This window comes from Kutzneria sp. NPDC051319 (genome assembly GCF_040682195.1).
GTDB lineage: Bacteria > Actinomycetota > Actinomycetes > Mycobacteriales > Pseudonocardiaceae > Kutzneria.
Genome location: NZ_JBFBAM010000019.1, coordinates 57,672 through 113,249 on the forward strand (window position 1 = coordinate 57,672; position 55,578 = coordinate 113,249).

Here is a 55,578-nt window from a genome sequence, read left to right on the forward strand (position 1 = left end):
CGTGGAGGACGAGACCGGCATGCTGAACGTGGTGTGCAGCGAGGGATTGTGGCGGCGCTACCGCCGGGTCGCCCGCACCAGCTCGGCGGTGCTGGTGCGGGGCGTCCTGGAGAAGGCCGAGGGGGTGATCAGCCTCAAGGCGGATCAGTTGCGGCACCTGGACATCCGCGTGCCCTCGACCTCGCGTGACTTCCGTTGACCGAGGGTTCGATGGTCAAGCGGGCAACGGACGGTGGCGATCGGCTGGCCGCGGATCTACTACGCTCGACTCGCCGCCGCGACCGGCATCCGAGGATGCCGGCCGGCCGGGAGGAGGGCTGCGGGGATGACCGAACCCGAGCATGGGCGTGTTGATCAGCAGGCTTGGCATGGGACCGCCCCACCGTCCAAGTCGCGCCGGACGGCCTGGATCGTGACCGGCGTCGTCGCGCTGGTGGTCGTGCTGGGTGCCGGGGTGGCAATCGGTGTCGTCCTCAGACAGTCCGCCGGCCAGCCGAAACCGGCCACACCGGCCGCGGCCCCGGTCTACTCGATGAACGCGGTCACCAACGCCTGCGATCTCGTCGATCCCGCTCCGCTGACGACATGGTCGCCCACCCCAACCGGCCCACCCCAGCACCGGGAGGTCCGCCCGAGTGTCACCGGCGCCGGCAGCTTGAGCTGCCGGCTCGGCTATACCAGCGACAATGTCGTGAACACGGCCGAAATCATCGTCGACGCCGAGTTCACCAACGGCAGCGCCCCGGCTGCCTACGACAACTGGCAACGCGGTGACGCGGCCGAGACCGGCGTCGGCAAGGCATCCGGTCCGGTCACCGGAGTCGGGGCCAAGGCCTACTGGCACACCGAGGTTTTCGGCGACCTGGTCACCGACACGCGGTACCTGCTGGCCGTGCTGGACGGCAACGTTTCGGTGCGCGTGCGGCTCAACGTCAGCCGGGACAAGGACGATTCCCCGGTGCAGCGCGAAGAACTGGAGTCGATCGCGAAGGCCGAGGCCCGCAAGGCGTTGACCGGGCTGAAGCAGAAGTAGGGGGATGTGGCACCGATGACTGATTTCCCGGGCGGCGCTGACCGGCCCGATCCCGCCGCCGGGCCGCCGAACCCGACTCCGGTGGATCGGCCCGGCCCGGGCCAGGTTGCGCCTGACCCGGCTCCGCCGGCATCCGCTCCCGTTCCAGCCGCGCCCACATCGGGGTACGCCCCGGGCTGCGGTCCCCGGCCGGGCTATCCGCCGCCCGCCGCCCCGCCCGGCGGGGCCAAGGCCGGACCGATAGTGGTCGTCGCGATCGGGCTGGTCACGGTGCTCGCCGTCGGAGTGGCGATCGGATTCCTCGTCAGCGGCTCGTCCAATCAGGCCGTGCCGACGTCGGTTCCGGCTGCACCGAGCCAGGTTCCGACCACGACCAGCACCCTGCCCGCCGCGCCGGCGGGCAAGTACTCGATGGCGGCGATCACCAACGCCTGCGATCTGCTCGACCCCACACCGTTGACCAAGTGGTCGACCAAGCTGGTAGCGCCGGTGCACCAGGAACTCCGGCCCGACGGCGGTTACGGCGGCGGTCTGACGTGCCGTCTGAACTACACCAGCACATCGCCCACCGACGGCGTCACCACCGACCAGGCCGGCATCGGCGTCAGCGTCGATTTCACCTCCGCCGGGCAGCCACCCGACTACGACCGGTGGAACAACAACGTGCAGCCGGGGTGGAGCACCGGCACGATCCCTGGACTCGGCGCCCGCAACCACTGGGTCGGGATCGCCGGGACGGACCCATCCCCGGGCGGGAGCTACGTCGTCAGGGTGCAGGACGACAACGTGTCGGTGGAGGTCCAGGTCGCGGTCCTCCGTGCGCGTGGCGAGGATCCGCCCAAGCTGGACGATCTCGCCACGATCGCGCAGTCCCAGACGCGGACCGTGCTTGATCGGCTCAAGAAGCCGTAGGCGTGACCCTGCGGCGGGCCTCGTCGGTGACCGGGGTGAAGAGGTTGACCAGGTTGCCGTCGGGGTCGCGGAACAGCAGCGACCGGTTGCCCCACGGCATCGTGGTCGGCTTCTGCACGATCTCAGCAACGACGCCGGCCAGCCGTTCGTACTCCTGGTCGACGTCCTCGACCAGGAACTCGATGATCGCGGTGCGGTTCGACTCGGGCACGGCCGCACCGGCGCTGAACAGCGCCATCGTCTCGGCGCTGCCGATGGCCAGCGTGCACGACGGGCCCACGAGCTCGGCGAACTGCGGGGCCGGCCGTCGGGCTTCCTGGCCGGTCACCTGCTCGTAGAACTCGGTCAGGCGGGCGACGTCGTTGGTGATGACGCGTACGGACACAAGCTGCATGACGGGTCCTCTCCTAGGTGGTCGTCCGTCACGCTAGAGGCAATACTGGACAGTATCCGCCCGGTATTGAGAGGACTTCTCCGTGGCCCGGCCCATCGCCCGCGTACTGGCCCTGCTGGAGATCCTGCAGGGCGGCGGCACCAGGACCGTCGCCGAGCTGGCCGCCCGGCTCGAGGTGGACGAGCGCACGGTCCGTCGCTACGTCGACCACCTCCACGACCTGGACATCCCCGTCCGTGCGATCAGAGGCCGGCACGGCGGGTACCGCCTGGCCCCGGGTTATCGGATGCCGCCGCTGATGCTCACCGACGACGAGGCGCTCGCCGTCCTGCTCGGCCTCGTCACGGGCCGGCGGGCGGGGATGATCAGCACCGCCGCCGAGAGCGCGATCGCCAAGGTCCGCCGGGTGCTGCCCGACGCCCTTGGCCGAAGGCTCGATGCGCTGCTGGAGATCGCCGACTTCACGACGCCGCCACGGTCGGCGCTGACGACCGAGGCCGCGACCCTGCTGACCGTCGCCGAGGCGGCGCGGAACCGTCGTCCGGTCGAGCTCGGCTACACCGCCGGTCACGGCGGCGACAGCCGGCGCGTCGTCCATCCGTACGGGATCGTGGCGCACTCCGGTCGTTGGTATCTGACCGGCTTCGACTCGGCCAGCGGCGAGGTGCGCACGTTCCGCGTCGATCGGATCAGGGGCGTCGCGACGAGCACCGGAACCTTCGACGTGCCAACCGGATTCGCTCCCGCCGAGCAGGTACTGACCGCGATTGCCGAGGCGCCGCACCGACACGAAGTGTCGGTGCGGATTCAAGCGACGCCGGAACAGATCCGGGCCGTCCTTCCTCCCTCGATCGCCGCCCTGGAGCAGACGGATTCCTGGGTGCGGGCGAGGATCCGGGCTCAGGAGCTCGACTGGATACCGCCATTGCTGGCCGCACTCGACCGACCGTTTGTCATCGAGCAGCCGGACGCGCTCCGAGATTTGGTGCGAGCACTGGCAAGTCGGCTTGCCGGCCATGCCGGGGAGTGATCACCCGCGGGGGCGTCCGGTGGCGGCGTCGACCGTCTCGGCCTGACCGCCCGTGGTGACGACAACCGTGTCACCCTTGTCTGCCACCACCACCTCGTTGCCGATCCGCAAATCGGGCGCCGATGTTGTCCACCGGTGCTCGCCGTCCGGACCGGCCGCGAACAGTTGGAACACACCCACGCACAGTTCGACGACGTACAGCGTGCGCACGCCGCCGACGGCGCTGATGCCACAGTCCTTGTCCAGCTGAATCGTGCTCTCACGGCCGTCCGCGTCGAAGTATCGGACGTGTTCCGCGTCGAGTTGCAGCACGAGCCCCGATCCGAACGGGAAGAATTCGTACGACGGGTGTTCCCCGGGCAGCCCCTGCCAGCTGCTGCCCGCGGACAGCGTCCGCTGCCAGCGCAGTTGGCCGCTGACAGCATCGAAGGCCAGCGCGTCCTGTTCGTCCACGCGTTGGACACGCATGAACACCGTGCTGCCGTCGCCGCTGAGCTTGACCGCCGGAAACCTCCAGCCGCGGGACCGGTAATGCCAGCGTTCAGCCCCGGTCGCGCTGTCCCGGGCCGTCACGCCGCTGAGCACCCCGTCTTGTGCCGAGACGGCCACCGCCCCGGTCCCGCTGGACCTGGTGGCATCGACATCGCGGGCCGAGGCGTACGACGCGCCGCCGAAACCCGTTGTCACGGCGAGCAAAACGGCAACCAGGGCACCGGCGGCCGTGGACCACCAGCCGTGCCCGAGGTCGGCACGGAACGCGATCGCCTGCGCGACGGCGAGCACCGCCAGGGCAACCGCCGCGACCAGCGGTCCGGGGCCGGACTCCAGACCAGGGTGATCGCGCACCATCACATGGATGCCCACCGGCACACCCAACAACGCGGTCACGGCTGCGGTTCGGTGCGCGGAGAAGCAAGCGCTAGCGATGGCCACGATGCCGAGCAGCATCATCAGCACGATCTCCAGCCCGGTGCCCGGACCCGGGATGTCGAAGAGGAAGAGGTACCACATGTGGAAGGCGTGGCCGAGCAACGGAAACGCCGTTGTGTCGGCCATCCACGGCAGGAACCACGACGTAACGAAGGTGACGGCCGCCCCGGCCGTCGCCCCGTGCACAATCCCGCGCATGGCCGGATCACAACACGCCGCCCAGTGGTCGCGGGGCGGGAGATGCGCAACCGTGATCACGCGGCCGGCCCGCTGAGACGGGCCGGCCGCGCTACGTCACGGGTAGCTGACCACGTTGCTCGGCGTGGTCCCGGTCGGCGTGACCGCGCCGGTGTCGTTGATGACGTGCGTGATGGTTCCCTGGTAGTTCAGGGAAACGGTGAGCAGGCTGTGGAACCGCACGCCGGAGTTGTTGGGGACTTCGAAGGCGTGGTAGGCGTTCACGGCCGGGTTGACGTTGAAGTAGTTGTAGCTGCCGAGGCCCCAGGCCTCGTGCGAGGTGACGTTGGCGCCGACCTTGTAGGCGGCGTAGCCGTTGACGCCGCTCGGCGCCATCCACGAGGCCTGGTTCGGCACGTCATAGGGCATCTCGTTCTGGAAGAAGATGGTCCGGCCACCCTGGCCGTTCCACGTCACCTCGTACTTCTGGTAGTGCTCGACGAAAAGCCCGGTGGCCAACACGTTGTTGCCGTTGACGATCACGCCGTTGTCGGCCGTGTTGGTGCCCCAGCCGACGGTGCCGGCGTTGCCGTGGTCGGCCCGCCAGGCCCAGATGTGGTCGATGATGGTGTTGCTGCTGTTGACGATCAGCGACGCGGTGGCCTTGCCGGCGATCTCACCGCCGATCCGGAAGAACACGTCCTGGATGGTGGTCGGGTTGCTGGCGTGGCTGGCCGACGACCCGGACTGGCCCACGGTCAGCAGCGCGGCCGAGTTGGTCGTGCCGGCGTCGAACAGCAGGCCCTTGAGCCGCACGCCGTCCACATCGGACACCTGCATGGCGTTGACCCCGTTGTCCGGCACCAGGGTCGGGTAGCCGATGCCCAGCACCACGGTGTTGGCCTTGGTGACGTTCAGCGTCTGGTTGAGGTGGTAGACGCCGGGCGTGAAGAACAGGTTGCAGCCGGAGCTCAGCGCCGCGTTGATGGTCGAGGCGGTGTCGCCGGCCTTGACCACGTAGAACTGGCTCATCGGAGCGGAGGTGCCAGGGGTGCTGCCGCTGGCCCAGCTCGGGCCGGAGGCGTTGGTGCGCAAGGAAGGCAGGAACACCCGGTACTTGCCGCTGCCGTCGACGTACAGGTACGGCACGTCGCGCGACGCCGGCGTGGTGCCCAGGGTCGTCTCCGGCGGAGTGGGGAAGGTGGTGGCCGGCGCGCCGTTCACGCCGGAGAACACCATGTTCCACACGCCGCCGGACCAGCTGCCGAAGGCCGAGTCCCGGGTGTACCACTGCTGCTGGGAGATCGACGCGGATTGGCCGGAGACCTTGGTGTCGGCGACGTAGCCGCCGCTGGCCCAGCCGTAGCTGGCCGGGTAGAGCTGGAGGTCGCCGCGGATGTCCATGCGCCGGAACGGCGCCGCCTGCGCGACGGCCCAGCGGTCGCCGCCGGTGGCGTTGACGGCCATGTTCTCGGCCGAGCGCCAGAAGTTCTGGGTGGCGTTGCCGGCGTCGGAGGCGTTGAAGGCGTCGACCGTGACGTGCCCGTTGATGGTGACGTCGTCGGGGTTCTGGCCGAGGCCGGCGACCGAGGTGTAGAAGCCGACGTTGTCGTTCACGCCGTAGGTGCCGGGCTTGAACAGCTCGGCCACCCGCCGCTCGGCGAACTGGGCGGACTGGGTGTCCTTCTGCGCGTTGAAGTCGGCGTCGAGCTGGGCCTGGATCGTGCCCGCGGACATGCTCGGGTCGAAGACGTGCACGTTGGGCCCGAAGTTGGGCGTGTCCGACTGGGTCGGGCAGGACGTGGGCGTGGTGGTGCCGATGCTGTACACCGCGCTGGCCACCGGCGAGTTGGCCATGCCGGAAGCGACGGCGATGGCGTTCACGGTTCGGCTGGCCGACACCGAGATCGGGCCGGTGTACTGCGGCGAGCTGGTGGTCGGCGTCGAACCGTCCACTGTGTACCGAATGGTCGCGCCCGCGGTGGTGGTGGAGATCGTCACCGTCTGGGTCGAGGTGTAGCTGCCGCCGGGCGGGGTGAACGTCGGCGCGGCGGCGGTGGGCGTGGTGGTGCCGCCGCCCTGGGTGTAGCTGAAGTGCGGGGTGTCGTACTGCGGCCCGCTCTTCTCGTACGTGAACCAGTAGTCGAGCACGTTGCCGCTGGACAGACCGTTGACGGTCCACTGCCAGGTGCCGGCGTTGTTGGTCATGCGGACGTTCTGCTGTCCGACGCCGGGCACGCCGGTGTAGTGCACGTCCACGTACATCGAGGCCGTGGTGGGGGTGAAGTCGATGCGGGCCTGACTGGCGCTGGTCGCGGTGACGGCCTGCGTGTAGTCGTCGGCCGCGGCGGCAGGTAGGGCAGACGCCGTGGTCAGGGCTACTGCACCGATTAAGGCAACTAGCAGTCTCTTCATGGGGTTGAGCACCTCCGAGCAGGGGCAGGGCCTACCGGACACGACACTGTGAGAGCGCTCTCAAGCGTGGTGACGATAAACCGCCCCGCCCGGGGTGCGGAAGAGTCAAGCCGGAAATTCAGGCCCCTGGGTCAAAAAACGGCTGGCACCGCACGGGGCTGGACGGGTCAAGGGCGTTGAGCACGAATGACGCCACGTTGGGGTCGACGGCCTGGCCGAGGTGGCCGGTGAAGTCCAGCGAGCAGTGGTCCTGGAGCACGATGTCGGTGGCGTTGGGCGCGGTGAAAATGCCGCTGGTGTACGGGGTGACCACGGTGTCGTACTTGGAGACGATGTTGGTGTAGGTCGGCCCGGGGACCGCGACGCCGCCGGCGTCGAGCCTGGTCAGGAAGTCCGAGCCGGGCAGGTACTCGGCGCAGGAGGCGCAGCCGACACCGGTAAGGGCCGGGCCGAGGTGCAGCAGGGTGGCCAGCGTGGCCAGGCCGTCCAGGGACGTGCCGGCGTAGTTGGCGCCGAAGCCGACGAAGTGGGTGACCTTGGCCGCGCCGCCCAGGAACTTCAGGTAGTAGGCCGGAACCGTGCTGCCTTCGGAGTGGCCGACGATGTCGACCTTGGCCGCGCCGGTGGCCACCCGCACCTTGTCGACGAAGGCGCCGAGCTCGGCCGCGCTGTCCTCCATCGGCTTGAGGCCGCCGACCGTCGGGCCGAGGATCCCGGTGCCGTAGGTCAGGTAGAAGACGCAGTAGCCGTGGCCGGCCAGCGTGGGCGCGAGCGTGGCGAAGTTGAGCGGCCCGTTCGCGCCGAGGCCGTGGACCAGCACAACCGGCTCCGGGTGCTGCGCGCTGGGCGTGCACGAGTAGTCGTTCACGCCGGATGTCGGTGCGGCACTGGCCGTCGCGGCGCCGGTCAGCAGGCCAACCGCGGCGAACAGGGGGATCAGGAGCTTGCGCATGGAACCTCCGTGGCAGGGCATCAGTGACCTGGCTCACGTCGAGTACAACACGCCATCTTGTTTCGAACAAGACAGATTTTCCGCAATCGGTTCCGTAGCATCGGCCCATGACGCGCAGCGGCCGCACCGTGCGGGGACTCGATGCCGAGCAGCGCCGGGCCCAACGGCGGGCCGACCTGCTGGCGGCGGCGTTGACCCTGTTCGGGCGCAAGGGGTTCGCCGCCGTGCCGATCGAGGAGATCTGCCAGACGGCCTACGTCGGCACCAAGAGCTTCTACGAGCTGTTCGACAGCAAGGAGGCCTGCTACCTCGCGCTGTTCGAGCAGCTGGCCGATGACCTGCTGGTTCGGATGCGCACGGCGCTGGCCGAGGCCGGCGGCGGCATCGAGGACCTGATCGAGACGTTCGCGCGGACCCTGGTCGCCGACCCGATGGTGCCGCGCGTCGTGTTCGGGCAGTCGGCCGGCGTCTCGCCCACGGTCGAGCGCCGTCGGCGGGAGAACCGGCGCTGGGCCGCCGGTTTTGTCGAGGCGGTGTGGCGGCAGCACGGCGTGATCGCGCCGGACCGGGAGATCCGGACCATCGCGATCGCCACCGTCGGCGCGCTGTTCGAGCTGATCACCGACTGGCTGTTCGACGGCGGCGAGGACGTGGACGAGCTGATCGGGCAGATGGTGGCCTACCACCGGATCGTGCGAGCCGGCCTTGAGTCCACTGTGGACGGTGTAATCTCGCGGCGGTGACCACCGTTTCGCTGCTGCTGCACGGGGATCCCGACGAGGTCGACGAGCAGGCCCGCCAGCTCAGGACCGAGCTGCTCGACCTGGACGTGGACAGTGCCGAGTTCGCCCCCGGCGAGCCGGCGCCGGAGCTGTCCAAGGGCGCCGACGCGGACACCGTCAGCACGATCATCGTGGCGCTGAGCACCTCGCCCGTGCTGCTGCAGCTGGTCCGGGTGCTGCGGGACTGGGTGCGTCGGGACGAGCGCCGCAAGATCGAGCTGCGCGACGGCGAGCGCTCCATGCTGCTCACCAACACCAGCGCCGACGACAACCAGGCGGCCATCGAGGCGTTCTTCCGGCACGACCCCCAGGACTGACTACGATCCTGGACGTGCCAGAAGACGCTGCCCTACCGGGGTTCGAGATCGGCAAGGACGGGGTCGGCAGCATCGTCGTCGGCGTCGACGGCTCGCCGCCGGCCGTGCACGCGGCCGCCTGGGCGGCCGGGCTGGCCCGCCGAGAACGGGCCCGGCTCGTGCTGGTCTACGTGGAACCGCTGGCCAGCGCCGCCTACTGGACGTCCATCGGCATGATCAACGCGGCCGAGGCGGCCAACGACTTCGTGGCCGAGGTGCGGCAGGAGGCGGCCAAGTTCCTCGACCAGTTCGGCATCGAGTGGGACCTGCTGCACCATCGCGGCGACCCGGCCACCGCCCTGGAGCAGATCGCCGAGGAGCTGCGGGCCGACTGCATCGTCGTCGGCCGCTCCCGGCACGGCGGCCACCTGCTCGGCTCCGTGCCGAAAACCCTGGTCACCCGGGCCCAGCGGCCGGTGGTCGTCGTCCCGTGAGCACCGAGACCAACGAGGACTACGCCGACGCCGTGCTCACCGGGCAGACCTGGGAGCGCCGCTCGTTCGAACGCTGCGACTTCACCGACGCCGACCTGCGCGACCTGGTCACCAAGGCCTGCACGTTCACCAACTGCGACTTCACCCGGGCCGACCTGGGTGACAGCAAGCACACCGGCACCGCCTTCCGCGGCTGCACCTTCAACCGGACGGTGTTCGCCTCGTCCCGGTTCGAGGGCTGCACCCTGCTCGGCTCCACCTTCACCGACTGCCGGCTGCGGGGCTGCACGATCCGGGACACCGACCTGTCGCTGGCCGGGCTCGGCCGGGTCGACCTGCGCAAGATGGACCTGTCCGGGCTACGGCTGCGTGAGGCCAACCTCGTCGAGGCCGACCTGCGGGAAGCCGATCTGCGTGGCGTGGACCTGTCCGGCGCCCGGCTGCTGCGGACCCGGCTGGAGGACACCGACCTGCGCGGGGCGCGGCTGGACCCGGACGGCCTGCGCCAGGCCCAGCTGACCGGCGCGAAGATCGACCTGGACCAGGCGGTGCGCTTCGCCGCCGCCCACGGCTTGACCGTCGAGAACTGAGCGACCCCGGCTTTTGCCGCTACGTGAGTGGCTCATTTCGCTTCAGAAGCGAAATGAGCCACTCACGTAGCGAAAATCACTGTCCGGTCGGTGGCGGTGTGCCCTGCCGGACCTCGACCAGGGTGCCGTCGGCCAGCAGCTCGTCGATGGACTTCGGCAGCAGGTACGCGGTGCCGCCGCCCGGCTGCCCGAACCACGGCACAGCCACGCCGGCCAGGGCCTGCACGGGCTGCTGCAGCCGGTACACGTGATACGGCCGGCCGATCCACTCCGGCACCAGCGAGCGCAGCGGGAACGGCGTGCCACCGGCGTAGGTGAGGTTGCCGTCCGGCTGCCCGAAGCGGTCCACCTCGACGCCCTGCGGCAGCTCGATGACCCGCTTGCCCCGGAACAGGGTCAGCGGCGGCTCACCCCGCAGCGGCTGGATCGGCCAGTCGTCGCCCCGCTGGGCCTGGCCGTTCTGCGGCGCCTGGCCGTTCTGCTGGGGCAGCCCGTTCTGGGGCTGGCCATTCTGCGGCTGACCCATCGGCGGCTGGTTCTGCCCGGGCATCGGCGGTCGATCGCCGCCCATCGCCGGCAGGCCCAGTGGCGGCGGCATCGGCGACGGCGGCTGGGCCGGCATCGGCCGCGGCGGCGTCATCGGCGGCAGACCCGGGTCCGGGCGCTGCTCCAGCCGCGTGGCCTGCTCGTTCCGGGACGGCTCCGCACGCGGCGGCAGGTCCAGGGGCGGCAGGTCAGGCTGGGGCTCCGACAGGCCCCGCGGCGGCAGATCCATGGCTTCCGCCCGTGAAGGCAGATCCATGGGCTCCGGCCGCGGCGGCAGGTCCATCGGTTCCCTGTGCTCTGCCCGTGAAGGCAGGTCCATGGGCTCCGGGCGGGGCGGCAGGTCCATCGGGTCCGGCCGCGGGGGCAGGTCCATGGCTTCCGCGTGCACCGGCCGGTCCATGGGCTCCGGACGTGACGGGAGGTCCAGCGGCGGCCGGTCCATGGGCGGCAGGTCGGACTGGCCTCGCGGCAGGAGGTCCAGGTCCGGCTGGCCCGGGTCCGGCGGCATCGGCACCGGCAGCGGCGCGATGTCCACCGGCTCGGGCTCCGGCTCGAAATGCGCGCCGTGGTCGCCGCCGTCGAAGGGCTCGGCGTGCTGGTCGACGTGCTGCTCATCGGCCGGCGTCGGCCGGTTCAGCAGCAGCTTGCCCAGCAGGAACGCGGCCGCGTCGTTGTCGTCGTCGAACAGCATCGGCGTGCTGAAGCCGTGCTCGTACCAGCCGACCTGCCAGCCGTCCTCGACCCGCTCCAGGTACCAGGTGTTCGGCGAGGGCTCGCCGATCCGGTACACCGACGAGGGCACGTTCAGCTCGTCCAGCAGGTCACGCAGCAGCTCGATGCTGGCCCCGCCGACCGGCTCGGGCTCGGGTTCGGGCTCCGCGTGCTGCTCGACCACCGGTTCCGGCTCGGGCTCCGGCGCGATGTGCTGCTCGACGACCAGCGGCTCGGGCTCGGGTTCCGGCTCGGGGGCCGGCGGCTCGGGCACGGACATCATCTGGGTCGCCGGCGGCTGCGCGGCCGGCACCGGGCGGCCGTTGGGCACCATGGTGCTGAGCAGGGCCACGGCCTGGCCGCGGGTCGCCTCGTCCACGTCCGGGGCCAGGAAGTTGACCGAGCGGATGTGCTGCACCAGGTCGGGCTCGGGCGGCACGCCGTAGCGGGCCAGGTAGAAGATCACCGCCGCCGGCCAGATCCAGGTGCCGTCGGTGTGGAAGGCGAACGGGATGGACTCCGGGTTCTCGTGGGCCAGCCGGTCGCTGTCCATGCCCTGGGCGGTCATGACGACCGGGGCCGCCTCCAGGTAGTCCAGCACCTTGCCGACCTCGGCCGGGTCCAGCGGCGGGCGGTTCACCGTCGGGCGGCCGTCCGGGCCGGGGCCGTCGAAGATCCGCGCCGTGCGCAGCCGCCCCGGCTGCGGGCCGGGGCCGTTCTGCGGTGGCGGCGGCATCGGCGACCGGGGCGGTCCGGCGGGCTGTAGCCGCCCGGCCAGCCATTCCGGCACGTTGTCGTCGGTGCGCGGGAAGAAGCGCATCTCGTCGGTGTAGGCCATCAGCGGCGGCGGGTTCTGCCACTGCGGCTCGTCGCGGTCGAAGTCAAGGTTGTAGCTGGACGGCCGGTCGAGCTGGTAGCGGGCGTTGAACCAGGTCCCGCGGCCCTCGCGGTACATGCCGGCCCGCAGGCGCGCGAACAGCGACGCGATGTCCGCGGGCGCGGTCCAGGCCCTGCTCTGACCGTCCTGGTCGGTGACCTCTGCGGACAGCTCGAAGTAGCGGCCGGCAGCCCGGTAGTAGGCCCTGACCTGCTCCCAGTCCTGCGGAGCGGCCTTCATCAGGGCCAACCCGATCTGCTTGACCAGCGCGTCCTGTTCGACTGGGTTCAGCGGGGTCGGCTGTGACACACGCTCATCCTCTCGCGTTCCGTTGCGATCTGACACCCGCCTCACACCGGGTGTGGCCCAGACCTCCCTGCTCCTCGTCACGACCAGCATCGATGATTGTCCCTGACGAAGGCCAACGGGGGGCGAATGGCGCAATCGGGCGACGGTGAGTTATGAGCTCGGTGGCCGTGACGTCCGTTACCTGGCCGATGGGGTGGTTCTCGGTCGGGTTGCCAGCAGAGGAGGTCGCGAGATCGCGCCGGTGCCTAATCCGGCCAGGGAAGGCACCGGTCACGAGCGATCTCGCCCCGCGCGGAACGCGCGGCACAAGCACGGCATGATGGGAACCGTGACCGCCACGATCCTCGACGGCAAGGCCACCCGCGACGCGATCTTCGACGACCTGCGGGTCAGGGTCGCCGCGCTCACCGCCAAGGGGGTGACGCCGGGCCTGGCCACCGTGCTGGTCGGCGACGACCCCGGCTCGCACGCCTACGTGCGCGGCAAGCACGCGGACTGCGCCAAGGTGGGCATCACCTCGATCCGCCGCGACCTGCCGGCCGACATCTCGCAGGCCGACCTGGAAGCCGTGCTGGACGAGCTGAACGCCGACCCGGCCTGCACCGGCTACATCGTGCAGCTCCCGGTGCCCAAGCACCTGGACACGGGCGCGCTGCTGGAGCGGATCGACCCGGTCAAGGACGCCGACGGCCTGCACCCGGTCAGCCTGGGCCGGCTGGTGCTGGGCGAGGCCGGCCCGCTGCCGTGCACGCCGAGCGGCATCGTGGCGCTGCTGCGCCGCTACGAGGTGCCGATCGCCGGTGCCCAGGTGTGCGTCGTCGGCCGTGGTGTGACGGTCGGCCGGCCGCTGGGCCTGCTGCTGACCCGCCGCAGCGAGAACGCCACCGTGACCCTGTGCCACACCGGCACCAAGGACCTGGCGGCCGAGGTGCGCCGGGCCGACATCGTGGTGGCCGCGGCCGGTGTCGCCGGCCTGATCACCGCCGACATGGTGAAGCCGGGCGCGGCCGTGCTGGACGTCGGTATCACTCGGACGGACGAAGGGTTGCGCGGCGACGTGCACCCCGATGTGCGCGAGGTCGCCGGTTATCTCGCGCCGATGCCGGGCGGCGTCGGCCCGATGACCCGGGCCATGCTGCTCGCCAACGTGGTGGAGGCCGCCGAGCGCTCGCTCGCGGCTCAGTCGTGATCACCGTGACCGGTCGCCGCCGGTGGACCGAGGAGATCGGCCGCTACACCGCGTTCGGTCTGGTCATGGCGGTCGTGGCGGCCGGGGTGGCGTTGATCTTCCTGTACCACTGGCGGATCGGCTCCGGCCTGATCGGCGGCTCGCTGCTGGTCGGCGCCGGGCTGCGGGCCCTGCTGCCGGAGAACCAGCTGGCCCTGATCGCCGTGCGCCGCAAGCTCACCGACATCGTCCTGTACGGCGGCCTCGGCCTCTTGATCATCTTCATCGCCGCCACCATCACCGGCGGCCCCCTCGACTAGCGAACCCCTGCGAGTCCCGCCCACAGTCACACCGAAATCCGGAAACAGATTCATACAGTTCGGTGTGACGCTGAGCGGGACTCGCGGGGGTGGTGGTGGCCACGCTGCGACGCTGCTCACCGTGAGCAGCCGGGTGTCGCGGGTGCTTGGTACTGTGCGGCAACCGGGCGACGCGCCCGGTGCGCGGTCCCGGTGCTGAGGCCGCCGGACAGGATTCCTGCCATGGTGGTCGCACCCCGTGGACGTGATGCAGACTGCGGATCGGGAGGATCTTCCCTGTGGCACGCTCCGTCAACGTGACCGTCACCGGTGCGGCTGGCCAGATCGGCTACGCCCTGCTGTTCCGGATCGCCTCGGGTCAACTGCTCGGCCAGGACACCAAGGTTCGGCTGCGCCTGCTGGAGATCCCCCAGGCGGTCAAGGCGGCCGAGGGCACCGCCATGGAGCTGGAGGACTGCGCGTTCCCGCTGCTGGAGGGCATCGACATCACCGACGACGCCAAGACGGCGTTCGACGGCGTGAATGTGGCCCTGCTGGTCGGCGCCCGCCCCCGCACCAAGGGCATGGAGCGCGGCGACCTGCTGGAGGCCAACGGCGGCATCTTCAAGCCGCAGGGTGAGGCCATCAACGCCGGCGCGGCCGACGACGTGCGCGTGCTGGTGGTCGGCAACCCGGCCAACACCAACGCCCTCATCGCCCAGCAGCACGCGCCGGACGTGCCGGCCGAGCGCTTCACCGCGATGACCCGCCTCGACGAGAACCGCGCGTACTCGCAGCTGGCCAACAAGCTCCAGGTGCCGGTGACCGAGATCAAGCGGCTGGTGATCTGGGGCAACCACTCCGCCACCCAGTACCCCGACCTGAGCCACGCCGTCGTCGGCGACCGCAACGCCCTCGAGCTGGTGGACGACCAGGAGTGGGTGGCCAACACCTTCATCCCGACCGTCGCCAAGCGCGGCGCGGCGATCATCGAGGCCCGCGGCGCCTCCTCGGCCGCCTCGGCCGCCAACGCCGCCATCGACCACGTCCACGACTGGGTGAACGGCACCGCCGAGGGCCAGTGGGCGTCCATGGCCGTGCCGTCGGACGGCTCCTACGGCGTGCCCGAGGGCCTGATCTCCTCGTTCCCGGTCACCTGCAAGGACGGCAAGTACGAGATCGTCCAGGGCCTGTCGGTCAACGAGTTCTCCCGCGGCAAGATCGCGGCCACCGTGGCCGAGCTCGAGGAGGAGCGCGACGCGGTCCGCAACCTGGGCCTGATCTGATCGCCATCTGAAAAGAAAGGCCCCCGCACAGCGGGGGCCTTTCTCATGCGTTGATCACCAGGCGACGGGCAGCGTCGCCGTGCCGTACACCACGGATGCCGTGCGCAGCTTCACTTCCTCCGGCTCGACCGCCAGCCGCAGGTTCGGGAACCGGTCGAACAGCTCGCGGAAGGCGATCTGCATCTCGATCCGGGACAGCTGCTGGCCGAGGCACTGGTGGATGCCGTGCCCGAACGCGATGTGCGTGCTGTGCGAGCGGGTGATGTCCAGGATCTCGGGGTTGTCGAAGCGCGCCGGGTCGCGGTTGGCCGCGGCCAGCGAGCAGATCACCGTCTCGCCCTTGCGGAACTGCTGCCCGCCGATCTCGACGTCCTCGATCACGCCGCGCGTGGTGCCGTACTGCACCACTGACAGGTAGCGCAGCAGCTCCTCGACGGCGTTGTTGATCAGGCTCGGGTCCTCGCGCAGCTTGGCCAGCTGGTCCGGCCGCTGCAACAGCAGGAAAGTGCCGAGGCCGAGCATGTTGGCGGTGGTCTCGTGGCCGGCGATGAGCAGCAGCAGGCCCATCTCCGCGACCTCGTCGTTGGACAGCGTGGGGTCCGACTCGAACAGGCCGCTGATCATGTCGTCGCCGGGCGTGGTCCGCTTGCGCGCCACCAGGTCGCCGACGTACTCGCGGACCGCCTCGCCGGCCGCGCGGGCCTCCTCGAACGGCCGCGAGGTGTCGAGCATCCGGCCGGTGCGGTGCTGGAACTCGTCACGCTCCTCGTACGGCACGCCGAGCAGCTCGCAGATCACCAGCGACGGGATCGGCAGCGCGAACTTGTCGACCAGGTCGGCCGAGTCGCCGGCCGCCTCCATGGCGTCCAGGTGGTCGATCACCATCTGCTGGATCCGCGGCTCCAGCGACCGCATGCGCCGCACGGTGAACTGCCCGGTCAGCAGCTTGCGGTAGCGGCCGTGGTCCGGCGGGTCCTGGCCGATGAACATGCCCGGCTGCGCGTCCTGCCGCATCTCCGGCGGGATCACCCGCAGCGGGTTGGTGATGGTGGAGAACTTCGAGCTGAATTGCGGCCCGGACATCACCGCGCGGACCAGCTCGTAGCTGGTCACCAGCCAGCCGAGGGAGCCGTCCGGCATCGCCAACCGGCTCACCGGCTGGTCCTCGCGCAGCTTGCGGTAGTCCTCCGGCGGGTCGAACGGCGTCGGCCTCGTCGTAGGCAACGGTGTCGCCTCGATGGTCACTGTGATCTCCCCTCAGACAGCGTCGTTTCCAGCCAACCGGGTGCGCCTGACCGCCGTCTCCCACGAAGCTGACGAAAGCCTGACAGTGAAGACGCAGCCTTGGCCCGGACGGGTGACCAGCTCGACCGAGCCGCCGTGCGCGGCCACGATCGAGCGCACGATGCTCAGCCCGAGCCCCGTGCCGCCGGTGCCCGGGCTCCGCGCCTGGTCGGCGCGGAAGAACCGCTCGAACACCCGGTCCGCCGTGGCCTCGTCCAGCCCCGGTCCGTTGTCGGCCACAACCAATTCCACCCTGCCAGACGATCCGGCCACGCGGACATCGATTTCCGTGCCCGAAGGGGTGTGCACCAGGGCATTGCCGATCAGGTTCTGCAACACCTCGCGCAGCCGGTTCTCGTCGCCGGTCACCTCGGTGTCGCCGTCGACCGCGAGCTCGATCCGCCGCTGCGGCGCCGTGACCCGGGCATCGGCCACGGCGTCGGCCGCGAGCACGGCCACGTCGACCTGGTCGGTCGCCGGCTCGTACTGCTGGTCGAGCTGGGCCAGCAACAGCAGATCGCCGACGAGGTCCTGCATCCGGGCCGATTCCTGCTGGATACGGGACATCGACAGCGCGGTCAGCTCCTCGCCGGCCAGCCCGTGCTGGTGCATCTCGGCCCAGCCGCGAATGGTGGTCAGCGGCGTGCGCAGCTCGTGCGAGGCGTCCGCGACGAACCGCCGCAGCCGTTCCTCCGACTGCTGGCGGGCGTCGAACGCCTCGTTCAGCGCCGCCGCGACCTGCCCGACCTCGGAGCGCTCGTTCGGCACCTCGATGCGTTGGTGCAGCTCGCCGGCGGCGATCCGGCGCGCGGTGCGGGCCATGTCCCGCAACGGAAGCAGGCCCACCCGCAGCACGCCGAAGCTCAGCAGCCCGATCCCGGCCAACGCCGCCGCCGTGGCCGTCAGCTCGAAGACGATGAGCCGGTTGAGCGCCTCGGCCGTCGGATCGAGGCTCTCGGCCAGCAGCGCGCTGGCGATCGGCTGCGACTTGCCGCTGGCATCGAGGTAGCGGACGTGCGTGCCGACGTTGAACATCTGCGCCCGGTAGTCCGGGCCGCCGGCCGAGGTCAGCGTCGTCGGATTGGCGGCGAAGTCCTTGCCCAGCAAGGCCGGCAGCGTCGGCGGCGCGGCCGGGTTGCCCAACGAGTCCAGCGCCGGCGTGCGGTCCACGATCCGACCGTCCGGGTCGACCAGCGCGACGACGTAGCCCGGCTGGAGCAGCGCCTCCACGCTGTCCTTGGTCAGCACCACCGAGGTGTTGTCGATCTGCTGCGTCACCCGGGCCCGGGTGTTGCCCAGCCACGCGTCCGCGCGATCGCGGAAGTACACCTGAAGGGCGACGATCGAGGCGGCGTCCACGATCACCATGCCCAGCGCCGCCAGCACGATCACCGCGCAGACCAGCCGCCCGCGCAACGAGTTCGCGCGGCGCACCTCAGCCCTCCCGCAGGCTGTAGCCGAAGCCGCGCACCGTGTGGATCAGCGGCGCGCCGGTGGCGTCCAGCTTCTGCCGCAGCCGCGAGACCACCTTCTCCACCACGCCGTCGCCGAAGTCGTGCCGCCACACGTGTTCCAGCACCTGGCTCTTCGACACCACCCGGCCGGCGTTGGCCATCAGGTAGCGCAGCAATCGGTATTCGGTCGGGGACAGTTCCACCAGACGGCCGTCCCGGGTCACCTGCCGCGTGCCCTCGTCCATCACGACACCGCCCACGCTCAGCACCGGATCGGCGCTGCGCCGGGCCCGCCGCAGCAGCACCTGCACCCGGGCCAGCACCTCCGGGATGCTGAACGGCTTGGTCAGGTAGTCCTCGGCGCCGGTGGTCAGGCCGGTCACCTTGTCCAGCACCGAGTTGCGGGCGGTCAGCAGCAGCACCGGCGGCGCGTCCGGCTGCTCGGACACCCGCCGGCACACCTCGAAGCCGTCCACGTCCGGCAGCATCACGTCCAGGATGACCAGGTCCGGCGGCTCGGTCGCGATCAGCCGCAGCGCCTCGCGGCCGGTCGCCGCCGTGCGGACCTGGTAGCCGGCCAGGCCAAGGGTGGTGGCCAGCATCTCGGTGATGCCCGGCTCGTCGTCGACGACCAGCAGGTGCTGGCCCTGTCCGTACACCAGGGGCGGGCGTTCCACGCCGATCCAACGAATCGCGTCAACTCCGCGTTCCGCTGTGACCTGGGTCACCCGGCCGAACCGGGGCTGTGGATCACTCGTGTTCGCGGTGTTCCTTCCTACCTCGCCTCTGGGAGACAAACACCATGAACCGTGTGACGGTGGCGCTCGCCCTCGTGACGGCCGCTGTTGGCCTGGCCGCGTGCTCCGCGCCCCAGACCAGCGTCAAACCCCTTGCCCAGCAAGAGGTTTCCGCCCCCGACGCGGTCAAGGTCCCGGCCGGCAACAGCTTGCTGGCCAGCTACCAGGGCGACGGTGTCCAGATCTACCAGTGCGCCAAGGCCGCCTGGACCCTGCTCGAACCCGCGGCCACCATCTCCGACCACGGCAAACCCGTCGCCCTGCACTTCAAGGGCCCCATCTGGGTGTCGACGGTCGACGGCAGCGAGGTCGGCGCCACCGCCGTGCCCGGCGCCTCCGTCAAACACGCCGACGCCGTCCCGGAGCTGCTGCTCAAGGCGTCGGAGAACCACGGCAAGGGGCAGTTCGCCGACGTCACCTACGTGCAGCGCCTGGCCACCAAGGGCGGCCTCGCCCCCGCCGGCAAGTGCACCGACGGCGCCCAGGCCTCCGTGCCCTACTCCGCCACCTACACCTTCTGGGTCAAGGGCTGACGCAATGAAGGGACCATTCCTACACTCCGAGTGGAGGAATGGTCCCTTCCGAACTCAGCCGCCTGTGCAGATGCGGCGCAGGGTGTTGATGCGGTCGGTCTCCTGCTGGGCCCATTTCAGCAGCTCGCCGTTGGTGAGGTGGTCGAGCGCGGCCTCACCGGCGGTTGACGCGGCGTCGCGCAGCGCCTGGGACAGCTCCTGGTCCTGGGTCTGGGCCGAGAGCTTGGTGAACAGGTCGGCCAGCTCCTTGGCGCGGGTGGCGTCCCGCTGGGCCGCGTCGCCGACCTCGCCGAGCAGCGCTGATCCCAGCGCCTGGGCGCAGATCTCCGCCTTCGGCCGGGGCCCGTTCGAGGACGCCGAGGAGTCGCAGGCCGCCACCGTGAACAGCGCCAGCGCGACCGTCATGACCAGAGTTGTCCGCACCACACGACATTACCGGCGGTACAACTGGCGTACCACGTCATCTATGTCGGGTTCGATCACCGCCACGTCGTGCACGGGCGACCGCTGGGAGATCATGCTGATCAGGGTGGCCGCGGTCACCGTGTCCCGGCGGAACGACAGCTGCTGGCGCAGGCCGCCGCCCTCCACCTTCACGGTCTGCACCCCGGGCAGCCCGGTCAGCTCCTCGCACGGCCGCTCGAAGTCCACCACCAGCACCCGCTCCGGCGTGACCTCGTCCCGCAGCTCGGCCAACGGCCCGTCGGCCAGCACCCGGCCGCGGTCGATCACCATCATCCGCCGGCACAGCCGTTCGATGTCGTCCAGATCGTGCGTGGTCAGCAGCAGCGTGGTGCCGCGGGTGGTGTTCAGCTCCGACAGGAACTCCCGCAGCCGCTCCTTGGAATCCAGGTCCAGCCCGATCGTCGGCTCGTCCAGCACGAGCAGCTCCGGGCCGTGCAGCAGCGCCGCCGTCACCTCGCCCCGCATCCGTTGCCCCAGCGACAACTGCCGGACCGGCGTGTCCAGAAACTCATGCAGCCCAAGCAGTTCCGTGCATTCCTGCAGACGCTTGGCGTGATCGCCGGCCGGCACCCGAAAGATGTGCCGCAGCAGGTCGAAGCTCTCCCGCAGCGGCAGATCCCACCACAACTGGCTGCGCTGCCCGAAAACCACGCCTATTCGCCGCGCCAGCTCCGCCCGTTGTCGACTCGGATCCAGCCCGCACACCCGCACCCGGCCGGCAGTCGGCACCAGGATCCCGGTCAGCATCTTGATGGTCGTCGACTTGCCCGCCCCGTTCGGCCCGATGTATCCGACGGTCTCGCCCGCCCGGACCTCGAACGACACGCCGCCGACCGCCACCACGTCCTGGCGGGTCCGGCGGAACCGCCCGGCCTTGCGCGTCACGGTGAACGTCCGGCCCAGCTCGCTGACCTCGATCATGATCCCGTTCCTCGGTAGTGGCGGACGGCGGTGCGCCAGATCAGGCCGGCGACCAGGGCGGCCAGCGCGGCCACCGGGGTGGCGAGCCAGCCCAGCCAGCTCGGGCCGCCCAGCGGGTCGGCGCGGTCGAGCAGGGTGAGGCCGGGGTAGTAGGCGACGAAGGCCCCGGGCACGATGTAGGCCATCAACGTGCGCAGCCAGCCCACGTACACGGTGATCGGGTACGAGGTCAGGTAGCTGCCGCCGTAGGTGACGGTGTTGGCCAGCTCTCGGGAGTCGACGAACCAGAACGAGACCGAGTTGGCGGCCACGAAGATGGCAGCGAAGATCGTGGCCCCGGCCAGCGGGGTGAGCCCGAGCAGCAGGGCCTTGGCCGGCGTCCAGTGAATGTCCGTTGTGGACAGGACGTAGACCAGGGTGCCGAAGGCCGTGAGCACGCGGCCGATGCGGCGCAGCTGGAAGTCGCCGGCGAACAGCTGGAACAGTGTCGCGAGTGGACGCATGAGCACCACGTCGAAGGCGCCGGTGCGGACATAGGTGGGCAGCCGCTCGATGCTGCCCACCACCATGTCGGCCAGCCCGAACGACATGCCGGACAGGGCGTAGAACAGCAGCACGGCCGTGATGTCGAAGCCGCCGAGGGCGGCGACCCGCCCGAACACGACCAGGATCACCAGCAGGTCGTTGCCCTGGGCCAGCGCCTGCCCGAAGCAGTTCATCACGAACGAGCCGCGATAGCTGAGCTGGCCGCGGATCTGGGCCCGGGCCAGCCGGAAGTAGACGGCCAGGTCAGCCACCCTGCACCACCACCTTGTGCATGGCCCGGGCCAGCACGAGCCGGGCGGTCGCGGCGAGCAGGAGCGCCCAGAGCAGCTGCTGGGCCAGCGTGGCCAGCACCGGCCCGTCCTGCACGAACACGTTGATGGGGAACTGAAGCATGGACGGGAACGGGGTGAACGACAGCGCGTGCTGGGCCCAGCCGGGGAAGAAGGACAGCGGGATCTCCAACCCGGCCAGGGTGGGCGCCGCGATGCCGTACAGGCTGCGCACGCCACGAGAATCAAGCAGCCAGAACGTGGTCAGCCCGAGCAGGAAGCGCATGTTGAAGCTGACCAGCACGGCCAGCGCGGTGCTCAGCACGAAGGTCGGCGCGACCATGGGGTCGTCCGGCCAGCGGAACGGGAAGAACACGGCCCCCAGCAGCAGTTGGGGGACGAAGCGGGCGATCGCGCTGTAGCCCGCCCGGCCGAGGTCGGTGCACAGCAGCGCGGTCTGGAGGTTCCAGGGGCGGGACAGGTCGACGACGATGTCGCCGGTCCTGATCCGCTCGGCCAGGTCGTCCTCGCTCCAGAGGTCGACGACACCGAGCAGGCCCTGGCCGAGCCAGACGTAGGTAATGGTGGTGGTCAGGTCGTAGCCGCCGATCGAGGCCCCATCGCGCGCCAGAAAAACCCCCGACAGGATGCCGACCTTGATCAGTCCGAAGACGATGTTGGTCGCGGTCCCGGCGAGCACGGCTTGGCGGTAGGTGGAGTACCTGTGGAATCCGGCGAGCGTGATGCGGAGATAACAGCCGATCACTGCACACACGTCTGTCCACGCTAGGGGTCGTGGCAACTCATTTATCCGGGGATTTCCCCGATCCGGTCCGGGGGCGCCCGCGCCTAGCATCGGTGTCATGGTGAACGGGGTGAGCAACAGGGAGCTTCGCGTCTCGGACGCGGAGCGGGAGCACGTGATCGGGTTGCTGCAGAAGGCGATCGGCATGGGGCTGCTGACGCTGGAGGAGTTCACCGACCGCACCGACGTGGCGCTGGCCTCGCGGACCCGGGCCGAGCTGAACGTGGTGCTGGCCGACCTGCCGGGTATGACGCATCCGGAGATGCGCGTCCGGGGTGGACTGTGGGGCGGCCGGCAGTCGTCCGGGCCGCGGCTGCCCGGCGATCCGATGGTGCTGTCCAGCGGCTGCGGGTCCAGCCTCAACCGCAACGGCTACTGGCAGGTGCCGCGGTCGATGGTGGTCCGCTCCAAGTGGGGTTCCGGCGTGAACCTGGACTTCACCGAGGCCGCCTTCGAGCACGAGCAGCTGGACATGCGGCTGGACGTGACCGGCGGCGCCGTGACGCTGCGGCTGCCGGAGGGCGCCAGCGTCACGTTGAACGACCTCAACACGAAAATGGGTTCCTCGGTCACCGACCGGGTCGGCTACCAGGGACGCCAGGGCACGCCGCACATCGCCATCAGCGGCGACCTGAGCATGTCGGCGCTGACGATCAAGGGCCCCCGCCGCTGACTCGGCCCCGTATGCAGGGAAGGACGCCTTACCCTCGTTCAACGCGGGTAAGGCGTCCTTCCCTGCATAAGCCTGGGGGCGAGCTAGTCGCGGGGAGCGGCCAGAACGCCGTCGAGCAGGCCGGGGAACAGGGTGTCCAGGTCCTCGCGGCGCAGGCTGTTGACCTTGGACGTGCCGACCGGGCGCTGGTGGATGACGCCGGACTCGCGCAGCACCCGGTAGTGGTGGGTGAGCGTGGACTTGCTGACCGGCAGGTCGAGCACGCCGCAGGCGATCTCGCCGTGGTCGGCGATGGCCCGCACGATGCGCAGCCGCACCGGGTCGGCCAGCGCCTGCAGCACCCCCTCGATCCGGATGTCCTTCCGGATGGGGTGCTCCAGGGCGGTCGCGGTGCTCATGCCGCCATTGTACGAGCCCGGTCGAAAATCGGCGGCGGTCGAAGAGGGACCGTCAGCGGCCCGCGACGACGGCCGGCACGTGGTGCAGGGTCAGCAGGTCGAACGGGACCCAGGTGGCCACGCCGGTGCGTTGCAGCGAGGCCAGCGACAGCCAGACGCCGAGCACGGTCAGCACCGGCAGCACCATGCCCAGCTCGACCCGGCCGCCGGTGCGCATCCGCATCGGCTTGGGCAGCGCCACCGGGTACCAGGTCTTGCCGGAGAACGGGATCGGCCAGAAGATCGGGCAGCCCTGCTCGGTGATGGAGTCGCCGAGACAGTGGGCCAGACAGCCGGCGGCGACCGCTGTCGCGCACCACATCGCCTGTTCGGCCGGGCCGACGTCGATCCAGTGCCAGCACAGGACCGTGAGACCCAACGACAGGATCGTCACGCCGAGCACGTGGCCTTTGGGCGTCCACTCGTGCAGCAGCCCGCGGACGGCCAGGGCACAGAACAGGAACAGCAGCGGTAACAGGGCGATCTTGTGGGCCCACTCCACCACCGCATAGGTGCCCGCGCCGGCGGCCGCGGCGAACAGCAGGGTGTGGGTCACGCCCCGGTGGCCGCCGTGCCGGTTGGCGTCGCTGCGCAGGCGGGTGCCGCGGTAGACGATGTGGCTGAACCAGTGCACGCCCTTGGACAGCACCCACGTGACCTTGCCGAACGTGTGCGCCACGGTCGCCTCGGGGTGGTCCAGGTCCGGCAGCAGGGCCGCGCCGCTGCACAGGGCTGCCCCCACGACCCAGGTCTGCGGTGTCATCGGCAGGTTGTCGGCGATCGCCGCGATGGACACCCCGCCCCACATCATCAGCCCGCTCATCGCGTGCGTAGGTCCGGTCGACACGACGCCCCCCTGCTTCAAGATCACTTGTGCCGGCAGGGGAGGCTACCTGTCGATGGCTGAAGGATCGGGGTGACATGCCGTGACCTCGCCCCGCGCGGCACGTGCGGCACAAGCACAGTGTCGTTGGCCACGCCCCTGAAGCGATCACGAAGAGTTAGCAGTACACTTGTACTGCTTGCATTGTCGCGAGAGGAGAGCCCGGCGCATGGGCAAGATCAAGGTCGAAGGCACCGTCGTCGAGCTCGACGGCGACGAGATGACCCGCATCATCTGGCAGTTCATCAAGGACAAGCTGATCCACCCGTACCTGGACGTCAACCTGGACTACTACGACCTGGGCATCGAGCACCGGGACGCGACCGACGACCAGGTCACGATCGACTCCGCCAACGCCATCAAGAAGCACGGCGTCGGTGTGAAGTGCGCCACCATCACGCCGGACGAGGCGCGGGTCGAGGAGTTCGGCCTGAAGAAGATGTGGCTCTCGCCCAACGGCACGATCCGCAACATCCTCGGCGGCGTCATCTTCCGCGAGCCGATCGTCATCTCCAACATCCCGCGGCTGGTGCCGGGCTGGACCAAGCCGATCATCATCGGCCGTCACGCCCACGGCGACCAGTACAAGGCCACCAACTTCAAGGTGCCCGGCCCGGGCGAGCTGACCATCACCTTCACGCCGGCCGACGGCTCCGAGCCGATCCAGCACGTGGTGGGCAACTACCCCGAGGGCGGCGGCGTCGCCATGGGGATGTACAACTTCCGCAAGTCCATCGAGGACTTCGCGCGCGCCTCCCTGTCCTACGGCCTGCAGCGCGAGTACCCGGTCTACATGTCGACCAAGAACACGATCCTCAAGGCCTACGACGGCATGTTCAAGGACGTGTTCCAGGAGATCTTCGAGGCCGAGTTCAAGGCCGACTTCGACGCCAAGGGCCTGACCTACGAGCACCGCCTGATCGACGACATGGTCGCCGCCGCGATGAAGTGGGAGGGCGGCTACGTCTGGGCGTGCAAGAACTACGACGGCGACGTCCAGTCCGACACCGTCGCGCAGGGCTTCGGCTCGCTGGGCCTGATGACGTCGGTGCTGATGACGCCGGACGGCCGCACCGTCGAGGCCGAGGCCGCGCACGGCACCGTGACCCGGCACTACCGCCAGCACCAGCAGGGCAAGCCCACCTCCACCAACCCGATCGCCTCGATCTTCGCGTGGACCCGTGGCCTGCAGCACCGCGGCAAGCTGGACGGCACCCCGGCCGTGTCCCAGTTCGCCACCGCCCTGGAGGAGGTCGTCATCTCCTCGGTCGAGGCCGGCGCCATGACCAAGGACCTGGCCCTGCTGATCGGCAAGGACCAGCCGTGGCAGACCACCGAGGCGTTCCTCAACACCCTCGACGAGAACCTGCAGAAGCGGATGGCGTCCGCCTGAGCGCCATAGCGTGACCAAAAGGGCCCCGTCGGGTGACGGGGCCCTTTTGTGTGCCGGTCACGGTTTACCTTCCGGCGCATGGGGAAAAAGCTCCTGCTCGCGGTCCTGACCGCAATGCTCGGTATCACGCTCGCCGGCACGGCCTCCGCGGCCGCACAGCCCGGCTACGTCGCCCTCGGCGACTCCTACGCCTCCGGCGTGGGCACTCGGACGTACATCGACGCTACCTGCAAGCGCTCCTCGTACGCCTACGCCCCGCTGCTGGCCGGTCGACTCGGGCTGGCCCTGGACTTCCAGGCGTGCAGCGGGGCCAAGACCGGCGACGTGCTCAGCAAGCAGGTCGGCGCCCTGTCCACCTCGACCCGGTTCGTCACGCTTTCCGTGGGTGGCAACGACATCGGCTTCTCGGGCGTGATCGAGAAGTGCGCGCTGCCGTTCTACAACTGCACCGGCGACATCAACAAGGCGCTCGCGCTGATCTCCAGCACCCTCAACGGGGCCCTGGACAACCTCTACACGCAGATCCACACCCGGGCACCCAACGCCACGGTCGTGGTGGTCGGCTACCCGCGTCTGTTCAACGGCGACGAGTGCAACCTGCTGGCCCGGATCAGCTCGACCGAGCAGGGGCAGCTCAACGCCGGCGCGGACCAGCTCGACAACGCCATCAAGGCCCGGGCCGCGGCGCACGGGTTCGTGTTCGAGGACGTGCGGACGGCGTTCACCGGCCACGCCGTGTGCGACAAGGTGGAGTGGCTCAACGGCCTCTCCAACCCCACCACCGAGTCCTACCACCCCAACCGCGACGGCCACGTGGCGTTCGCGAACCTGCTTCAGCCCCTGCTGTGACCGTTGGTGACGGCATAGCCCGGTAGGGGTCCCGGCCGGGTGGATTCCGGACCGGGTGGTTCTGCCGCGCCCCGTCCTCCGGTACTGCTGAGATGTCTCGCCGGAAGGGAATCGGCGGCGTCTTGGCGGGAGGAGGACGGGGTGTTCGGCATTCCGGTGATCAAACTGGCCGTGGTCGGCGGGGTCGGCGTCGTGGCGTTCGCCATGGTCGCGCACCACAACGCCGAGGCGTCGCAGGGCAATTCGCAGTGCGCCTTCACGGTCAACGCCGACGTGCTCAACGTGCGGGCCGGCCCCGACACCTCGGCCCGGGTCGTCGGACGGCTGGTGCAGAGCCAGCCCGTGACCGCGCAACCGTTGGTGCAGAACGGTTTCCGTCAAATCGACGGCGTCCGCTGGGCATCCGCCGATTACTTGGTCGCGGCGGCCGGCAACACCTGCTGAGTCAGCCAGCCCTGGTCGTCCAGGCCGATGTGGTACGGCACGTTGACCACCACCACGCCCGGCGTGAACAGCAGCCTTGCCTTGAGCCGCAATGCACTCTGGTTGTGCAGCAGGTGCTGCCACCAGCGCCGCACCACGTACTCCGGGATGAAGACGCTGACCACACCGCGCTTGTCCCGGGCGTGTATCCGGGTCACGTGGTCCACGATCGGCTTGCTCACGTCACGGTACGGCGAGGACAGCACAACCAGCGGCACCTTGATGCCCTTGCGCTCCCATTGCTGTTGCAGGTTGCGGGTTTCGTCGTCGTCTGCGGCCACCGTGACGGCTTCCAGCCGGTCCGGCCGGGTCGCCTTGGCGAAGGCCAGCGCCTGGAGCGCCGGCTGGTGCAGTCGGGAGACCAGCACCAGCGCGTGCACCGTCGGCGGCAGCGTGGTGCTTGTTCTCACGTTCTCGACCTGCTGCTCGAACCGCCGGTAGTAGCGGCTGATCGCCCGCATCACCACGAAAAGCACCACCATCGCCAGCACCGCGAGCCACGCCCCGTGCACCACCTTGGTGGCGAACACGACAACCAGCACCACCCCGGTCAGCCCGGCGCCGAAGGCGTTGATCGCCTGCGAGCCGCGAATCCTGGCCCGCCGGCCAGGATCGGTTTCCGTGGCCAGCGTCCGCTTCCAGTGCACGACCATGCCGGCCTGGCTGAGCGTGAAGCTGGTGAACACGCCGATGATGTAGAGCTGGATCAGGCTGTCGATGTTGGCGTCGAAGCCGATGATCAGCAGCACCGCGAACGCCGCCAGCAGCAGGATGCCGTTGCTGAACACCAGGCGGTCGCCGCGGTTGTGCAGCTGCCGGGGCAGGTAGCGCTCCCGGGCCAGGATCGAGGCCAGGCCGGGGAATCCGTTGAACGCGGTGTTGGCGGCCAGGATCAGGATGCCCGCGGTGGCCGCCTGGAACAGGTAGAACAGGACCGAGCCGCCGCCGAACACACTCGTCGCGACCTGGGAGATCACCGACGGGTTGCCGTCCGGCCGCGCGCGGGCGTTGAGGTTCACGGCCAGCGCCGTGAGGCCGGCGAACATGGCCACCGCCATGACGCCCATCATCACCAGCGTCGTCGCCGCGTTGTGCGGCTTGGGTTTGCGAAACGACGGCACGCCGTTGCTGATCGCCTCGACGCCCGTCAACGCCGTGCAGCCGGACGCGAAGGCCCGCAGCGCCAGGAAAACCGTGCCGATGCCGGCGAAGCTCTCCGTGGGGTGCAACGGAACAGCGGCCGTCGACGCCTGCGGCAGCGTCCCGTTCAGGCCTCGGACCGCCGCGACGGCGAACATCAGGAACGTCAAGGCGATGAACGCATACGTCGGAACGGCGAACGTCCTGCCGGATTCCTTGACACCGCGCAGGTTTGCCAGCGCGATCACCACGACGAAGCCGACCGAGACGGCCACCGCGTCCGGCGCCAGCTCCGGGATCGCCGAGATGATCGCGACGACGCCGGAGACCACCGACACGGCGACCGTCATCACGTAGTCGACCAACAGCGCTGCCGCCGCCGTCAATGCGGCCGTCTCACCCAGGTTCGCCTTGGCGACGACGAAGGCGCCGCCGCCGCTCGGGTAGGCGTAGCAGGTCTGGCGGTAGGAAGCGACCACGACGATCAGCACGATCGCCACCGCCGCCGCGACCGGCGTCGACAGGGACAGGTAGCCCGCGCCGCCGACCGCCAGCGTGAGCAGGATCTGCTCGGTCGCGTAGGCCACCGACGAGATCGGGTCGCTGCAGAAGACCGGCAGCGCCAGCCACTTGGGCAACAGCGTGTCACCCAACCGCTCGCTGCGCAGGGGACGGCCCACGAGCAGCCGTTTCACGACGTCGAACACGCTTTCCCTCTCGCCGGTTGCTCGGTTCGAGCGTGCGGGGCCAAGATGGCGGCGCGGCCGGCACTGATGCGATCCTTACGCCGGCACGGCGTCCGTTTACGCGTTCCTGATGCCGCTAGGCTCTTGGCCGTGCTGACCGTCTCCACGATCAACGTCAACGGCCTGCGCGCCGCCGCCAAGAAGGGCTTCGTCGAGTGGCTCGCCGCCACCGAGGCGGACGTCGTGTGCCTGCAGGAGACCCGGGCCGAGCCCGGTCAGCTGCCCGCCGAGCTGCTCGAACCGGCCGGCTGGCACACCGTGCTGGCCGAGTCCGAGCTGAAGGGCCGGGCCGGCGTCGCGCTGTTGTCCCGGACCGCCCCCGAGGCCGTCCGCGTCGGCTTCGGCTCCGCCGAGTTCGACCGCGGCGGCCGCTACGTCGAGTTCGAGCTGGCCGACGTGGTGGTGGCCAGCCTCTACCTGCCCAGCGGCGACGCCGGCACCCCCAAGCAGGACGAGAAGTACCGCTTCCTCGACGCCTTCTTCGCCCACCTCGTCGAGCTGCGGGCCAAGGCCGAGGCGGACGGCCGGGAGGTGCTGGTCTGCGGCGACTGGAACATCGCGCACCGCCCCGAGGACCTCAAGTCCTGGAAGACCAACCAGAAGTCCGCCGGCTTCCTGCCGGAGGAACGCTCCTGGCTCGACCGCCTCTACGCCGCCGGCTACGTCGACGTCGTGCGCTCCCTGCACCCCGACACGGCCGGCCCGTACAGCTGGTGGTCCTACCGCGGCAAGGCCTTCGACAACGACTCCGGCTGGCGCATCGACCTCCACGTCGCCAGCGAGGGTCTGGCCACCAAGGCCGTGTCCGCCGTCACCGAGCGCGCCGCCACCTACGCCGAGCGCTGGTCCGACCACGCCCCCGTGACCGTCCGCTACGACATCTGAACCCCGCGAGTCCCGCCCAGCGTCACACCGAATGCGTGAATCGGTTTCACACACTCGGTGTGACGGTAAGCGGGACTCGCGGGTTTATTCCCGCTCTTCCTGTGAGAGTGGTCTCCCTACGCTGAGCGACGGTCCGGAGGGAAAGCCGACTTACGCTCGCTCGGTGGTCAACGACACTCCGCGCCCGAGCGAGTCAGGGCCCAGTAATTCAGCCCTCCGCCGGGCACTTCGCCGCGCTGCCAACGGTTCGACGCTGGATGCCACGGAGGCGGCGGTGCTGCTGCACGCCCGCGGCGAGCACCTGGAGGAGCTGCTGGAGATCGCGGGCCGGGTCCGCGACGCGCACCTGAGGGCGGAGGGGCGCGAAGGCATCATCACCTACAGCAAGAACGCCTTCATCCCGCTGACCAGGCTGTGCCGGGATCGGTGCCACTACTGCACCTTCGCGACGGTGCCGCACCGGGTGCCGGCGGCCTACCTCGAACGTGACGAAGTGCTGGACATCGCCCGCCAGGCGGCGGCGCAGGGCTGCAAGGAGGCTCTGTTCACGCTGGGTGACCGGCCGGAGGACCGGTGGCCGGCGGCCAAGGAGTGGCTGGAGGCCCGCGGCTACGGCTCGACCCTGGACTACCTGCGCTCGGTGGCGATCGCGGTCCTGGAGGAGACGGGCATGCTGCCCCACCTCAACCCGGGCGTGCTGAGCTGGGAGGAGTTCCAGCGCCTGAAGCCGGTCGCGGCCAGCATGGGCATGATGCTGGAGACGACGGCGACCCGCCTGTGGAGCGAGCCGGGCGGCGCGCACTACGGCAGCCCGGACAAGGACCCCGAGGTCCGCATGCGCGTGCTGACGGACGCGGGCCGGGTGGGCGTGCCGTTCACCAGCGGCATCCTGATCGGCATCGGCGAGAACCTGGACGAGCGGGCGGATTCGCTGCTGGCGCTGCGCGGCGTGGCCCGCCAGTACGGCAACATCCAGGAGATCATCGTCCAGAACTTCCGGGCCAAGCCGGACACCGCCATGCGCGGCATGCCGGACGCCGACCTGCACGAGCTGGCGGCGACGATCGCGGTGGGCCGGCTGCTGATGCCGTCCAACGTGAGCGTGCAGGCCCCGCCCAACCTGGTGGGCGAGGAGTTCGAGCTCATGCTGCGCGCGGGCATCGACGACTGGGGCGGCGTCTCGCCGGTCACCCCGGACCACGTCAACCCGGAGCGGCCATGGCCGGCGATCGACGAACTCGCGGCCACCACGGCGAAGTCCGGCTTCCAGCTGCGCGAGCGGCTGACCGCCTACCCCCGCTTCGTCAAGGCCGGCCAGCCGTGGATCGACACCCGCATCAGCGCGCACATGGATGCCCTGGCCGACACCGAAACCGGCCTCGCCAACGAGGAAGCTGTCCTGAGTGGACGGACGTGGCAGGAGCCGGACTACGCCCTGGAGTCCCACGGCCGCACCGACCTGCACGAGACGATCGACACCACGGGCCGCACCGGCGACCGCCGCGGTGACTTCGACAGCGTCTACGGGGACTGGGAGTCGCTGCGCGACCAGCTGCACAACAGCCCGTCGTTCAGCAAGCTGCCCAGCGACGTCCTCACTGGACTGACGATCGCCGCAGAGAATCCCGCGGCCCTGCTGGACGAGGCGAACGCCGACGCGGCGCTGGCCCTGCTGACCGCGGACGGCGAGGCGCTGGAGACGATGACCCGGCTGGCCGACCAGCTGCGGGCCGAGGTCAACGGCGACGACGTCACCTACGTGGTGAACCGGAACATCAACTTCTCCAACGTCTGCTACGTCGGCTGCCGGTTCTGCGCCTTCGCGCAACGGGAACGCGACGCCGACGCCTATCGGCTGACCGTGGAGGATGTGGCCAACCGCGCCGAGGAGGCGTGGGTGCTGGGCGCCACCGAGGTCTGCATCCAGGGCGGCATCGACCCCAAGCTGCCGACCAGCTTCTACGCCGACATGGTGCGGGCGATCAAGACGCGGGTGCCGGGCATGCACGTGCACGCCTTCAGCCCCATGGAGATCGTCACCGGCGCCACCAAGGCCGGCGTGAGCGTCGAGGAGTGGCTGACCGAGCTGCGTGACGCCGGCCTGGACACGATTCCCGGCACGGCGGCGGAGATCCTCGACGACGAGGTGCGCTGGGTGCTGACCAAGGGCAAGCTGCCGACCAAGACGTGGCTCGAAGTCGTTGGCACGGCCCACAAGCTGGGCATCCGCTCCTCGTCGACGATGATGTACGGCCACGTCGACCACCCGGGCCACTGGCTCGGCCACCTGCGCACGCTGGCCCGCCTCCAGGACGAGACTGGTGGCTTCACCGAGTTCGTGGGCCTGCCGTTCGTGCACAACAACGCCCCGATCTACCTGGCCGGCGTGGCCCGCCCGGGACCGTCCCGAAGGGACAATCGGGCGGTGCACGCCATGGCTCGGCTGGCATTGCACGGCCGCATCGACAACATCCAGTGCTCGTGGGTGAAGCTGGGCGACGTCGGCACGGCCGAGGTGCTGCGCGGCGGCGCCAACGACCTGGGCGGCACACTGATGGAGGAGACCATCAGCCGGATGGCCGGCTCAGCGCACGGCTCGGCCCGCACCATCGCCGAGTTGGACGCGATGGCGGGTCTGGCCGGCCGGCACGCTCGTCAGCGAACCACGACCTACGGCCATGTTGCGACAAGTGGACCCGTTCGGGTGAGCCTTTTGGACCACTGACGTCACGGCGAATGGGTAGCTTCTGAGGTTGCCTCCCAAAGCAACATCGGCCTCGGAAGGACTATCCCGTGCGCAACAGAAAAGCGCTCGCGTTCCCGCTGGCCGTGATGGTGGCCGGGACGATCATCGCCGGTGCCGGGGCCGCCCTGGCCGCGACGCCCAGCGATATCGGCCCGGCCGTCCACACGGCCATCGAGCACCAGCGAGGTAACCCGCCGTGCGAGCGGGCCGGCCGGGGCAACCCGCCGACCTGCGACACCACCACGGCTCCGCCCACGTGCGAGCCGGCCGGCTACGGCCGCGGCCTGCCGCCGTGCACGTCGACCACGCCGCCGACGACCACCCGGTCGACGACGACGCCGCCGAAGACCACCACGACGCCGTGCACGACGACGAGCACCACCACGCCGTCGACCACGACGTCCACGACCTACACCACGCCGTCGACGACCACGTCCATGACGACGAGCACGACCTACACCACGTCGTCGACCACGAGCTCGACGACGACAACCACGACGACCCCGTCGACCACCACGACCAGCCCGTCGCTGTCGTCCACGACGGCCCCGCCGTCGACCACGACCACGACGACCGCGCCGCCGGTGACCACCTCCACGTCGCCGGGCACGCAGGAGCTGGCCTACACCGGCACCAGCACCGACACGGGCATGCTGATCGCCATCGGCGTGCTGCTCATCGTCGGCGGCGGCCTGATGCTGATGATCCGTCGGACCCCGAAGGCCCGAGGCTGAGTCGTCCCGTACGCCCCGCCCGCCCGGGGCGTACGGCACGAAACCTGCATCATGGTTGCCTCAGAGCGGGACTCGCGGTGTGAAAGCGCTGGTCCTGATCTTGTGGGACCCGGCGCTGGGGGGAGGCGCGAGCGCCGTTATTCTCGCTCCTCGTGATGGACCGCACAGTCCCCGGAACGGGTGGGGTTGACACGTTCGGTAGTTTTTCGAACGACAGCCACCCTCGTGTTCACTCTTTCGGGGCGACCTCACTGTCGGGAGACGCTGCCTTGCGTAACCAAGTTCGGCACCTGACGCGTTCCACCCTGGCTGCCGCCTGCCTGCTGCCGGTCACGCTGCTGCTCACCGCCGGCCTGGCCGCCGCCGAGACCGACGCCCCCGTCGAGAGCAAGGTCCCGGTCTCCCTGGACGGCTTCGCCCTGATCGCCATCCTGCTGGGCTTCGGTGGCCTCGTCGCCGGCCTGCTGCGCCACCGCCATCGCCTGGCCCGCGAGGCCAAGGCCGCCGCCGCGGCGGCCAAGGCGGCCGTCGAGGAGAGCGCCGCCGCCGTCGTCACCCCCAAGCCGGCCCCGCGGCCCACGCCCAGCCAGCTCTGAGTAGCCCCACCGAAGTTCGGAAGGGACCATTCCTCTACTCGGAGTGTAGGAAGTGCGCCTTCACGTCATCAGGCGGTTCTGAGTAGTTCGACGCTCTGCGACGGCCTGCACACACGGTTACCGTAGGCGGGTGGCGGAGAAGGAATCCCTGCTGACCCGGTTGCGCAAGCGTCATGCGTGGCTCGACCATCTGCTGCGCGCGGGCGCGCGGTACACGGAGCGTTACGGCGATCACTACGCCGCGGCGATCACGTACTACAGCGTGCTGTCGCTGATACCCCTGCTCATGCTGGGCTTCTCCGTGGCCGGATTCGTGCTGGCCGGCAACATGGAGCTGCTGGGGCAGATCAAGACCGGCATCGCCACCGCCGTGCCGGGCGCGCTGGGCGACGAGGTCAACACGATCGTCGGCAAGCTGATCGAGTCCCGCGGCACGGTCGGCGTCTTCGGCCTCCTGGCCGCCCTCTACTCCGGCCTGGGGTGGATGACCAGCCTCCGCGACGCCGTGACGGCCCAGTGGACCCGTGAGCGCCCGCAACTGCCGTTCCTGATCACCGCGGTCAAGGACCTGCTCACGCTGATCGGCCTCGGCCTGGCGCTGGTCGTCTCGTTCGGCATCACCGCGGCCGGCTCGGCGCTGGGCGGGCTGGTGCTGGAGTGGCTGGGCCTGCGGCAGACCGGCTGGGCCGAAGTGCTGCTGTCCCTCGCCTCGATCGTGCTGGGCCTGCTGGCCAACTGGCTGGTGTTCCTGTGGGTGCTGACCAGCCTGCCGCGCTTCCACGTCGGCTGGCGCAGCGCCGTGCGCGGCGCGATGACCGGCGCGATCGGCTTCGAGATCCTCAAGCAGGTCGGCAACGTCTACCTCCAGACGATCAAGGACTCGCCGTCCGGCTCGGTCTTCGGCACGCTGCTGGGCCTGCTGGTCTTCATCAACCTGGTGTCGCGGTTCCTGGTCTTCATCACGGCGTGGACGGCGACGGCCCGCGAGAACCTGGCCCGCTCGGCCGACCCGGTCGTGGCCCCGCCACCGGTGGTGATCCGGCCCTCGGTGCAGGTGGCCGCCCGCCCGGACGGCGTCCTGGCGGCCGGCCTGCTCAGCGCCGGCGCGCTGGTCGGCGTGACGCTGACCAGGCTGCTGCGCCGGCGCTGAGGCCTCAGAACGCCCCGATGCCGTTCGGCGTGCCCACGCCGGTGGGGGCGTCGTAGCCGGGCTTGCCGTTGCACAGGTAGTCCCCGCCGCAGTCCCGCCCGCCGACGGCGCCGCTGTCGACGTCGTACAGCGCGTTGGCGTGCGCGTAGATGTACGACGCGTCCGGCACCTGCGACCCGTTGCCGGCCAGCGCGATCAGCCCGGCGATGAACGGGGCCGAGGCGCTGGTGCCGCCGATGGTGCCCCAGCCGGGCGCCTGATAGGTGTCGTAGACGGCCAGGTCGTCGGCCACCGCCGAGACGTCCGAGACGGTTCGTTTGCCGCAGTTGGCGTCGTGCTGCCACGCCGGCTTGGCCACCCACGCCGAGCAGGCGCTGCCGGCCGAGTCCCACGCCTTCTCGGTCCAGCCCCGGGTGTTGTCGGCGCGGGTCAGCGTGGTCCCGCCGACGGCGATCACCGACGACAGCACGGCCGGGAACTCCGCCGTGGTGAAGCCGTAGTCACCGCTGCTGGCCACGATCGGCACGCCGGGGTGCCGGTACGCGGCGGCGAGTTCGCTCATGTGGCCGCTCTCGTCCAGGCCGTAGCTGTTGGACACCACGTTCGCCCCCTGCGCGACGGCCGTGTTCACCGAGGCGGCGAGGTTGGCGTCGAGCGGGTCATCGCCCTCCACCAGCAGGATTGCGCACGCGGGGCAGGCGGCCGAGGCCATGTCCAGATCGAGGGCGATCTCCATGCCCTAGCCCGGATCACCCTTCGGCAGCGGGGCGGCCTGGCCGTGCTGGTTGATCTTGCGGAAGCAGCCGTTGGCCGTGGTGCACGGCGGCAGGTCGTAGCGGCTGCGGTAGGCGGCCAGGTCGCTCTCGGCGTTGGGATTGTCGTAGGCGTCCACGATGGCGATGGTCTGCCCCGCGCCGCCGGTGGCCGGCAGGTGATACGCGGCGCGCAGGTCGTCGGCGCCGTGCCCGGCGTCGGCGGAATGCTGCGCGACGCTGAGGCAGTGCGCGATATGAGCATCACTCGGAGAGTTGCAGGATGGCATGGCGGGCTTGGCGACCGCCGGGCCCGCGAACGCGGTCAGCAGGGCCGCGGTGATGGCGAGTGCTCGAAACACGGTTGTCTCCCGACGACGTCAGTACGAAACGGTCTGCTGCAGGGAATTGCCGGCGGCGTCAGTCGCGCTCACCCGCAGCGCGGCGGGCTTGCCCAGCCACAGAGCCCGGTACTTGCCGTTGCCCAGCGACACCAGCGGCGCCGGCAGCCAGTTCTTGCCGTCGTACGAGATTTCCGCGCCGGCCTTGGTGATCGGGCTGGTGGAACCGCCCGGCGCGTGCGCGAAACTGATCGTCGCTCCCTTGTCTTCTTTGGCGTAGCGGACGTCCAGCAGCGGCAGCGCCGAGCACTGCGCGACGTCGCCGATCGACTCACAGCCCCAGTTGGCCGGCACGGTCCGAGTGTCGGAGCGCCCCGAGGCGAAGGTCCACTCGGTGTGGCTGGTTGTGCTGTGCGCCAACCACTGCGGGTGCATGGTCGCGTCGAGCGTCAGGTGGTACACCGCCGAGGCCGCCGGCAGGGTCACCCGGCCGGTGTCGGTGGACCGCACGTCGGCGTACACCTTGCCGTTCCCGCTGAGCACCAGGTGCGCGGAGGTGATGTCCTTGTCGTCCAAGGAAAGTGCGTGCCCCGGGTCGCTGTCGGCCGCCGGTAGGACGCCGATGCCGAGCGTGTCGCCGGTGCGGCACGCCGCGCAGCCCCAGCCCCAGCCGGCTGCCGCCGGCGTGGACTGGTCGGTGATGGCGTCGGTCGGCTGGACCAGGCCGGGGGCCAACGGTTCCCGCAGCCAGTCGGCAGTTCGCGTGGCGCCGGGCTTGACCAGGCGCGGCCCGTCGTAGACGACCCCGGTCTGCTTGGTGGCGTCGGTGAACAGGTAGTCCTTGGCGATGAGGTCCGACGCCCCGCCGACGTACTCGGTTCGGCGCAGGGGAGTGGTGATCGGGTGGATGGCCGTGGCCGGGAGGTCCAGGCCCACCGACCAGAGCTCACGCGCGAACCCGGCGTGCAAGCTGCCGAAGTAGTTGGCGTGCACGGTTTGCAGCTGGTCGGCGGCGACCACCTGGTGCTGGTCGGCCGGAATGGCCCCGGCTTCCCGGAACACCACGTCGTAGGTGTACGGATCGGCCTGGCCGGCCGGGGAGTCCAGGTGGGCGGTGAGGAACGTGAGGCGCTGCCCGATGGCCGGTGCGGGAGCCGGCTCCAGCAGCACCGGCACGTTCGGCGCGAGGAACGAGTTCTCCGCCGACGCCTTCTTCGCGTCCGTCCACATGGTGTGCACGGCCAGGTCGGTCAGGTCGGCCGGCCGTGGGGTCTGCACCGACACCGGCGCGGTCGCGGCGCGGGCGTCCAGGGTGATCGCCTGGTCGCCGGCGACGACGATGTCGCCGCGGTTGAGCACCCTCAGGTCGGTCAGCTTGTCGCCGGCCATGCCGGGCACGTACGCGGTGAGGCCGTAGTGGCCGTTGGGCACGCTGATCCGCAGCTCGCCGTCCGCGGTCGACGGGAAGTCCCCGTACTGCCGCTCGCTGTCCAGATTGATCAGGACCAGGTTGGCCGCCGCGGGCTTGCCGTCGGCCCCGAGCACGGTCAGCGCCAGCGTGTGCATCGGGTAGTTGGGCTGCGCGGCCTGCGGCGCCGGTGCTGCGCCCCGAGTCAGCGCGGACACGTCGTACCGGGCCGGATCGCCCTTGGCGTCGGTCGGGATGATGTACGTGTCGCCGTTGATCTTCTCGCGGAAGTAGCCGACACCCGGTCGGGGCGTCAGCACGAACTGGTCGCCGACGGCCAGCACGTGGTCGCCGGTCGGCAGTAACAGGTCGTGCGGGATCAGGTCGTGCGGGCTGGTGGTCGCGGCGGGGGCCACGGCCGTGGCCCCGAGGGCCAGGCCCGCGGCGGTGGTCACCGCGCCGAGCAGGTAGGTGGTTTTCACCCAGCTGATTGGTCGATGCCGCCCCGCCGCATGACAACATGAGCGGTGCTCGTTACCTAACCGTTATTGGCCTGGGCCGCCAGCCGCCGCGCCCGGGCCGCCCGTGCCCGGCGCTTGCGCACGACCATCAGCCCGAAGCCCAGCACGACCACGAGGGCCAGAATGGTCAGCGGCATGCCGACGTTGCCGAACGCCTGGTACATGGGGCTCCTGTCGGCCGCGTTCTGCACGCCGGCCGCGTCGGTGGTGCCGGTCGTCGAGGACGCCGTCGACGACGCCGAGGGCTTCACCGGCGGGGCCTGGTCGACCAGCTGGCCGACCGGGTGGGCGTTGGCCGCGCTCAGCGCGAAGCCCCAGTCCAGCAGCTTGGAGCTCTGCCGGTACATCGCGTACTGCTGCTGCTCGCCACGCAGCAGCACGGCCACCAGCCGGTGGCCGCTCTTGGCCGCCGAGGACAGATTCGTGAAGTGCGCGTCGGTGGTGTTGCTGGTCATGGCCGAGATCGCGCCGGTGTAGGTGGTGAGCAACTGGTCCGCGTTCTTCACGGTCAGGCCGCTCAGCGTCACCGACTTGACCCCGGCCGCCTCGGCGAAGGCCGGCAGCTGCATGGCGTGCCGGTAGATGACCGCCAGGTCGTAGGCCGAGGTGCTCATGCCGGGGCCGTCGAGGCCGCCGGGCGTGGCCACGCGGGTGTCCAGCGCGCCCATCTGCTTGGCCGCGGCGTTCATCAGGTCCAGCGTCTTGGGGATGCCGCCGAGGGTGCGGGCCAGCGCGTGCGGCACGTCGTTGCCGGGCTTGAGCAGCATGGCCTGGACGAGCTGGGCCACGGTCAGCCGGGCGCCCGCCTGCAGGCCCACGGCCGAGTAGCCCTTGGCCGCGTCGACGTCCTCCTGGGTGATCACCACCGGCGTGCTGGGCTTGAGGTCCTGCAGCGACACCATGGCCAGCAGCACCTTGATCAGGGCCGCCGGGCGCTGCCGGGCGTGCGGGTCCTTGGCCGCGAGCACGGCGCCGGTGTCCAGATCCGCCAGCACCCAGGAGGCGGCGTTGACCTCGGACGGGGGCGCGGTGGCGGCGTCGGGCGGCAGCACGAAGCCGCACTTGCCCAGCTGGTCGCCGCCCACCGGGTCGGCGGGCACCGGCAGCGGCGTCGGCGCGGGCGTGCCCGGGGCGGGCTGCTCCGCATCGTCCTCGGCGGCCGGCGGCGACTGCTTGTTCGTGCACTCGCTCGGCACGGCGCCGGTGGAGGACGCCGTCGCGCTGGTGGTGGTCGTGGTAGCCGCAACAGCGCTGCCCGTCGCTACGAACATGGCGGTGACCACGGAGGCCAGAGCCATGACCAGGGCGGCTGCGGGCCGTCGAGCTGGGAGAGGCACCCTCGCAGGCTAGTGCCTCACGCGGTGTGACCGGTTGGACCCGTGGGTTACCCGATCCCGGCCGAGGCGGATACTGCGGACGTGAAGCTGACCAGTGGCAAGTCGGTGTTCCTGCTCCTGTTCGGGGTGTGGAGCTGGTTCATCTGGGTGACGCTCGTGATCAACGTGGCGCAGGACCCGAGGGCCTTCGTCGCCGGGTCGGCCACGGCTTTTTTCTACGTCCACCTGATCCTGGCGATCATCTCCGTCGTCTTCGGCACGATCATCGGGGTCTTCGGCGTGCGCGGGCTGCTCGCGGCGCGCCGGCCGGCCGAGGTCGCTCACCCTGGGTGAGGCCGGGCGAGGGTTGCCTGCCCCTGGCAATTGTGAACATTCGCATGTCTGGCCCGGTGCTGTCCGGATTGCTACGTTCCGGCGAATGAGACGTCTGCTGACGCTGCTGACCGCGGCCGGCGCAGCCCTGATCGGGCTGGCTCCCGCGGCTTCCGCCGCCCCGGACCATCACTGCGACGCCACCGGCACCGCCTACACGTACGTGGTGCTCTACACGCCGGGCATCCCCCGGTTCGCCGCCGACGCCGAGCTGCGGCTCGACTGCGGCAGCCTCGTCGAGTACTACCCCGAGATCGGGGTCGCGGTGGCCACCTCCGCCGCCCCCGACTTCGCCGACAAGATCGGCCCGTACCGGGCCTACAGCGGCCGCAAGGACGTGCCCGCGGCCACGGTGCGCTCGGCGTCCCAGGAATCGGTGCGGGAGTCGTTGCGGGCGGCCGTGCCCGCCGTCGACCGCAGCGCCGAGCAGTGGGACATGGACCTGATCAAGGCCAAGCAGGCCAACAAGGTCAACGAGGGCAGCCGCCGGGTGGTGGTCGGCGTGCTCGACTCCGGCCTCGACGCCGCCCACCCCGAGTTCGCCAAGGCCGCCGACCCGGCCGACTCCGCCGGCTGCCTGACCGGCAAGGCCGACCCGTCGCCCGACGCCTGGAAGCCCACGACCAGCGCGCACGGCACCCACGTGGCCGGCACCATCGCCGCCGCCGACGACGGCAGCGGCGTCACCGGCATCGCGCCGAACGTGCGGCTGGCCGCCGTGAAGGTGGTCAGCGACGACGGCTTCATCTTCCCGGAGTCCGCGGTCTGCGCCTTCGTCTGGGCCGGCAAGCACCACTTCGCCGTCACCAACAGCAGCTACTTCGTGGACCCCGGCTTCTACTTCTGCCGCAACAAGCCCGGCGACGCCGCGGCCTATGAGGCGATCCGGCGCGCGGTGGCGTTCGCGACCGGTCGCGGCGTGCTCAACGTGGCCGCCGCCGGCAACGAGGCGATGGACATCGCCAACCCCACCAAGGACACCGTGCGGACGCACCCGGTCGACAAGAACTGCGCCGTGCTGCCGGCCGGTCTGCCGGACGTCGTCTCCGTGACTGCGGTCGGTTACGGCGGCGCCATGTCGAGCTACAGCGATTGGGGCAAGGTCGACGTGACCGCTCCGGGCGGTGACCGCGCGCAGATTCCGCCGGCCGGTTCCGGCACCTCGTGCCCGCTGTCCACGCTGCCCGGCGGTGGTTACGGCACCATGTGCGGCACCTCGATGGCGTCACCGCATGTGGTCGGGGTGGCGGCGCTGCTGGCCAGCACGCATCCGTGGGCCTCTCCCGCGCAGCTGCGGGGCCTGCTTCGGTCCGAGGCGACGCCGATCGCCTGCCCGGCCGCCACGACGACCTGCACCGGGCCGGCCGGAAACAACTCGTATTACGGGCACGGACTGGTCAATGCATTGGCCGCGGTGACCGCTAACACGGTGACTCGCTGACAGTGAGGCACGGGAAGTCCCCGCTTCCCGTGCCTCCTGCGTAATCCTCAAGTCTTTAGAAGTCGAACTCACCGTTGCGGACGCCGGCCACGAAGGCCGTCCACTCGGCCCGGTCGAAAATGTGAGCCGGCAGGCTCGGGTCCTTGGCGTCACGCAGGGCGATGCCGCCCGACGGGAGAGCAGCAACCTCGACGCAACCGCCGTCCTGACAGAAGCTGCTCTTCTTGAAAGTGATTTCCATGGATCGTGTTATCTCTCACTCATAGTTGGTTCTTTGCACCTTCTTGATCAGGTCGAGCGAGGACTTGTGGTCCGGACACCGCGACAACAGATTCTCGAAGATGCTCTGGTACTTCTTCACCTCGGTCTCCTGTGCCGAGAACCGGTCGCCACCGCTCAGTTCCTGGTAGACGGTGTCCTGATCGGTGTCGTTGTCAAAGGTGAAGATCACATAGTTGCACTGGATCCCAAGACTGTAGCCGGTCGAGTATGGGAAGATTCTCAGATCCACCCCATCGTGTTCGGCGAAGTCGATCAGGTTGTCCAGTTGCTTGCGCATCGTGTTCGGAGAGTCAACCACCCGATGCAGAGCGCATTCGTCGATCACCGCGGTGATCTGTAGTTCGCCCAGCCGGTCAAGGACGTAGCGCTGACGTCGGCCGCGAATTTCGACCAGTTGGTCGATCTCGCTGTCCGGGGCTTCCGGATAATTGTTCCGGAAGATTTCACGGCAGTACTCCGGTATCTGGACAAGCCCGGAGATCGCGAATCCACTGAACCAGTTCATGCCGGACGCGGCCGATTCCAGCGAGATGTAGCTGCCCAGATTGGGCGGCCAGGCCTCGGGGTGGTCGGACCACCAGCCCTCGTCCTGGCTGGCCGTGGCCAGGCCCTGTAGGCGGGTGCGCAGCCGGTGGTCGCGCACGTCGTACAGGTCGAGGAGATCACGCACGTCACGAAGCTTGGGCAGGCCCTGGCCGTTTTCCAGCCTGCTGACCTTGGACGGGGAGCACTCGAGCCGTCGCGCCGCGTCGACGAGTTGCAGTCCAGCGGCCTCGCGGAGCTTGCGCAGCTCGTGGCCGAGGCGGCGGCGCGGGATCAACGGTCCCTGAGAAGGGGGCATCCATACACCTCCTACAACAACCATGCCCGCGTAGCCGCTGGAGGCGCGTGGCGCCACGCTAGGCCATCGGGGTGACCGTGGCAAGCAATCCACACACGCAATTGCACGGTGGCATTGCGCTGTGCGTTTTCCTCACGCACTCTACCCCTTCAGTCCCGGCTGACTTCCGAGAGGATGAGCTGAGATGAGCCTTGAGCGAGCACCTCTGATCTTCCGCCTGACCACCCCGTCGCGGGCCGCGAAAATCATCATCGAGAGTGAGTTGTCGCTGGAGTTGCGCGGCCTGCGCCGGGCCACTCGCGTCGTCGGGCGCTGGCACCGGCGCGTGGCCCGCACCGTCGATCACGGCATGCGGCTGGGCTACGCCATCGAGCGGCTGTGCCGGCTGGCCGTCGAGGTCGAGTCGCGGCCGCGGAAGGTCGGCGCGCAGGTGCTGAGCGCGGGCCAGGCCCGGCGTCAGCTCGACCGGTCCCCGTCCGTGGGCGCGGCCGCGCTCGGGCGGGTCGTGCTCGCCGCCGACGCGGAACGGCGCCGGCTGCTGCGGGCCGTCGACCACAACATCGCCGATCTCGGCCGCCTGACGGCGCGGCTGGAGCGCGACAGCGAGCGGCTCCAGCACCTGATCGAGCGCTGCTATCTCGGGCCGCAGCGGGACATCCTGCTGGCCCGGTCGCTGGCCGGCGACGAGCGGGCCGACCGCATGCCGGTGGTGCGGGCGTTGCCGGACCTGACGTTTCTGGTGCTGGCCATCGGGCGGCTGGAGGCCGTCACGCACGAGGTGTCCGCCTGCCGCGAGGAGGCCCACGGGACCAGGGCGCTGTTCCCGTTCGTGCCGGAACAGCGCCTCGATCCCTCGGTCGCCGTGCGCAACTAGCTCTCGTGCGGGTAGCTCTTCTGCAGGGCCTGGTCCAGGTCGGTCCAGAGGTCCTCGACGTCCTCAAGGCCGACCGACAGCCGCAGCAGGTGGTCGCCGATCCCGGCGCCGTGCCGGTCCTGCTCGGGCACGATGTGGTGGCTCAGCGAACCCGGGTGCTGGATCAGCGTGTCGACGCTGCCGAGGCTGACCGCCGGCGTGATCAGCCGGACCGCGCCGATCACCGCGTGCGGATCGCCGACGACGTCGAAGGACACCATCGGGCCGCCGATCCCCGGCCGGTAGACCCTGGCTACACCGGGATGGTCGGCGAGGCGGTGAGCCAGCTCGGCGGCCGTCCCTGAGGCGTGGGCGATGCGGATGGGGAGCGTGGACAGGCCGCGCAGCAACAGGTATCCGGCCAGCGGGTGCAGGATGCCGCCGGTGGCCATGCGGATCGTCCTGAGCCGGCCGGCGAACTCCTCGTCACAGGCCACCACCCCGCCCAGCACGTCGCCGTGGCCGCCGAGGTACTTGGTCGCGCTGTGCAGCACGATGTCGGCGCCCAGCTCGATCGGCCGTTGCAGGACCGGCGTGGCGAAGGTGTTGTCCACCAGCACCGGCACGTCGACGTCGATGGCCCGGATGTCCACTTCGGACAGTGTCGGGTTGGCCGGCGACTCGACGATCACCAGGCCGGTGTCGTCGCGGATGTCCCGCTTGACGGAGTCCACTGTGGACCAGGTGACCTCGGTGCCGAGCAGGCCGGAGCCGATCACGTGGTCGCTGGTGCCGTAGAGCGGGCGGACGGCGACGATGTGCCGTTTTCCCTGCGCGACAACGGCCAGCAGGCAGGCGCTCAGCGCCGCCATGCCCGTCGCGAAGGCCACCGCCGACTCGGCGCCCTCCAGGTCGGCCAGGGCCCGCTCGAACCGGGCCACCGTCGGATTGCCGACGCGGCCGTAGATCGGGTTGTCGCCCAGCTCCACGCCGGCCGCCGCCCGGTCGAGGCGGGCCGCCTCCTCGCGGCTGTCGCGGGCGGGATAGGTCGTGGAGAGGTCGATCGGGACCGCGTGCAGCCCCAGATCCGTCAGGTCCTCGCGGCCGGCGTGCACAGCCCTGGTGTTCAGCTCCATGCCGCCCATCCTGGGCCGGTAACGGTGCTTTGTCGGAAATCCCGTACTAAATTCGGCGCATGGCCTCTGACGTGCGTCTCGATCCGGTTGATCTTGCCATTCTGCGGGAGCTTCAGAACGACGCCCGGCTCACCAACAAGGAGCTGGCGGCCCTGGTCGGCATCGCCCCGTCCACCTGCCTCGACCGGGTGGCCCGGCTGCGGTCGGCCGGCATCATCCTCGGCACCGTGCTCCGCGTCGACGCCAGCGCCCTGGGCCGGCCCTTGCAGGCGCTGCTGTTCATCCGCGTGCAGCCCCATCGCGGTGTCCTGGAACCGTTCGTCAAACACGCCCTGGAGCAGCCCGAGACCCGGGCCGTCTTCCACCTCACCGGCGCCGACGACTTCATGGTCCACGTCGCCGCCGCCGGCGCGACCGACCTCCAGCGCCTGGTGCTCGACCAGTTCACCGCCCGGCCCGAGGTCGCGCTCGTGCACACCACCCTGATCTTCCAGCAGTGGGAGGGCGGTCCGCTGCTGCCGCCTACCACTTCCGGCTGACCCCGCTTCGGTCCCCAGGGCGATGCCCGCTGATCGTGACGATCCCTAACTTCGGTTCGCATGAGGGTTTTGCTCATCACCGCGGCGATCCTGTTGGGCGCGACCGGGACGGCGGCCGCCGCGCCGCCGACGGCCGGGGCCGGCAGCCTGGGAGACCGGCTGTTCCCCGACCTCGGCAACGGCGGCTACGACGCCCAGTCCTATGACATCAGCTACGACTACCGGCCCGGCGTCACCACCATGGCGTCCTCGGTCGTCATGCGGGCCCGGGCCACCCAGACCCTGTCGTCCTTCAGTCTCGACTCCGCGGTGTCCAAGATCGGATCCGTTGCCGTGGACGGGAAACCGGCGGCTTTCCGCACCGAGAGCGAGAAGCTGTTCGTCACGCCCGTCTCGGCCATCCCCGACCACGCCTCGTTCACCGTGCGGATCTCGTACACCGCCGACCGTTCGCTCGATCCGCCCTCGCCCGCCCTGCACCTGCCGCCCGGCACCGACTGGCCGTTCAAGGCGTGGATCACCACCCCCGACGGCTTCGCCTTCATGGGACAGCCCGACCGGGCCCACGTTTTCTTCCCCTCCAACGACTATCCCGGCGACAAGGCCCGCTTCACCTTCCGGGTCACCACGCCGTCCTCGTTGACCGCGGTGTCCAACGGCTCACTGGTATCCCGGGCGACCGCCGGCGACCGCACCACGTACGTCTGGCGGACCGCCCAGGAGATTCCCACCGACATCACCCAGGTCGCCGTGGGCAGGTTCCGCGAGATCGACCAGACCGGCCCGCACGGCCTGCCGGTGCGCAGCTTCCTCACCGCCGCCCAGGCCGGCGGCGACGACCTGGTGCGCCGCACCCCGGCCGAGCTCTCGTGGCTGGAGCAGACCCTCGGCCTGCCCTTCCCCTTCGAGCGCTACGGTGTCCTCGGCGTCGACAGCTCGTACGACGGTGTCGCCCTGGAGACCGCCTCCATGTCCACCTACGGCGCCGCAGGCTTCCTCCAGCCGGCCGAGCGGGTCGAGCCGATCATGGTGCACGAGATGACCCACCAGTACTTCGGCGACGCCGTCTCGGTCGGCAGTTGGGACGACATGTGGCTCAGCGAGGGCCACGCCGACTACTACCAGATGATGTTCACCGCCCAGCAGCGGAAGCAGACCTTTCCCGACGCCATGAAGTCCTTCTACGACATCGACAACAACCAGCGCGCCACCTGGGGGCCGCCGGCCCGCCTCGACACCGCCGCCGCCACCCTCCTCGGCTCCGATGCCACCGGCGCCCTTTCCCTGTTCGCCCTGCACGAGCTCGTCGGCGAGCAGACCTTCCGGCACATCGAGCAGGCCTTCTACACCCAGTTCCACGGCCGCTCCGCCCACACCGCCGACTACATCGCCGTCGCCAACCGCGTCTCCGGCCGTGACCTCACACCGTTCCTGACGTCCTGGCTCTACGGCGCCACCACCCCGCCCATGCCCGGCCACCCCGACTGGACGCCGGGCCAGCCGTAGCACCCGGAAACGCGTCGAGGCCCCACCGCTTGTGGCAGGGGGGCCTCGACGTGTCTGCCGGTCAGACGCGCTTGAACAGCAAGGCGCGCTTGACCTCCTGGATGGCCTTGGTCACCTGGATGCCGCGGGGGCAGGCGTCGGTGCAGTTGAAGGTGGTGCGGCAGCGCCACACGCCGTCGACGTCGTTGAGGATGTCGAGACGCTCCTCGGCGCCCTCGTCACGGCTGTCGAAGATGAAGCGGTGGGCGTTGACGATGGCCGCGGGGCCGAAGTAGGAGCCCTCGGTCCAGTACACGGGGCACGAGGTGGTGCAGCAGGCGCACAGGATGCACTTGGTCGTGTCGTCGAACCGGGCGCGGTCGGCGGCGGACTGGATGCGCTCGCGGGTGGGCTCGTGCCCGGTGGTCATCAGGTACGGCTTGACGGCACGGAACGCCTCGAAGAAGGGCTCCATGTCGACGAGCAGGTCCTTGTGCACCGGCAGGCCCTTGATGGGCTCCATGGTGATGGTGGTCGGCTTGCCGTTGCCGGCCATCAGGTCCTTCACCAACACCTTGCACGCCAAGCGGTTGACGCCGTTGATGCGCATGGCGTCGGAGCCGCAGACACCGTGGGCGCAGGAGCGGCGGAAGGTGACGGAGCCGTCCAGGTACCACTTGATGTAGTGCAGGACGTTGAGCACCCGGTCGGTGGGCAGCGCGGGAACCTCGAAGGACTGCCAACGAGGCTCGTCCTCGAACTCCGGGTTGAACCGACGGATCTGCACGGTGAGGGTGATCGCACCGGGCGGCACGGGCGGCTGCGAGCCCCGGGAACCCGAGGGCGCGGTTTCGGTCGTCGCGGTCATCAGTACTTGCGCTCCATCGGCTTGTACCGGGTGAAGGTCACCGGCTTGTAGTCAAGGCGGATGTCGGCGGCCAGGCTGTCGCCCTGCTTGTACGCCATGGTGTGGCGCATGAAGTTCGTGTCGTCACGCGTCGGGTAGTCCTCCCGAGCGTGCCCGCCACGGGACTCCTTGCGGGCCAGGGCGCCGACGACCAGGATCTCGGCCAGCTCCAACAGGAAGCCGAGCTCGACGGCCTCCAGCAGGTCGGTGTTGAACCGCTTGCCCTTGTCCTGCACGGCGACGTTGCCGTAGCGCTCCTTGAGCTGCTGCACGTCGTGCAGCGCCTGCTTGAGCGTGTCCTCGGTGCGGTACACGGCGGCGTTGGCGTCCATCGTGTTCTGCAACGCGATGCGCAGGTCGGCCACCCGCTCGGAGCCGGTGGAGGAGCGCAGCCCCTCGACCATGGCCTCGACCATGGTGGCCGGGTTCTCCGGCAGGTCCACGTGGTCGTGCACGGTGGCGACGTACTCGGCGGCGGCGAGGCCGGCCCGCCGGCCGAACACGTTGATGTCCAACAGGGAGTTGGTGCCCAGCCGGTTGGCGCCGTGCACGGAGACGCAGGCGCACTCGCCGGCGGCGTACAGGCCGGGGACGACGTGCTCGTTGTCCCGCAACACCTCGGCGTGGATATTGGTGGGGATGCCGCCCATCGCGTAGTGCGCGGTCGGGTAGACCGGCACCGGCTCGGTCACCGGGTCCACACCCAGGTAGGTGCGGGCGAACTCGGTGATGTCGGGCAGCTTGGTCTCCAGCACCTCGGCCCCGAGGTGCGTGCAGTCCAGCAGCACGTAGTCCTTGTGCGGACCGGCGCCACGGCCCTCCAGCACCTCCAGCACCATGGACCGGGCGACGATGTCGCGCGGCGCCAGGTCCTTGATGGTGGGGGCGTAGCGCTCCATGAACCGCTCGCCGTCGGCGTTGCGCAGGATCGCGCCCTCGCCGCGGGCGCCCTCGGTGAGCAGGATGCCCAGGCCGGCCAGGCCCGTCGGGTGGAACTGGTAGAACTCCATGTCCTCCAGCGGCAGGCCCTTGCGGAACACGATGCCCATGCCGTCGCCGGTCAGGGTGTGCGCGTTCGAGGTGGTCTTGAAGACCTTGCCGAAGCCGCCGGTGGCGAACACGACCGCCTTGGCCTGGAACACGTGGATCTCGCCGGTGGCCAGCTCCAGCGCGACCGCGCCGGTGCAGACCGGGCCGTTGGCCGTCTCGGTCATGCACACGTCGAGCACGTAGAACTCGTTGAAGAACTCGATGCCGTGCTTGACGCAGTTCTGGTACAGCGTCTGGAGAATCATGTGGCCGGTGCGGTCGGCCGCGTAGCAGGCGCGCCGCACGGCGGCCTTGCCGTGGTCGCGGGTGTGGCCGCCGAAGCGCCGCTGGTCGATCCGGCCCTCGGGCGTCCGGTTGAACGGCAGGCCCATCTTCTCCAGGTCGAGGACCGCGTCGATGGCTTCCTTGCACATGATCTCGGCGGCGTCCTGGTCGGTGAGGTAGTCACCGCCCTTGATCGTGTCGAAGGTGTGCCACTCCCAGTTGTCCTCCTCGACGTTGGCCAGCGCGGCGCACATGCCGCCCTGGGCCGCGCCGGTGTGGGAGCGGGTGGGGTAGAGCTTGGTCAGCACCGCGGTGCGGACGCGCTGCCCGGCCTCGATGGCCGCGCGCATCCCGGCGCCGCCGGCGCCGACGATGACCACGTCGTACTTGTGTACCTGCATGTCCGGCGTCTCCCGCGGTTCAGCCGCTGATGTTCGGGTCGAAGGTGAAGATCACGAAGCTGCCCAGCGCCAGGATCAGCGCCATCGACACGTACAGCAGGATCTTCAGCCAGAACCGGGTGGCGTCCTTGCGCGCGTAGTCGTTGATCACGGTGCGCAGGCCGTTGCCGCCGTGCAGCTCGGCCAGCCACAGCATGGACAGGTCCCAGAACTGCCAGAACGGCGAGGACCAGCGGCCGGCGACGAAGGCGAAGTTGATCCGGTGCACGCCGCCGTCGAGGATGTTCATGATGAACAGGTGCCCGAGCACCAGCACGATCAGCAGCAGGCCGGACAGCCGCATGAACAGCCAGCTGTAGAGCTCGAAGTTGCTGCGGCGGGCGGCCGGGCGGCGTGGGCTGCGCGGAGCCGAGATGTTCAGGGTGCTCATGTCAGTTGCCACCGCCGAAGATCATGACAATGTTGCGCTGGAGCATGAAGTACGCGCCGGGGATCATCACGATCACCCAGATCGCGATGATCGCCCACAGCATCGGGCGCTGGAAGCGCGGGCCCTTGGCCCAGAAGTCGACCAGCATGATCCGGATGCCGTTGAGCGCGTGGTAGAGCACCGCGGCGACCAGGCCCAGCTCCAACAGGTTGACGAGCGGGTTCTTGTAGAGCTCGATGACCTTGTCGTAGGCGTTCGGCGAGACACGAACGACCGCGGTGTCCAGCACGTGCGCGAACAGGAAGAAGAAGGTCAGCACCCCGGTGATCCGGTGGGCCACCCAGGACCACATGCCCAGATCGCCGCGGTAGACGGTGCTACCGCGTCGGCTGCTGCCCCCTGTTCCCTCTGCTGCGCCCGTCGGCGGGGCGGTGGTACTGGCCATGGTGCGCGTGGCCTCCGGCGTCAGTGGTGGGCGCGGCCCCAGGCGGCGTCGTGCGTGCGGGGCCTTGACCCTCCGGATGCTAGACCGGGGGCCTGCGGCTGGCCCAACGGCGACGGGCCGTCTGTGATCGATGAGACACGCAACGGTGTGGTCCAGGCCGCTTTAACGATCAAGGACCAGTGCCGCTCTGCACAGATGGTCGGCCCGGCGGGTGGTCTCCGGCTGGCGGTACCTGGGGGCCAGCCGCAGGACCAGGTCGCTCGCGGTGTCCAGATCCGTCCGGTGTCCGATCGAGACGAACAGCGGCTTCACCTCGCGCTGGGTGCGCAGCGCCCGGCCGACCACGTCGTCGCCGTCCCGCAGCTCGGTCCAGTCGCCGCGTTCGGGGCCGGGCGGGTCGTAGTGGCCCATCGGGGTCTTGGCCACGCCGATCGACGGCAGGCCGGTGACCACGCCCAGGTGGCTGGCCAGCCCGAACCGGCGCGGATGGGCCACGCCCTGGCCGTCGCAGATCAGCAGATCGGGCGACGTCGTCAGCCGTTCGAGCGCCTTCAGCAGCGCAGGCAGCTCACGGAACGCGAACAGCCCTGGCACGTAAGGGAAATCTGTGACACCCGGCACAACGGCCTGATCCACCGTTTCGAGTGACGCGAGGTCGACCACCACGACCGCCGCGCACAGCCGGTCCTCGGCGTAGGCCACGTCGAGGCCGGCCGCGGTTCGGGGCCGGAAGTCCGCCGGCGGGTGCGGGTCCACCAGCGGGGCCATCCGGAGTTGCAGCGCAACCGCCTCTTCCGGGGTCGACGGCCAGTCGTCGATCATGTGAAGTGCCTCTCCGAAGCCAGGTCGCCGCGCTCGTCGAAGACCCGCTCGCGGGCCAGCCGGCCGTCCGGGTGCCAGTCCCGGGCGACGCCGATGATCACACCGCGCCGGACCGTCAGCTCCGACTTGGGTGTGCCGTCCTCGTACCAGGTGCGCTGCGGGCCGTCCTCAACGCCGTACCGGTAGGTCACCAGCGACGTCACCTCGCCGCTGTAGCCATGAGTCACCGCCTCGCCGGTGAAGACGTGGCCGTCGTGCTTGAGCCGCGCGCCGTCGTCCCACTCCACCGTGCTGACCTGGAGGTCGATGCGGGGCAGCGGCGGCTCGTCCGGCGGCGCCTCCCGCTCGTCGAGGAGAAATCCGTTGGCGTCCCAGCGTTGGATCTTGGTGACGGCGCCCTGGGGATCGTGTGCCGTCAGCTCGCGGATGCGCCCGTTGCTGTGCCAGCGCCGCCATTCGCCGACCCGGACGCCCTGCTCGTGCCGGCCCTCCGCGTCCGGCGCCCACCACGGGCCGTCCTTGAGGCCGTCCCGGTAGGACGTGATCCGGTCGCCTTCCTCTAATTGGCCGGTGAAGGGCTTGCCGTCGTGACAGCGCAGGCCATCGGCCTCGGTCGTGTGGTCCCGGTCGACCCTGGTCGTCGGCTCGCCCCGCTCGTCCCAGCGGGCCTCGCCGTCCTCCGCCGGCATTCCGTTGGGATGCCAGCGTTTCCGGCCGTCGCTGCGCAGGATCCCGCTGTCGTACCAGGTCCGGGCCGATTGCCGGACGCCGTCGCGGTACGTCTCCAGCGACAGCAGGCGATCCCCGTTCTCGCGGACCAGTTCCCCCGTGAACGGCTCGCCCCCGTGCACCAGGCGGCCCTGCTCGTCCCGGGTCGGGGCGTCCCCGTACAGCTCGATCCGCTTCGCCCTCGGCGGCAGGAAAGCGCCGTCCAGCACCGCTTCCGTCAGGTCCGCCGTGGACAGGTCCACGTCGTCCAGCATCGCCGCCGTCAGGTCCGCCCCACGCAGGTTCGTGTCCTGGAACACCGCGCCGATCGCCGACACCCGGGTCAGGTTCGCCGCCGCCAGGTTCGCCCCGGTCAGGTTCGCGTCGTCCAGGTTCGCGTCCGGCAGCTGCGCCTCGCCCAGATCAGCCCCTCGCAGATCCGCGCTGGTCAGCTGCGCCCCGTCCAGCTCCGCCTTCCTGAGCCCCACGCCCCGCAGGTCCGCCCCGCTCAGCACCGCGCCACTCAGCGGCGCCCCGGTCAGTTCCGCTCCCCGGAAGTCCAGGCCCGTGAAGTCGCCCAGGCCGGCGTCGAGCCAGTCCTCCAGCGCGACCGCCGCTTCGTCATCGTCCGGCCAGCGGACCGGCAGCCACTCACTCACCCCTCAAACGTACTGTCACCGGACCGCTGCCGACATCCCCGTTCTTCGCGCCGGCCGCCCGTCCTCGCCCCACCGCCGCTCGTCGACCGTCCTCGTCGAGGCGCCGCACCGTGGCCGGCCTGCCGATCGGATGCCACTCCCGGGCCGCCGCCACGATTCGGTCCTTTGTGGACTGTCGGTGTCGAATCGAGCTCACGGCGATCTCAGCCGGGGTCGGCCGCCTGGATGTCGAACCGCTTCACCACGGTCACAGCTCGTCGCCGTGCGCGCCGGCGTGGTCGGTGTCCCGGGTGAGATTGCCCTGGGGGTCCCACTCCTGGACCTTGCGCACGTCACCCCGGCGGTCGAGGAGGGTGAACTCCTTGAGCCGCCCGCCCGGATACCACGTGCGCCATTCGCCGACGGCTGTGCCCATGGCGTACTGGCCCTCGAATTCCTTGCTGCCGTCCGGGAAGTACTCCACGGACGGGCCGTGCTCAAGGCCGTCCTGGTAGCCGGTCACGCCGACCACCCGGCCGTCCTCGGTGTCGACGATCTCGCCGGTGTACGGCACGCCGTCGACACGGACCATCCAGCCGTCGTCGGTGTCCGAGGTCGTGAGCCCGCGGTCGATCCGGCGGCCCACCGGATCGAGTGGAGGGCTCCGCCGTCACAGCTTGCCGTGGCCGCCGATCGGTTGACCGTCCTCGTCCCACAGGGTCTCCGAGGCGAGCAGCCCGTCCTCGCCGAACCGCTGCTCCTTGGCCAGCTGCCCGTTGGGGTGCCATTCGCGGGCGGTCCCGACGACCCGTCCGTTGTGGACGGTCATCTCCGACTTGGGCTCCTCGCCGTCGTACCACTCCCGCTGCACGCCGTCGCGGAAACCGTCGACATAGGTGGCCAGCGACGTGACCTCGTCGAGCCAGTTGTAGGTGACGGCCTCGCCGGTGAACAGCTCACCCCGGTGCAGCAGCCGCTGGTCGTCGTCCCACGCGACCTCGTCGGTCTGGATGTCGATGCGCTCCATGTGCCTCACTCCGGAATGAATTCGCCGTTGGAAGCGGGGTACTTGGTGAACCGGCCCGCGTTGCTCGGCACGCCGTCCAACGTAACATTGCAGTTCGCGCAGCACGGGGCCTGGCGGACCTCGGGGCCGAACGGGAAGTAGTTGTCCACCCGCATCTCGGGCAGGTCGGCCTCGGTCGGCGCGTGGTCCAGCTTGCCCTCGTCGTACAGGTGCTGCCGTTCCCACAGCGAGGCGTTCACGGCCTTCACCTCGGCGTGCCCGAGCGGCTGGTCCGGGTGCATCTCGTTGCCGGGCTCGGTCCGCATCTGCTCGACCCGGTCGTACCGGCTCTGCAGGGCGGGGTGCAGCGGATCGGCGAGCTCGTTGGGATGGCCGTTCGCGCCCTCCCACACCGCGCCGGTGCGGCGGTCCACCGACACGGCGGTGACCTGGCCGACGGTGTTGGCGCTGACGCTCGGCTGCGCCTCCAGCAACTTGGGGGGCTTGGGCTTGTCCAGCGAACCGATCTCCCGTTGCCGGCCCTCGGCCTTCAGTTGGTCGACCTGACGCTGGTAGTCGGCGCGCTGCTGCTGGTACTCGGCCTTGCGCCGGGCGTTCTCGTCGTCGAGCTGGCCGCGCTGCTGGATCTCGGCTTTCTGCGCGTCGTGGTACTGCTGCGCGCGGCCCTCGCCGACCTCGGTCGTGTACTGCTTGACCGGCTTGCCGTCGACATGGGTGATCAGATCGTCGTCTCCGCGCTTGACCCGGGACTCGTCGATCTGCTCCAGCTTCTTGGTCTGCGAGTTGAGCGGCTTGGAGAAGGGGCCGTCGTCCTTGCCGCCGCCACCTCCACCTCCGCCACCCCCGCCACCACCACCGCCGCCCCCGCCGCCACCGGGCGGCGGGTTGTGCGGCCCGTCGCCGCCGCCTCCGCCACCGGGCAGCTTCGGCGGGGTCTTGTCGTGGCCGCCGCCCCCGCCGCCGACGCCGCTGCCGCCCCGCGTGCCGCCGCCGGAGACGTTCTTGACGTCCTTGCCGCCGCTGCCGCTGCCGGTGCTGACACTGCTGGCGCTGCGCGTGCCGCCGCCGGGCAGGTGCTTGGACTTGGCGTCAGGATGGACCTTGAGCAGGCCGTCCCGACCCTTGTGGTCGGCCGCCTCGTGCAGGTCGCCGGTCGTGCCCAGACGCTGCCCGGCCGTGTCGGCGACCCGGCCGCCCTCCTTGAACACCTTGCCGGTGACCTCGACGCCACGGCCCATCGCCTTGGCCACGACGGAGCCGATGCCGGAGCGGTCGTTGCCGGCGTGCTGCACCAGGTTCTGACCGGCGGTGTCCAGCTTCTCGCCGGCGGCGGCCACGGTCTGTCCGAACTTCGACAGGTTGCTGCCCGAACGGCGTAGATGATCAGGATCCGTGTGGATCTTGCTCAAGGCATGGCCTCCCTGTCCCGGTTGCCTCTATGACGCCACCTGACCAACCATGGTTCCCGGTCACGGTGTGTCACCATGTGCCGACAGTTGGTCCGAGCGGGTCAACGATTCGGTTACACGGACCGTGACCGGTGTCGTGGGCCCGGAACCGAGAGGTACCGTTTCGCCCTCGGCGGGACCGACACCGACAACGGGTTCGGGGCATCGCAGCTCGTCGAAGCAGGGAGAGGACGACAAACCGTGCGTCGAATGCGTGGAGTAGCGGTAGCGGCGATCGCGCTGACCAGCGTGGTGTCGTTGGCCGCGTGTGCCAAGGACACCACGTCCAACGGGGGCGGTGGCAGCAACGGCGGGTCGTCATCGGCCAGCGGCTGCAAGCTGGCCACGCCGCCCAACGCCACGGCGGCGGGCACGAGCACCACCGGCAGTTCGACCAAGGTCGACGGCAGCGCGCTCAAGGTCGGCCTGGCCTACGACATCGGCGGCCGTGGCGACGCGTCGTTCAACGACGCGGCGGCGGCGGGCCTGGACCTGGCCAAGTCGCAGCTGGGCATCAAGGCCGACAACATCAAGGAGACCACCGCCGCGCCGAACGAGTCGGACGCGGCGAAGGAGACGCGCCTGCGCCAGCTGGCCCAGGAGGGCTACAACCCGATCGTCACGGTCGGGTTCGCCTACGCTCCGGCGCTGCAGAACGTGGCCAAGGACTTCCCGAACACCAAGTTCGCCATCGTCGACTCCACGGTGGAGAACTCGCCCAACGTCACCCCGCTGACCTTCACCGAGGAGCAGGGCTCCTTCCTGGTCGGCGTGATCGCGGCCTACAAGTCCAAGTCCTGCCACGTGGGCTTCGTCGGCGGCGTGAACGTGCCGCTGATCCAGAAGTTCCAGGCCGGCTTCGACGCGGGCGCCAAGGCGGCCGCGCCGGACATCAAGATCGAGGACAAGTACATCACCCCGGCCGGTGACTTCACCGGCTTCCAGGCCCCGGACAAGGGCCGCCTGGTCGCGCAGGGCGAGCTGAGCGCCGGCGCCGACGTGATCTACCAGGCCGCGGGCAACTCCGGCAAGGGCATCTTCGACGCGGTCAAGGCCAAGGGCGGCGCCTCCGCCATCGGCGTCGACTCCGACCAGTACAAGCAGGCCGGCGTGGCCGACGACAAGGACGTCATCATCTCC

General features: G+C 70.0%; 58 protein-coding genes (2 of these 58 running past the window's edge). 27 read left to right on the plus strand and 31 right to left on the minus strand.

Annotation, left to right across the window (positions count from 1 at the left end; all coding sequences use genetic code 11):
* The 3 genes from AB0M73_RS21150 to AB0M73_RS21160 form a co-directional block, all read left to right on the plus strand.
* A protein-coding gene (locus tag AB0M73_RS21150) for an error-prone DNA polymerase (protein ID WP_363892809.1) crosses the window boundary here: on the plus strand, positions 1-199 show its final stretch. Its footprint begins 3,110 nt before the window's first position; only the last 199 of its 3,309 coding nucleotides appear in the window; its start codon lies beyond the left edge, outside the window; it ends in the stop codon at positions 197-199.
* Positions 200-325: 126 nt separating this feature from the next.
* Complete coding sequence (locus AB0M73_RS21155) at positions 326-1,033, plus strand: hypothetical protein (RefSeq protein ID WP_363892811.1); 708 nt, start codon at positions 326-328, stop codon at positions 1,031-1,033.
* Positions 1,034-1,276: 243 nt separating this feature from the next.
* Positions 1,277-1,945 (plus strand): hypothetical protein, encoded by a 669-nt coding sequence (locus tag AB0M73_RS21160; RefSeq protein ID WP_363892813.1) that lies wholly within the window; start codon positions 1,277-1,279, stop codon positions 1,943-1,945.
* On the opposite strand, the gene AB0M73_RS21165 is transcribed toward AB0M73_RS21160, so the two are convergent.
* The gene (locus AB0M73_RS21165) at positions 1,932-2,339 is read right to left on the minus strand and encodes a VOC family protein (protein ID WP_363892815.1); all 408 of its coding nucleotides are present in this window, start codon (positions 2,337-2,339) and stop codon (positions 1,932-1,934) included. The two genes, AB0M73_RS21160 and AB0M73_RS21165, sit on opposite strands and share 14 nt — an antisense overlap.
* 82 nt (positions 2,340-2,421) lie before the next feature.
* Between AB0M73_RS21165 and AB0M73_RS21170 the strand changes: the two genes are divergently transcribed.
* Positions 2,422-3,369: a YafY family protein gene (locus AB0M73_RS21170; protein ID WP_363892817.1), complete on the plus strand. Its 948-nt coding sequence runs from the start codon at positions 2,422-2,424 to the stop codon at positions 3,367-3,369.
* Here the strand turns inward: AB0M73_RS21170 and AB0M73_RS21175 are convergent, their stop codons facing one another.
* The 3 genes from AB0M73_RS21175 to AB0M73_RS21185 form a co-directional block, all read right to left on the minus strand.
* Positions 3,370-4,497 (minus strand): hypothetical protein, encoded by a 1,128-nt coding sequence (locus tag AB0M73_RS21175; protein WP_363892819.1) that lies wholly within the window; start codon positions 4,495-4,497, stop codon positions 3,370-3,372.
* Positions 4,498-4,593: 96 nt separating this feature from the next.
* Positions 4,594-6,891 carry a chitobiase/beta-hexosaminidase C-terminal domain-containing protein gene (locus AB0M73_RS21180; protein WP_363892821.1) on the minus strand — a complete coding sequence of 766 codons (2,298 nt, stop codon included), beginning with the start codon at positions 6,889-6,891 and terminating at the stop codon, positions 4,594-4,596.
* 118 nt (positions 6,892-7,009) lie between these two features.
* Positions 7,010-7,843: a lipase gene (locus AB0M73_RS21185; RefSeq protein WP_363892823.1), complete on the minus strand. Its 834-nt coding sequence runs from the start codon at positions 7,841-7,843 to the stop codon at positions 7,010-7,012.
* A gap of 107 nt (positions 7,844-7,950) precedes the next feature.
* On the opposite strand from AB0M73_RS21185, the gene AB0M73_RS21190 reads away from it, so the two are divergent.
* Genes AB0M73_RS21190 through AB0M73_RS21205 form a run of 4 tightly spaced genes read left to right on the plus strand, consistent with a single transcriptional unit; the run spans position 7,951 to position 10,005 of the window.
* Positions 7,951-8,586 (plus strand): TetR/AcrR family transcriptional regulator, encoded by a 636-nt coding sequence (locus tag AB0M73_RS21190; RefSeq protein ID WP_363892825.1) that lies wholly within the window; start codon positions 7,951-7,953, stop codon positions 8,584-8,586.
* Positions 8,583-8,942: a hypothetical protein gene (locus AB0M73_RS21195; RefSeq protein WP_363892827.1), complete on the plus strand. Its 360-nt coding sequence runs from the start codon at positions 8,583-8,585 to the stop codon at positions 8,940-8,942. Before AB0M73_RS21190 ends, AB0M73_RS21195 begins: the two co-directional genes overlap by 4 nt.
* Positions 8,943-8,956: 14 nt before the next feature.
* Positions 8,957-9,415 carry a universal stress protein gene (locus tag AB0M73_RS21200; RefSeq protein ID WP_043721720.1) on the plus strand — a complete coding sequence of 153 codons (459 nt, stop codon included), beginning with the start codon at positions 8,957-8,959 and terminating at the stop codon, positions 9,413-9,415.
* On the plus strand, positions 9,412-10,005 hold the full coding sequence (locus AB0M73_RS21205; protein ID WP_363892829.1) for a pentapeptide repeat-containing protein: 594 nt from the start codon (positions 9,412-9,414) through the stop codon (positions 10,003-10,005). Before AB0M73_RS21200 ends, AB0M73_RS21205 begins: the two co-directional genes overlap by 4 nt.
* Before the next feature lie 76 nt (positions 10,006-10,081).
* On the opposite strand, the gene AB0M73_RS21210 is transcribed toward AB0M73_RS21205, so the two are convergent.
* Positions 10,082-12,448: a glycohydrolase toxin TNT-related protein gene (locus AB0M73_RS21210; RefSeq protein WP_363892831.1), complete on the minus strand. Its 2,367-nt coding sequence runs from the start codon at positions 12,446-12,448 to the stop codon at positions 10,082-10,084.
* Positions 12,449-12,776: 328 nt separating this feature from the next.
* Between AB0M73_RS21210 and AB0M73_RS21215 the strand changes: the two genes are divergently transcribed.
* The 3 genes from AB0M73_RS21215 (at position 12,777) to AB0M73_RS21225 (ending at position 15,201) form a co-directional block, all read left to right on the plus strand.
* A complete protein-coding gene (locus tag AB0M73_RS21215; protein ID WP_363892833.1) occupies positions 12,777-13,637 on the plus strand; it encodes a bifunctional methylenetetrahydrofolate dehydrogenase/methenyltetrahydrofolate cyclohydrolase in 861 nt (286 codons plus the stop codon).
* Positions 13,634-13,936 (plus strand): DUF3017 domain-containing protein, encoded by a 303-nt coding sequence (locus tag AB0M73_RS21220; protein ID WP_363892835.1) that lies wholly within the window; start codon positions 13,634-13,636, stop codon positions 13,934-13,936. Before AB0M73_RS21215 ends, AB0M73_RS21220 begins: the two co-directional genes overlap by 4 nt.
* 278 nt (positions 13,937-14,214) lie before the next feature.
* Positions 14,215-15,201: a malate dehydrogenase gene (locus AB0M73_RS21225; protein ID WP_363892837.1), complete on the plus strand. Its 987-nt coding sequence runs from the start codon at positions 14,215-14,217 to the stop codon at positions 15,199-15,201.
* Positions 15,202-15,255: 54 nt separating this feature from the next.
* Here the strand turns inward: AB0M73_RS21225 and AB0M73_RS21230 are convergent, their stop codons facing one another.
* From AB0M73_RS21230 to AB0M73_RS21240, 3 genes are read right to left on the minus strand one after another with little or no spacing between them, the layout of a single operon-like run.
* Positions 15,256-16,446, minus strand: coding sequence for a cytochrome P450 (locus tag AB0M73_RS21230; RefSeq protein ID WP_363892839.1), 1,191 nt, complete (start codon positions 16,444-16,446; stop codon positions 15,256-15,258).
* 12 nt (positions 16,447-16,458) lie between these two features.
* Positions 16,459-17,919, minus strand: a complete 1,461-nt coding sequence (locus AB0M73_RS21235; RefSeq protein WP_363892841.1) for a HAMP domain-containing sensor histidine kinase — start codon at positions 17,917-17,919, stop codon at positions 16,459-16,461.
* Position 17,920: 1 nt separating this feature from the next.
* Positions 17,921-18,616 carry a response regulator transcription factor gene (locus AB0M73_RS21240; protein WP_052396712.1) on the minus strand — a complete coding sequence of 232 codons (696 nt, stop codon included), beginning with the start codon at positions 18,614-18,616 and terminating at the stop codon, positions 17,921-17,923.
* 125 nt (positions 18,617-18,741) lie between these two features.
* Here AB0M73_RS21240 and AB0M73_RS21245 point away from each other — a divergent pair, with 125 nt between their 5' ends.
* Positions 18,742-19,269 (plus strand): DUF3455 domain-containing protein, encoded by a 528-nt coding sequence (locus tag AB0M73_RS21245; RefSeq protein ID WP_363892844.1) that lies wholly within the window; start codon positions 18,742-18,744, stop codon positions 19,267-19,269.
* A gap of 54 nt (positions 19,270-19,323) precedes the next feature.
* Here the strand turns inward: AB0M73_RS21245 and AB0M73_RS21250 are convergent, their stop codons facing one another.
* Genes AB0M73_RS21250 through AB0M73_RS21265 form a run of 4 tightly spaced genes read right to left on the minus strand, consistent with a single transcriptional unit; the run spans position 19,324 to position 22,245 of the window.
* The gene (locus AB0M73_RS21250; protein WP_363892846.1) at positions 19,324-19,692 is read right to left on the minus strand and encodes a hypothetical protein; all 369 of its coding nucleotides are present in this window, start codon (positions 19,690-19,692) and stop codon (positions 19,324-19,326) included.
* Positions 19,693-19,701: 9 nt separating this feature from the next.
* Positions 19,702-20,655 carry an ATP-binding cassette domain-containing protein gene (locus AB0M73_RS21255; protein WP_363892848.1) on the minus strand — a complete coding sequence of 318 codons (954 nt, stop codon included), beginning with the start codon at positions 20,653-20,655 and terminating at the stop codon, positions 19,702-19,704.
* Positions 20,652-21,452 carry an ABC-2 family transporter protein gene (locus tag AB0M73_RS21260; RefSeq protein ID WP_363892850.1) on the minus strand — a complete coding sequence of 267 codons (801 nt, stop codon included), beginning with the start codon at positions 21,450-21,452 and terminating at the stop codon, positions 20,652-20,654. The genes AB0M73_RS21255 and AB0M73_RS21260 overlap by 4 nt, the downstream gene beginning before the upstream one ends.
* Positions 21,445-22,245, minus strand: a complete 801-nt coding sequence (locus tag AB0M73_RS21265) for an ABC-2 family transporter protein (protein WP_363892852.1) — start codon at positions 22,243-22,245, stop codon at positions 21,445-21,447. The genes AB0M73_RS21260 and AB0M73_RS21265 overlap by 8 nt, the downstream gene beginning before the upstream one ends.
* An 88-nt stretch (positions 22,246-22,333) precedes the next feature.
* On the opposite strand from AB0M73_RS21265, the gene AB0M73_RS21270 reads away from it, so the two are divergent.
* Positions 22,334-22,948, plus strand: coding sequence for a DUF1707 domain-containing protein (locus AB0M73_RS21270; RefSeq protein ID WP_043721734.1), 615 nt, complete (start codon positions 22,334-22,336; stop codon positions 22,946-22,948).
* Between the two features lie 83 nt (positions 22,949-23,031).
* Here the strand turns inward: AB0M73_RS21270 and AB0M73_RS21275 are convergent, their stop codons facing one another.
* Positions 23,032-23,346 carry a helix-turn-helix domain-containing protein gene (locus AB0M73_RS21275; protein ID WP_363892855.1) on the minus strand — a complete coding sequence of 105 codons (315 nt, stop codon included), beginning with the start codon at positions 23,344-23,346 and terminating at the stop codon, positions 23,032-23,034.
* Between the two features lie 52 nt (positions 23,347-23,398).
* Positions 23,399-24,232: a metal-dependent hydrolase gene (locus tag AB0M73_RS21280; protein WP_363892857.1), complete on the minus strand. Its 834-nt coding sequence runs from the start codon at positions 24,230-24,232 to the stop codon at positions 23,399-23,401.
* A 205-nt stretch (positions 24,233-24,437) separates the two neighbouring features.
* On the opposite strand from AB0M73_RS21280, the gene AB0M73_RS21285 reads away from it, so the two are divergent.
* The 3 genes from AB0M73_RS21285 (at position 24,438) to AB0M73_RS21295 (ending at position 26,954) form a co-directional block, all read left to right on the plus strand.
* Positions 24,438-25,661 (plus strand): NADP-dependent isocitrate dehydrogenase, encoded by a 1,224-nt coding sequence (locus AB0M73_RS21285; RefSeq protein WP_043721738.1) that lies wholly within the window; start codon positions 24,438-24,440, stop codon positions 25,659-25,661.
* A gap of 78 nt (positions 25,662-25,739) precedes the next feature.
* Entirely contained in the window at positions 25,740-26,510 is a 771-nt protein-coding gene (locus AB0M73_RS21290; protein ID WP_363892860.1) for an SGNH/GDSL hydrolase family protein, read from the plus strand.
* 141 nt (positions 26,511-26,651) lie between these two features.
* Positions 26,652-26,954: an SH3 domain-containing protein gene (locus tag AB0M73_RS21295; protein ID WP_363892862.1), complete on the plus strand. Its 303-nt coding sequence runs from the start codon at positions 26,652-26,654 to the stop codon at positions 26,952-26,954.
* On the opposite strand, the gene AB0M73_RS21300 is transcribed toward AB0M73_RS21295, so the two are convergent.
* On the minus strand, positions 26,921-28,840 hold the full coding sequence (locus AB0M73_RS21300; protein WP_363892864.1) for an APC family permease: 1,920 nt from the start codon (positions 28,838-28,840) through the stop codon (positions 26,921-26,923). The two genes, AB0M73_RS21295 and AB0M73_RS21300, sit on opposite strands and share 34 nt — an antisense overlap.
* Positions 28,841-28,969: 129 nt before the next feature.
* Between AB0M73_RS21300 and AB0M73_RS21305 the strand changes: the two genes are divergently transcribed.
* The 5 genes from AB0M73_RS21305 (at position 28,970) to yhjD (ending at position 34,990) form a co-directional block, all read left to right on the plus strand.
* Positions 28,970-29,764 (plus strand): exodeoxyribonuclease III, encoded by a 795-nt coding sequence (locus AB0M73_RS21305; protein WP_363892866.1) that lies wholly within the window; start codon positions 28,970-28,972, stop codon positions 29,762-29,764.
* 163 nt (positions 29,765-29,927) lie between these two features.
* Positions 29,928-32,489 carry a bifunctional FO biosynthesis protein CofGH gene (locus AB0M73_RS21310; RefSeq protein ID WP_363892868.1) on the plus strand — a complete coding sequence of 854 codons (2,562 nt, stop codon included), beginning with the start codon at positions 29,928-29,930 and terminating at the stop codon, positions 32,487-32,489.
* Positions 32,490-32,557: 68 nt separating this feature from the next.
* Entirely contained in the window at positions 32,558-33,244 is a 687-nt protein-coding gene (locus tag AB0M73_RS21315) for an LPXTG cell wall anchor domain-containing protein (RefSeq protein ID WP_363892870.1), read from the plus strand.
* A 269-nt stretch (positions 33,245-33,513) separates the two neighbouring features.
* Positions 33,514-33,840, plus strand: coding sequence for a hypothetical protein (locus AB0M73_RS21320; protein WP_363892872.1), 327 nt, complete (start codon positions 33,514-33,516; stop codon positions 33,838-33,840).
* 130 nt (positions 33,841-33,970) lie between these two features.
* Positions 33,971-34,990: an inner membrane protein YhjD gene (gene yhjD, locus AB0M73_RS21325; RefSeq protein WP_363892874.1), complete on the plus strand. Its 1,020-nt coding sequence runs from the start codon at positions 33,971-33,973 to the stop codon at positions 34,988-34,990.
* Between the two features lie 4 nt (positions 34,991-34,994).
* Here yhjD and AB0M73_RS21330 read toward each other — a convergent pair whose 3' ends face one another.
* The 4 genes from AB0M73_RS21330 to AB0M73_RS21345 are packed head-to-tail and all read right to left on the minus strand — an operon-like array spanning position 34,995 to position 39,349.
* Positions 34,995-35,726, minus strand: coding sequence for a S8 family serine peptidase (locus tag AB0M73_RS21330; protein ID WP_363892876.1), 732 nt, complete (start codon positions 35,724-35,726; stop codon positions 34,995-34,997).
* A gap of 3 nt (positions 35,727-35,729) precedes the next feature.
* A complete protein-coding gene (locus AB0M73_RS21335) occupies positions 35,730-36,104 on the minus strand; it encodes a hypothetical protein (RefSeq protein ID WP_363892878.1) in 375 nt (124 codons plus the stop codon).
* A gap of 18 nt (positions 36,105-36,122) precedes the next feature.
* A complete protein-coding gene (locus tag AB0M73_RS21340) occupies positions 36,123-37,973 on the minus strand; it encodes a hypothetical protein (protein WP_363892880.1) in 1,851 nt (616 codons plus the stop codon).
* A 56-nt stretch (positions 37,974-38,029) separates the two neighbouring features.
* Positions 38,030-39,349: a peptidase M15 gene (locus AB0M73_RS21345; RefSeq protein ID WP_363892882.1), complete on the minus strand. Its 1,320-nt coding sequence runs from the start codon at positions 39,347-39,349 to the stop codon at positions 38,030-38,032.
* An 81-nt stretch (positions 39,350-39,430) separates the two neighbouring features.
* Here AB0M73_RS21345 and AB0M73_RS21350 point away from each other — a divergent pair, with 81 nt between their 5' ends.
* On the plus strand, positions 39,431-39,682 hold the full coding sequence (locus AB0M73_RS21350; protein ID WP_363892884.1) for a hypothetical protein: 252 nt from the start codon (positions 39,431-39,433) through the stop codon (positions 39,680-39,682).
* A gap of 85 nt (positions 39,683-39,767) precedes the next feature.
* On the plus strand, positions 39,768-41,162 hold the full coding sequence (locus AB0M73_RS21355) for a S8 family serine peptidase (RefSeq protein WP_363892886.1): 1,395 nt from the start codon (positions 39,768-39,770) through the stop codon (positions 41,160-41,162).
* A gap of 55 nt (positions 41,163-41,217) precedes the next feature.
* Here AB0M73_RS21355 and AB0M73_RS21360 read toward each other — a convergent pair whose 3' ends face one another.
* The gene (locus AB0M73_RS21360) at positions 41,218-41,403 is read right to left on the minus strand and encodes a DUF397 domain-containing protein (protein WP_043721758.1); all 186 of its coding nucleotides are present in this window, start codon (positions 41,401-41,403) and stop codon (positions 41,218-41,220) included.
* 15 nt (positions 41,404-41,418) lie between these two features.
* Positions 41,419-42,285 carry a helix-turn-helix transcriptional regulator gene (locus AB0M73_RS21365; protein WP_363892889.1) on the minus strand — a complete coding sequence of 289 codons (867 nt, stop codon included), beginning with the start codon at positions 42,283-42,285 and terminating at the stop codon, positions 41,419-41,421.
* A gap of 184 nt (positions 42,286-42,469) precedes the next feature.
* Between AB0M73_RS21365 and AB0M73_RS21370 the strand changes: the two genes are divergently transcribed.
* A complete protein-coding gene (locus AB0M73_RS21370) occupies positions 42,470-43,159 on the plus strand; it encodes a hypothetical protein (RefSeq protein ID WP_363892891.1) in 690 nt (229 codons plus the stop codon).
* On the opposite strand, the gene AB0M73_RS21375 is transcribed toward AB0M73_RS21370, so the two are convergent.
* Entirely contained in the window at positions 43,156-44,274 is a 1,119-nt protein-coding gene (locus tag AB0M73_RS21375; protein ID WP_363892893.1) for an aminotransferase class I/II-fold pyridoxal phosphate-dependent enzyme, read from the minus strand. The two genes, AB0M73_RS21370 and AB0M73_RS21375, sit on opposite strands and share 4 nt — an antisense overlap.
* 59 nt (positions 44,275-44,333) lie before the next feature.
* On the opposite strand from AB0M73_RS21375, the gene AB0M73_RS21380 reads away from it, so the two are divergent.
* Positions 44,334-44,813 carry an Lrp/AsnC family transcriptional regulator gene (locus tag AB0M73_RS21380; protein ID WP_363892895.1) on the plus strand — a complete coding sequence of 160 codons (480 nt, stop codon included), beginning with the start codon at positions 44,334-44,336 and terminating at the stop codon, positions 44,811-44,813.
* A 60-nt stretch (positions 44,814-44,873) separates the two neighbouring features.
* Positions 44,874-46,319, plus strand: coding sequence for a M1 family metallopeptidase (locus tag AB0M73_RS21385; RefSeq protein WP_363892897.1), 1,446 nt, complete (start codon positions 44,874-44,876; stop codon positions 46,317-46,319).
* A 61-nt stretch (positions 46,320-46,380) separates the two neighbouring features.
* Here AB0M73_RS21385 and AB0M73_RS21390 read toward each other — a convergent pair whose 3' ends face one another.
* The 9 genes from AB0M73_RS21390 to AB0M73_RS21430 form a co-directional block, all read right to left on the minus strand.
* Complete coding sequence (locus tag AB0M73_RS21390) at positions 46,381-47,166, minus strand: succinate dehydrogenase iron-sulfur subunit (RefSeq protein ID WP_043721765.1); 786 nt, start codon at positions 47,164-47,166, stop codon at positions 46,381-46,383.
* On the minus strand, positions 47,166-48,920 hold the full coding sequence (gene sdhA / locus AB0M73_RS21395) for a succinate dehydrogenase flavoprotein subunit (protein ID WP_363892900.1): 1,755 nt from the start codon (positions 48,918-48,920) through the stop codon (positions 47,166-47,168). Before sdhA ends, AB0M73_RS21390 begins: the two co-directional genes overlap by 1 nt.
* A gap of 19 nt (positions 48,921-48,939) precedes the next feature.
* A complete protein-coding gene (locus tag AB0M73_RS21400) occupies positions 48,940-49,350 on the minus strand; it encodes a succinate dehydrogenase hydrophobic membrane anchor subunit (RefSeq protein ID WP_043721767.1) in 411 nt (136 codons plus the stop codon).
* Position 49,351: 1 nt separating this feature from the next.
* On the minus strand, positions 49,352-49,795 hold the full coding sequence (gene sdhC / locus AB0M73_RS21405; RefSeq protein WP_084579992.1) for a succinate dehydrogenase, cytochrome b556 subunit: 444 nt from the start codon (positions 49,793-49,795) through the stop codon (positions 49,352-49,354).
* A gap of 162 nt (positions 49,796-49,957) precedes the next feature.
* Positions 49,958-50,617 carry an endonuclease V gene (locus AB0M73_RS21410; protein WP_363892903.1) on the minus strand — a complete coding sequence of 220 codons (660 nt, stop codon included), beginning with the start codon at positions 50,615-50,617 and terminating at the stop codon, positions 49,958-49,960.
* Positions 50,614-51,984: a pentapeptide repeat-containing protein gene (locus AB0M73_RS21415; protein WP_363892905.1), complete on the minus strand. Its 1,371-nt coding sequence runs from the start codon at positions 51,982-51,984 to the stop codon at positions 50,614-50,616. The genes AB0M73_RS21410 and AB0M73_RS21415 overlap by 4 nt, the downstream gene beginning before the upstream one ends.
* A gap of 247 nt (positions 51,985-52,231) precedes the next feature.
* Entirely contained in the window at positions 52,232-52,609 is a 378-nt protein-coding gene (locus AB0M73_RS21420) for a hypothetical protein (RefSeq protein ID WP_363892907.1), read from the minus strand.
* Positions 52,610-52,633: 24 nt separating this feature from the next.
* Complete coding sequence (locus tag AB0M73_RS21425; protein WP_363892908.1) at positions 52,634-52,990, minus strand: hypothetical protein; 357 nt, start codon at positions 52,988-52,990, stop codon at positions 52,634-52,636.
* Between the two features lie 5 nt (positions 52,991-52,995).
* Positions 52,996-54,399: a hypothetical protein gene (locus AB0M73_RS21430; protein WP_363892909.1), complete on the minus strand. Its 1,404-nt coding sequence runs from the start codon at positions 54,397-54,399 to the stop codon at positions 52,996-52,998.
* Positions 54,400-54,648: 249 nt separating this feature from the next.
* Between AB0M73_RS21430 and AB0M73_RS21435 the strand changes: the two genes are divergently transcribed.
* Positions 54,649-55,578, plus strand: partial view of a BMP family ABC transporter substrate-binding protein gene (locus AB0M73_RS21435; RefSeq protein ID WP_043721783.1) — the 5' portion only. The gene runs 222 nt beyond the window's last position; the window shows 930 of its 1,152 coding nt (coding positions 1-930); it begins with the start codon at positions 54,649-54,651; the stop codon falls past the right edge of the window.

Excerpts from the sequence above, each read along its gene's own strand:
- AB0M73_RS21155 (WP_363892811.1), top strand. The coding sequence starts at position 326 with ATGACCGAACCCGAGCATGGGCGTGTTGATCAGCAGGCTTGGCATGGG.
- AB0M73_RS21165 (WP_363892815.1), bottom strand. The coding sequence starts at position 2,339 with ATGCAGCTTGTGTCCGTACGCGTCATCACCAACGACGTCGCCCGCCTG.
- AB0M73_RS21175 (WP_363892819.1), bottom strand. The coding sequence starts at position 4,497 with ATGCGCGGGATTGTGCACGGGGCGACGGCCGGGGCGGCCGTCACCTTC.
- AB0M73_RS21180 (WP_363892821.1), bottom strand. The coding sequence starts at position 6,891 with ATGAAGAGACTGCTAGTTGCCTTAATCGGTGCAGTAGCCCTGACCACG.
- AB0M73_RS21185 (WP_363892823.1), bottom strand. The coding sequence starts at position 7,843 with ATGCGCAAGCTCCTGATCCCCCTGTTCGCCGCGGTTGGCCTGCTGACC.
- AB0M73_RS21190 (WP_363892825.1), top strand. The coding sequence starts at position 7,951 with ATGACGCGCAGCGGCCGCACCGTGCGGGGACTCGATGCCGAGCAGCGC.
- AB0M73_RS21245 (WP_363892844.1), top strand. The coding sequence starts at position 18,742 with ATGAACCGTGTGACGGTGGCGCTCGCCCTCGTGACGGCCGCTGTTGGC.
- AB0M73_RS21255 (WP_363892848.1), bottom strand. The coding sequence starts at position 20,655 with ATGATCGAGGTCAGCGAGCTGGGCCGGACGTTCACCGTGACGCGCAAG.
- AB0M73_RS21270 (WP_043721734.1), top strand. The coding sequence starts at position 22,334 with ATGGTGAACGGGGTGAGCAACAGGGAGCTTCGCGTCTCGGACGCGGAG.
- AB0M73_RS21275 (WP_363892855.1), bottom strand. The coding sequence starts at position 23,346 with ATGAGCACCGCGACCGCCCTGGAGCACCCCATCCGGAAGGACATCCGG.
- AB0M73_RS21285 (WP_043721738.1), top strand. The coding sequence starts at position 24,438 with ATGGGCAAGATCAAGGTCGAAGGCACCGTCGTCGAGCTCGACGGCGAC.
- AB0M73_RS21290 (WP_363892860.1), top strand. The coding sequence starts at position 25,740 with ATGGGGAAAAAGCTCCTGCTCGCGGTCCTGACCGCAATGCTCGGTATC.
- AB0M73_RS21330 (WP_363892876.1), bottom strand. The coding sequence starts at position 35,726 with ATGGAGATCGCCCTCGATCTGGACATGGCCTCGGCCGCCTGCCCCGCG.
- AB0M73_RS21355 (WP_363892886.1), top strand. The coding sequence starts at position 39,768 with ATGAGACGTCTGCTGACGCTGCTGACCGCGGCCGGCGCAGCCCTGATC.
- AB0M73_RS21360 (WP_043721758.1), bottom strand. The coding sequence starts at position 41,403 with ATGGAAATCACTTTCAAGAAGAGCAGCTTCTGTCAGGACGGCGGTTGC.
- AB0M73_RS21365 (WP_363892889.1), bottom strand. The coding sequence starts at position 42,285 with ATGCCCCCTTCTCAGGGACCGTTGATCCCGCGCCGCCGCCTCGGCCAC.
- AB0M73_RS21370 (WP_363892891.1), top strand. The coding sequence starts at position 42,470 with ATGAGCCTTGAGCGAGCACCTCTGATCTTCCGCCTGACCACCCCGTCG.
- AB0M73_RS21375 (WP_363892893.1), bottom strand. The coding sequence starts at position 44,274 with ATGGAGCTGAACACCAGGGCTGTGCACGCCGGCCGCGAGGACCTGACG.
- AB0M73_RS21380 (WP_363892895.1), top strand. The coding sequence starts at position 44,334 with ATGGCCTCTGACGTGCGTCTCGATCCGGTTGATCTTGCCATTCTGCGG.
- AB0M73_RS21385 (WP_363892897.1), top strand. The coding sequence starts at position 44,874 with ATGAGGGTTTTGCTCATCACCGCGGCGATCCTGTTGGGCGCGACCGGG.
- AB0M73_RS21390 (WP_043721765.1), bottom strand. The coding sequence starts at position 47,166 with ATGACCGCGACGACCGAAACCGCGCCCTCGGGTTCCCGGGGCTCGCAG.
- sdhA (WP_363892900.1), bottom strand. The coding sequence starts at position 48,920 with ATGCAGGTACACAAGTACGACGTGGTCATCGTCGGCGCCGGCGGCGCC.
- AB0M73_RS21400 (WP_043721767.1), bottom strand. The coding sequence starts at position 49,350 with ATGAGCACCCTGAACATCTCGGCTCCGCGCAGCCCACGCCGCCCGGCC.
- sdhC (WP_084579992.1), bottom strand. The coding sequence starts at position 49,795 with ATGGCCAGTACCACCGCCCCGCCGACGGGCGCAGCAGAGGGAACAGGG.
- AB0M73_RS21410 (WP_363892903.1), bottom strand. The coding sequence starts at position 50,617 with ATGATCGACGACTGGCCGTCGACCCCGGAAGAGGCGGTTGCGCTGCAA.
- AB0M73_RS21425 (WP_363892908.1), bottom strand. The coding sequence starts at position 52,990 with ATGGAGCGCATCGACATCCAGACCGACGAGGTCGCGTGGGACGACGAC.